The organism is Rosettibacter primus, from assembly GCF_036860675.1.
Classification (GTDB): domain Bacteria; phylum Bacteroidota; class Ignavibacteria; order Ignavibacteriales; family Melioribacteraceae; genus Rosettibacter; species Rosettibacter primus.
Genome location: NZ_JAYKGK010000001.1, coordinates 230,686 through 288,356 on the forward strand (window position 1 = coordinate 230,686; position 57,671 = coordinate 288,356).

Consider the following 57,671-nt stretch of genomic DNA (forward strand, 5'->3'; position numbering starts at 1 on the left):
ATATGGATATTCTTTTTCTGCTCGATATTCTTCATTGAATTCATCTAATCTTCCTTTTGTGTAAACAATTAATTTTTTATCATCAATAAATAAATCAGCTATTTGAACTGCTTGTTCAAGATATCCACCAGGATTATTTCTTAAATCGAGAACGAGTTTTTTCATTCCGGATGAATATAATTTTTTCAATGCATCAATCATTTCTTTTGTTGAAGTTTCGGCAAATCTGTTTAAGCTTATGTATCCAATATCTTTATTATAAATTAGGGATGCATTGACCGAGTAGATATTTATAGTATCTCTCACAATACTAAAATTTATTTGCTTTCCAACTGAGGGACGATATACCGTAACTTCAACTTTTGTTCCTTTTTTACCTCTAAGTGATTTAATCACTTGTTCATTGGTAAAACCAATGCAACTTTTACCATTTATTTTTATAATTCTGTCGCCTGAAAGTATTCCGACTAATTCACTCGGTCCTCCTGTAATTGGTGAAACTACAACAACAGTATCTTTAATTATCTGAAACTCTATACCAATACCTTCAAAGTTTCCGCGAAATTCTTCTTCTGATACTTGTTGTTCTTGAGGCGAAATATAAACTGTATGCGGGTCAAGATTACTGAACATTCCTTCAATAGCATCTTCAACAAGTTTTTCTCTTTTAAGTGTATCAATGTAAAAGCTCTCGGTATATCTTAAAACATTTTCTAATTTCTTGATTTGTAAATTTTGTCTGGTTGTCAAAAATCTATTAAGCTGCAAACCAATATAAATTCCAAGAAGTAATGTAATGATTACAGCTGGTGAATATTTCAATAAATTTTTTTTCATCTTATTTATTTTTCTGGCTTCATTTGTGGAAATAAAATTACATCACGAATTGATGGTTGATTCGTAAGCAGCATTACCAATCTATCAATTCCTATTCCTAAACCAGCAGTCGGGGGCATTCCATATTCAAGAGCTCTTAAAAAATCTTCATCTATCTGATGTGCCTCTTCATCGCCAGCTTCTCTCATCTTAGCCTGTTCTTCAAATCTCTTTCTCTGGTCAATTGGATCATTCAATTCGCTGAATGCATTGCAAATTTCTCTTCCAAGCACAAAACCTTCAAATCGTTCAACAAGACCTTCTTTACTTCGATGTTTTTTTGCAAGGGGGGAAAGTTCAATTGGATAATCCATAACAAAAGTTGGTTGAATTAGCTGCGGTTGAATTGTTACTTCAAATAGTTCATCAATTAATTTACCTTTGCTTTCACCACCTTTAATTTCAATTCCTCTTTGCTTAACAGCTTTTACTAATTCTTCATATGATGCAGTCAGAACATCAATACCTGTATAATTTTTTAATTCATCAACCATAGAAATTCTTTTCCAAGGAGGATTAAAATTTATATTATTGCCTTCAATTTCAAATTCTGTTTTTCCAAAAACATTTACACAAACAGCAGAAATCATCTTTTCAACAAAATCCATCATCCAGAAGTAATCTTTATATGCAACATATAATTCAAGCATTGTAAATTCTGGATTATGAGTTTTGTCCATTCCTTCATTTCGGAAATCCTTAGAAATTTCATAAACACCATCAAAACCACCAACAATTAATCTTTTAAGATAAAGTTCATCTGCAATTCTCAAATAAAGGTCAATATCAAGAGCATTGTGATGAGTTATAAATGGTCTTGCAGTTGCTCCGCCATACAAAGGTTGAAGGACAGGAGTCTCCACTTCAAGAATATTATTACTGTCTAAAAATTTTCTTAATTCAGTAATAATTTTAGCTCTTGTAATAAAAACTTTTTTAACATCCGGATTAACAATCAAATCAACATATCGCTGTCTGTAGCGGAGTTCTTTATCTGCAAACTGATCGTAAATAATTTTATTTCCATTTTCATCTATTACCTCTTTAGCAATTGGAATTGGTCTTAATGATTTAGCAAGCAATTGATATGATTTGCAATGGACAGAAATTTCTCCTGTTTTTGTTTTAAAAACATATCCTTCAACACCGATTATATCGCCAATATCAAGAAGTTTAAAGATATCATAAATATCACCGAGGTCATCTTTTTTCAAGTAGATTTGTATTCTTCCTTCATTATCCTGAATGTGAGCAAATGTAGCTTTCCCCATTCTTCTTAAAGTCATGATTCTGCCTGCAATTCTAACATCCTTGCCTTCATAATTCACATAATTATTTTTAATATTCATTGAATAATTATTTACATCATAACTATAAGCATAAGGAAGAATGCCTTTTGAAATAAGTTCGTTTAGTTCTTCATAACGTCTTTGAATTAATGAATTATACTCTTGTTCAAAATTGAAGTTTTCCAAATTATCCTCCATTAATTTCTTACAAAATTTGCCAATTTATTGCAGATATTATCTTGAATGTAGTTTACCAGGCTTGAAGGTGATAAAAAATTGTTGATTAGTATAGAAAATGCTAAATATTCTCCTGAAACTGTTTTAACATAACCAGAGAGAGAAGAACTGTAAGCACTAAATCCAGCTTTAGCTCTAACATTATTTTGAGCAGCTGTTTTTATCATTCTATCAGAAAGAGTTCCATCAACCCCTGCAATTGGAAGTGAATCATAAAAGTAGTTAAAAACATTTGATTTATACATGTAACTCAACAGATTTACAATTTGACGAGGTGTAACAAGATTTAATTGCGATAAACCTGAGCCATCAACCATAACAAGATTATCTATGTTAATTCCAATCTGGTTAAATAAATCTTTGCATGCTTTAATTCCATTTTCGGATGTTCCATAACCATAAATTTCTAAACCAATAGTTTTTAATATTTGCTCTGCATAAAAATTATTACTGTTTTTATTCAATTCTTTAATAATCATTCTTAATGGGACTGATTGATGGTTGATTAATGGGATTAGATTCTGATAGATAATAATTTTTTCTGAAGTATTAACACTACCAATTTTACCTTTAACAATAATCCCTTTTTTCTCAAGAACTTCTTTAAAGACTGTCAAAAAAAACATAGTTGGATCTGAAATAGAAATATTTTCGACAACTGGCTTAGAATTTTTCTTAATCTTTCCTGTTATGCTTATTAAGTTTGTTCCTCTCAGTCTTGATACTTTAATAGTTTGTTCTTCTGAATTACTAACAGTTAATACTTTGCTGATTACAGTAACATATTTTGTATCAGGATTAATTTTAATATTTGCTGGAAAATTTAATTCTCCTGGAGTAATTGTGATTTCAATTGAATTATCATTAAAGCTGAGAGCACCCGAAGGAGCAGAAAACCAGAAAGATTCATAATCCGATAACCAGCCTTTCCCCAGTCCAATATTATCGAAATATGAATCATCCCCAAAAATATTTCCTTCAATTTGAGTAATTCCTTTTGCAAGCAAACTATCAGCCCATTGTTCAAATATATTTGTAGTATTTCCCGGAAAAAAGCGATTAGAAATTGTTGGGTCACCTGTTCCCTGAATTATTAAATCTCCTTGCAGCACACCATTTTTAATAATTCCATTCGCATATAGATTAGTTTCATAAACATAATTATATCCTAAAAGAATTAGTGCTGCCGAAGAAGTAAATAATTTCATATTTGATGCAGGTACAAAAAGTTTATCTGCATTTCTTTTATAGATTACATCGCCGGTTTTTAATGAGCGAATATATGCACCACAAAAAGAATTATTAAAACTTGGGTCATTAAAAGAATCATCTAATTGTTCTCGAAGTTCATTTAATGAATAAAAATTAGAAGTATTCTTTTTATCTAAAGTATCTTTTTGAGCAAAAGCGAATGTTGCAAATAAAAATGTAATTAATAATACCTTATCTACCATAAGTTTTATACACATTCTGAATTTCTGTAAAGCTTAATTTTCTATAACTTCCTCTTGGAAGATTTTGAAGTGTAAAAGTTCCAAATCGAATGCGTTCAAGTTCTTCGACATGATAACCTAATGCACCAAACATTCTTTTCACAAAACGATTTCTCCCTTCAACTGTAGTAACTTTGATTTTTTTATAATCCCCTTTTCGAAAAAAATTGATTTCTTCAAATTTGCTTTTTCTTTTGTCGAGATAAATTCCTGTTAATAATTTTTCTTTGTCCTTAACTTCTAAATCTCGATTCAATAATACCTTGTATTCTCTTGGAATTTGATTTGAAGGGTGAGTTAAAAAGTTTGCAAAATCACCGTCATTAGTTAAAATTAAAACGCCGGTAGTATCGTAATCGAGACGACCAACTGGAAATATTTTATGCTGAGTGTTAATTAAATCAGTTACTTTTTTTCTTTTCTTTTCATCACTTGTTGTTGTGATATAACCTTTAGGTTTATTCAATAAAAAATAAACTTTCTTTTCTAATTTTAATTTTTCACCGTCGAGTGTAACAATATCATTATCTGTATCAATAACGAACGAAAGCTGATTTACAGATTTACCATTAACAGCAACTCGTCCTTCAAGAATAAAACTTTCAGATTTTCTTCTCGAAGCTATACCACATTCTGCAATAAATTTATTCAAACGCATTTTCATTTTCTTCATCACCTTCAGAATCTGAATGAGAATCTTCTTCTAAGTTTTCTTCTACTTCGTTCATCATAATTCTTCTTTTTTGTTCCTGAAAATCTTCATCTTTCATAATCTCTTCAATTTCTCGGGGTTTGGGCAAATCAGAAATATTTCTTAAGCCAAAATATTTCAGGAATTCATCTGTTGTAACATAAAGAAGAGGTCTTCCAACAGTATCGGCTCTTCCCTGAATTGTAATTAAATTTTTTTCGAGCAATGTATTCAATGTATAATCTGAGTTTACTCCTCTAATTAATTCAAGTTCTGGTTTTGTAATTGGTTGTTTATAAGCAATGATAGCCAGTGTTTCCAGTGCAGCTTGACTTAATCTTCTTTTGCTTTTTTCTGTAGATAAATACCCGACATATTTTGCATGGTCTGGTTTTGTAGCATAAACATATCCGTTAGCAATTTTAAGAATAACAAAAGCATTTCCGTTTTGGTTATATTTTTCATTTAATTGGTCTACAGTTTTTTCCACATCTTCTTCTGTAATTTCAATATCAGCTCCATCAATTTCTTTAATTGCATTAATAATTTCTTTAGCAGGAATTGGATCGTCTGCTGCAAAAATCAATGCTTCTACAACTGATATGTATGCATTATCCATTGTTTAATCCATAGATTATGAAATCATTAAATCCCGAAGATTCTTTCAAACCTATTTGACCAGATTTTACCATCTCTAACATGGCAATGAATGTTACAATTATTCTGATTTTATTTTTCATTTCTTTCATCAGTTCATGAAAAGTGATTTGTGTTTTTTCTTTAAGTTTTTTTGAAATGTAATCCATTTGTTCTTCAATTGTAACATTCCACTTTTGGATTTGATGAACAGGTTGTTCGACTCTATCGAGTAGAACTTTTTTAAATGCTTTCATTAAATCATATATTGTAATATTCCTTAATAATGTTTCATAATTTGTTGCTGATTCTTTGCTGTCATATTCAAAATTTCCTCTAAAGTTATAATTTCTCATATTAGATTCCATAAAGCTCAATTCTTCAGACATTTCTTTATAACGTTTATATTCGAGCAAAGCTTTTACCAAATCGGCACGAGGGTCAATTTCTTCTCCTTTCTCATCAACTTCTTTAGGCAAAAGCATCTTTACTTTTATTTGCATTAAAGTTGCAGCCATGAGAATAAAATCACCTGCAATTTCAAGGTCGAGCTGTTCCAGCATTTTAAGATAATCCATAAAATCCTTTGTAATCTTAGAAATAGGAATATCATAAATATTCAGCTCGTCTCTCTTAATAAAAAATAAGAGAAGGTCAAGCGGTCCTTCGAAATGTGAAAGTTTGATTTTATACACTTTAACCCAACTTCATTTTTGAACGAACTTCTTCCATAGTTGCCGAAGCAGTCACTTTAGCTTTTCTTTCACCTTCAGTTAAAATTTCTTTAACCTGTTCAATATTATTTTCATAAAATTTTCTTTTTTCGATTATTGGTTCTAAGAATAAATTTATTTTATCTGCACATTTAGATTTACATTCAACACAACCAAGAGAACCACTGCGACAATTTTTTTCAATTTCATCTGTTTCTTCTGGATTAAATTTTTTATGATAAGTAAAAACAAGACAAATTTCTGGCCTGCCCGGATCATTTTTTCTAACCTTCAATGGGTCCGTAACAGCCTTTCTTAATTTTTGATTAACTGTATCAGGTTCATCGGAAAGTAAAATAGTATTTCCAAGAGATTTGCTCATTTTTGCATTTCCATCTAAACCTGGGAGTCTGGCAAAATTCGAAAGCAAAGCTTCTGGTTCAGGAAAAACTTCGCCATATTGATTATTAAAACGTCGTGCAATTTCTCTTGTAATTTCAATGTGAGGAACCTGATCTTCACCAACTGGAACGGCTTCCCCTTTATACAATAAAATATCAGCAGCCTGTAAAACTGGATAACCTAAATGCCCATAAACAATATTTTCAATATTTAAATCTCTTACCTGTTCTTTCAGTGTTGGATTTCTTTCAAGTCTTGCTTTTGTTATTAACATGGAAAAAATAAGAAATAATTCTGCATGTTCTTTAATTTGAGACTGTCTGAAAAATGGACTTTTATTTGGGTCTAATCCACAAGCCAACCAATCTATAACCATTTCAATAGTATTATTATAAATATCATCAGTAGATAAATCCGTAGTAAGAACATGATAGTCAGCTATTAAATGATAGCTATCATATTCATCCTGTAATTTAATCCAGTTTTCAAGAGCACCTACATAGTGACCGAGATGAAGCTTTCCAGTAGGTCTCATGCCGCTTAAAATTCTCTTTTTTGCCATATATTATTGGAAATATTAATTAATGTGGTTACAAAAATAATGAAAAAAAAGTTACTTATGCTTATTGAAATAGGTAAGGCTTCCAGGTTTCTTCTATTCTACTTACTGTAGATTTAATAAACATTATATGATTTGGAGCATAAGGTTTAATGCGAAGTTTCATTCCTGCTTCTTCCGGGGTTCTATCCCCTTTCTTATTATTGCAAGGAAGACATGCAGCTACAAGATTTTCCCAGCTGTCATCCCCGCCTTTTGATTTAGGAATTACATGGTCAATGGTTAATGGTAAATCTCCTCTGCCGCAATAAGCACATTTGTGTCCATCTCTTTTTAAAATGTTTCTTCGAGTAAGTATAATTTTTTTATAAGGAACTTTTACGAAGTCATTTAATCTGATAACACTGGGCCATGGATATGTTCTGGAAACTGTATGAATTTTTTTGCGTTCGTTATCTGCTACTAATTCAGCTTTGCCTAAAAGAATTAATATAATTGCCTTTTTTACATTGCATATAGTTAAAGGCTCGTAACTTTGGTTGAGCAATAAAACTCTTGCATTAAGCGAACCGTTTGAATTGAATTTCCGTTCGAAGATTTTCCTCCGAATTTATATATAATTTTTAATGTATTAATAATATTTCCTTTTCTTTGTTACAAATATCGTAAACTGAACTAAATAATGAAAGAGCAAAAAACTAGTTATTGGAAATTACACCTCCTGCAAGTAAATATCCTTTGCCATCATAAAGAACTAAAGATTGACCAGGTGTTACGGCATTTTTAGGGTCAATAAATCTCACATGAATTTTATTTTGGTCTGAATAAATTACTTCTGCTGCCGTTGCTTTGTCGGAGTATCTAATTTTACCAAAAACTATTTCTCCTTTTTTAAGTTCTGCTCTACTAACATAATTTACATCAAGTGCTTTTACATCTTTTTGAAGTAATTCTTCTTTATCTCCAATTTCTATAATGTTCAAAGTAGAATCAACTTTTTTTACATAAACAGGTTTTCCAACTGCAACTCCTAATCCTCTTCTTTGACCAACAGTGTAAAATGGGATACCTTTATGTTTTCCAATAATTTTCCCATGATAAATTATATCTCCTTCTTGAAGATTATTAATTACATCAGGGATTTTTTCTCTCAAAAATCTTTCGTAATTGTTATCAGCTACAAAACATATTTCCTGACTATCCGGTTTAGCAGCTGTTTTAAGACCCAATTCTTCTGCTAATTTTCTAACTTCAGTTTTCTTCATATTTCCGAGAGGAAAAATTGTTCTGCTTAAGCTTTCTTGAGTTAAACCCCATAGAGCATAAGTTTGGTCTTTAGGATTATCTTCAGAATGTTTTAATGTATATCTTCTTTCTTTTTCATTGTATTCGATTATAGCATAATGTCCTGTGGCAACAAATTTTGCATCGAGAGAATCCGCTTTCTTAAGTAGTTCTTCCCATTTTATTTTTCTATTGCAAACAACACAGGGATTTGGTGTTCTTCCAGATAAATATTCTTCCACAAAATTATCTATAACAGATTTTTCAAATGCCTTAGTAAAGTCAACTGTATAATGAGGAATATCAAGAACATCAGCTACATTTTTAGCATCAAAAATTGCATCAAGGGAACAGCAGCCCGATTCAAATTTTGGTGCACCACCTACTTCCATAAAGCCCCATGTTTTCATAGTTATTCCAATAACATCATAACCCTGCTTTTTGAGCAGAGCTGCTGCAACCGATGAATCCACACCTCCACTCATTGCAACTATTACTCTTTTATCGTTCACGATTAATCCTTTCTAATTTTTTTCATTTAACAACAAAAATATAAAATAAGTTTAGAATGAGAACATATAAAAATTCATTGGGGAATTATGAATTGTTTTACTGTGAAAATTTTTGAGATAAAACAGCAACACAAGTTACATAATTATCCGAATGGCTCATTGATATGTGCAAAAGTTTGTCTTGACCAAGAAAATCTTTTAATCTTCCATGAAATTTTACTGTAGGAATTCCGTTTATTTGATTATTGATTTCAATATCTCTCCAGTTGAATGTTTTATTAAACGGAGAAATTGCTTTTATGATTGCTTCTTTTGCTGCAAAACGTGCAGCAAGATGTTGATATTTATTTTTTTTGTTTAATGAATACTCTAATTCAGTTTTTGTAAAAATTCTGTTTAAAAATTTATCACCGTAATTGTCAACACTCTTTTTTATTCTATCGATTTCAATTATGTCAATTCCAAGTCCAAGTATCATAATAATAAATCGTTGATTAATTAAAACAAATCAATTTTTGCATCGACTTTAATTCCACTTGATTTTAATTGTTCCAATAAGAGTATTGATAAATCTTTAAGTTGCTTGATAGATAATTTAAGGTCTTCTATCATTTCCTTATCGTTAAGTGCTTTGCCTAAATTATTTTCCGATTTATTTGTTCTATCAATAAACTCATTCACACTTGAAATTAACTTTTGTGAATTGTCCAGTGTTTGTTTTAATAAACTAATTGTTACTTTTAATGAATCTTTATTTACAGTCATAAAATCATTTACTGATTTAGTAAGTTCAGTGCCTTCGTTCAATAAATCAGCGATTTTATTTTTATTGTTTAGAATGAGAGTATTTAGATTATTTGTTAAGTTATTCAAGTTCGTTAACGAATTTTTAAGTTCATTATTGAATTGGGAATCTGCAAAAGTTTTATTAATGAGAGTAAGAGAAATTTTAACTTCTCTAATTACATCCACAAGGTCACTTTCAACAGTACCTAAAACTGCCATTGCTGTAGAAATATCACCAAGAAATTCTCCTTTATGAGGTGCATTATAGTCAATAATATTTTTTGAAATTCCTGGATTAATCTCAATTTTTTTGCCACCCATTAAATCAAGCATCATAACATAAAATTTTGCATCTTCTTTAAGTTCTATATCTGAATCAAGATTTAATAATACTTCAACTTTAGAATTGGAAATTTTTATATTGTCTACATAACCTTTTCTTACTCCATTAACTGTGACCGGGTCTCCAATCTCAAGTCCTGCAACCGAGTTAAATTCAATTGTCATTTTTTTTCGGTCCGCGTTTATTGTAATATTTTTTGCCCAACCGTAAATCCAGAGTAAAATAATTATTCCAATAAATACTGTAATTCCAACTTTAATTTCTGTTTTTCTTTGATCTTTCATTTTCTATTGTAAGTTTTTTAAGATTATTAAATTCAATTGAATCTACTTTATTATCTTCGATAATAATTTTCACATAGTCAATCATTGATTGAAATCTATTCATAGCAATTTCAAAGTTTTGCTTTTTCAAATCTTCGGTTTTTGTTTCAATAAATAATTTTAAAGAATCATTATAAATGCCTTCATCCATTTTACTAAGTTTTTCATTCAATTTATTTAATGTGATATCCATAATTTTTTCTTTACCATAATCTTCTAATTTATATCCATATTTTTTATAAAGGTATATACCGCTACTAATCAACACTGTCAACAAAACAACAATAGTTAGAAAGCATCCTTTTTTCATGGATTATCTTCTTGTTGTGAAAGTTTTTCTATAAGAACTTTTCTGATTCTTTTATTCGAAATTTCTTTGACAGTAAATTTATAGTTATTAAAAGTAAAATGAAAACCTTGAGAAGGTATAATACCAGCTTGATTTAAAATAAACCCTCCAACAGTATCATAATCTTTATTTTCTGAAGAAAAATTAAAATCTAGTAAATCATTTAACTCGTCTATTGACAGTTTACCACTGACAAGATATTCATTTTCAGAAAGTTTTATGATTTGTGATTCTTCTTTATCATATTCATCACGAATATCACCAACTATTTCTTCAAGAATATCTTCGAGAGAAATTAATCCTGCAGTGCCACCATATTCATCAACCACAATACCCAAATGGAGTTTCTTTTCCTGAAAATCATGAAGTAAATCGTTAATATGCTTAGTTTCAGGGACAAAAAGAGCTTCTCTTGCAATTTTTTTGAGAGATAATGTTCTACGAAGTTCAGGGTTTTTCAAGTAAGGAAGCAAATCTTTTGCATAAATTATTCCTTGAATGTCATCTAAACTTTTTCCGTAAAGTGGTATTCTGCTGTGTCCTGATTCTGTTATCGTTTTCATTAATTCTTCAAAAGTAGCATTTAATGGGACAGCAATTATATCTACACGAGGAGTCATAATTTCTCTTACTGTAACACTTCGGAATGAAACGATTCCCTGAATTAATTCCTGTTCATCCTGTTCTATTGTTCCTTTTTCAAGACTTAAATCGGCTAGTTCACTAATTTCTGTGCTATGCAATGCAGTTTTTAATTTATTTGCCTTAAGTTTCGAAGTACTGATTCTTAATACATCTGTCAAAATTTTAGCTACTGGAAAAAATATTACGCTAATCCAGTAAAGTGGAATTGATACAATCTTTGCAAATTGAACAGGATATCTATTAGCCCATAGTTTTGGGGTTATTTCACCAATCAAAAGAATAACTATTGTAAGTAAAATTATTTGAACACTTAAAGCTATTTCTTTTGAAATATTATAAATTCTTGCTATATCAATTGCAATCAGGACAGATGTAATTGATGCAGCAATATTTACAATTGTATTTCCTAATAAGATTGTTACAAGAAGTCTTCGGGGATTTTCAATTAATAAATTAATATACCCTCCCATTAAGCCATGCTCTTTTCTGATTTCTTGCACTTTCTTTTTATCAATTGAAAAAAGTGCAACTTCTGAACCAGAAAAGAAAGCAGATAAAATTAAACATATAATCAAAACTATAATGCGTAATAACCAATCAAAATCCAATGAGATAATAATCCTAACTTATTCTACATACTAATTAAAAAGGTAAATCATCATCTGGTGAAGACGAACCAGAATTAAAATCTGGAGAAACACTATTTTCACCTTCAACATTAACATCGCTCTTAGTTGCTGCAGTATCAGAATTAGATTCAACCTGCTCTCTGGCATCAAGAGGAATTATTTGTTCAGCAACAATTTCTGTCACATACCTTTTTTCATCTTTAATTGAATATTCTCTTTTATTTATTCTTCCTTCAATATAAAATCTTTTCCCTTTTTTGAGAGCTTGTTTGTAAAAATCTGATAAATTAAAACATACAATATTATGCCAGGTAGTTTCACTTACCCATTCATTATTCTGATTTTTGTAACTCCTTGATGTAGCAAGAGGAAATGTTGTTATAGCTACATTGTTTGTTGTAAATCTTGTCTCGGCATCAGCGCCTAAATTTCCAATTAACATTACTTTATTAAGTGAGAATGCCAATTTGCTCACCTTTATTTTGTTATACTTTGCTTTATAAATTTATTATTATTAAATGACATTATCAAAAAATGAGAGTAATATCTATAATTTGCTTTTTAATCAGATATATCAGTTACTTTAATCAGCCAAATCTCGAGTTCTTAAATAAACAGAATACTCTGTATCTCCTAAAAATAAGAGATACAGAGCATTAAATAATCTCGTTAATTATAATGAATATGCTAAATTAACCCCGAACAGATGAGCAGTATTTGAATATGTTCCATTAAATCCAAATTTGGAATTAGATACTTTTCTATCAGAGAATAAAAGCAATAAATACGAAATATCAAGATGCAGATTTTCTGTTAACTTTGCTCCATAACCAATATTCAATCCTACTCTATCAGCATCAGGTAAAGTTGGCTCAACATATTCAGTTTTAACTGGATTTCTATCATAGAATATTCCGCCTCTTAATTTGAAAGCAGAGTTTACATCATATTCAAACCCAGCTCTGACTATAAAAGTATTTTCATAATTTCTTTCGACAGAAGAAACATTTTGTTTTCCATTAAGAGGATTCAAATCAAGGTCATAATTTTCAAAAGTAATTTCTAATTTGTCATAACTTGACCACCCAACATATTGAAAGTCAGCTGTTAAAACTACATTATCAGCGGCTTTATATGCAATTCCAATAGTAGCATTTTGAGGAGTAGTTAATGGAGCAGTAATATTTCCATTTGGGAATGGTAAATCACCAAGTTGAGGATGTTTAAAAGTAGCGGGTTCACTTGTAGCTGTTCCTTCAAGGTCAAAACTTACTTCGCTTCTATAACTTAAACCAACTGATAATTTTGGTAATGGTTTATATAAAATTCCAGCTGCAAATCCAAAAGCAGTTCCATCACCTTCTAGTGTTAAAGTAAAATCACCTCCTACAGGAGAAGGAGACTTTCTTTGTATCTTAACATCAGCCCATGCAAAAGTACCACCAACACTTAATGATAAATTATCTAATAATTGATAGGCAACAACAGGAGTTATAAAAAATGTTTTAAGTTGTGTATCAAGTGCTAAATATTTTCCTACCCATGTTGAGGGCCATGTTGTTCCCAATCCATAAGGATTATTTACTGCTATACCTGCATAAAACTTATCTGTAATTTCTTGAGTTACATAAAAATTAATTGGAGTAAACACATTAGTTTTTTGTTCATATTCAAGTTTTGTTTCACCAGGTACTTTATATGCTCCTAATGGAGCTATAAGAGTAGAACCTAAATAAAACTGAGTACCTTTTAATTGTGTAATACCAGCTGGATTAAAAAATATTGCTGAAGGGTCATTTGCAAGACCAGTAAAAGCACCGCCCATTGCCATAGCACGAGCACCATGTTCATTAAGCTGAAATCCACCAGCAAATGCACTGGTAGCAAATAAAGTAATAAATAATAAAATTGGTAATACTTTTTTCACACGACCTCCTCTATGTTTGTTAAGAATTCAGTGAAAATATAGTTATTTGTTTTCTAAAAGCAAAAAGAATTATTTTGTAATTTATTGAAATTCGACAATTGTAATACCATCACCACCGTATTCAATATTTGCGTAATAAAAATTTTTTACTCCCTTATAATTTGTTAGAATGCTTTTGACAAGTTGTTTTAAAGCTCCTGTTCCTTTTCCATGTAAAATTTCTACTTTATCCAGACCCTGCATATTTGCATTGTCAAGAAATTTAATTATTTCAAGTTCTGCTTCGTCAGCTCTTTTGCCACGAATATCCAGTCTAAAATTAATATTGTCTGTAATGATATCGAATTTTTTAGCTTGGTAATCTTCAATTTCTGATTTTTTTGCTGGTACTAATTCAGAATATTTTGCTTTGATTTTTATAGAACCTATAGTTAATAATGCTTTATCTTTTTCTTTATCCATTTCTTCAATTATTCCAACAGAAGTTGTTCCCTTTATCGAAGCGTAATCCCCTACTTTTAATTCATATTGACTTTCTTCTTTTACCTGATGCAAAAATATTTTCTTTATTTCTTTTTTTGTAATCTCAATTTCTTGCTTTTCTCTTTTAATTACATCACGGGCTGCATTTGATTCTTTAATATTTTTAATTGCATTCTCTAGCTTTTTATTTATTGTCCCCAAAATCTCATCTGCTTTTCTTTTTGTATCCGCAAGAATTTCTTTTTTTTGTTTTTCGAGTTTATCAATTTTTTCTTGATAAAGATTCGATAAACTTTTAAGTCTTAGGTTTTCCAATTCGAGTTTATGCAGTTGTTCCCTTAATGCTTTAGATTTTTTCTCAAGACTTATAAGAAATTCTTCAATTTTAATTTTATCTGTTTCAAGAAATTCTTTTGCAAGATTTATAAATTTTTCATCCAATCCAATTCTTTGAGCAACTTCAAAAGCATAACTTGAACCAGGCATTCCTTGATTAAAAATATAAGTCGGTTTCAATTCATTGGTGTCAAATTCCATAGACGCATTTTGAAAACCCTCAAGTTGATTTGCAATAACTTTAAGAGAGCCATGGTGTGTTGTTGCAAGAACTATTGCTCCTTTATCTCTCAAGGTTACTAAAACTCCAGATGCAATTGCAGCCCCTTCAGTTGGGTCTGTTCCAGTTCCAATCTCATCAATTAATACAAGTGTTTTTTTCGATGCTTCTTCAATTATATTTTTAATATTTGTTAAATGTGAGCTGAATGTGCTTAAATCATCTTCAATTGATTGAGCATCTCCAATATCTACAAGAACTTTTTCAAAATAATGGAAATTAGAATCTGGATTGGCAGGAATAGGAATTCCTGATTGAGCCATTAAAACAAGAATCCCCATTGTTTTAAGTGCAACCGTTTTACCTCCTGCATTCGGACCAGTTATAACAATTACTTTTTCTTTATCTATTTTTAAATTGAGTGGAACAGTATTGTTAATTCCAATCTTTTTAATCAACAAAGGATGTCTGCCATCAATAATTTGAAATGATTTGGATTCATCAAAAGATGGAAACGAACCAATAATTTCAATTGAGTATTTTGCTCGAGCAAAAATAGAATCAAGTTCTGCAATTGTATCAAGTGACTTTAATAACTCATTACATTGATTTCCAATTCTCAAAGTCAACGTTTTCAAAATTTTTTCTATCTCTCTTTTTTCAGCAAACTTTAATGAAAGAATTTCATTATTTAACTCCAAAGTTTCTTCTGGTTCAATGTAAACTGTTTGTCCTGTTGATGATTCAGAATGAATAAATCCGCGAACATGACGTTTGTGCTCTGCTTTCACTGGTAGAACAATTCGTCCATCTCGTTGCGTGATATATTCTTCCTGAACAAGATATGATTCACTTAATTGCTTTAGTAATTTATTAACTAATTTCTGGAGCAAAAATTCTTTTTCTTTAATTTCATTTCGAATTGACCTTAATTCATTGCTTGCATCATCTCTTATTTCTCCACTTTCTGTAAATACTTTACTTATCTGATGTTCAAACACTTTGTCTACAAACAAAAAGTTTCTTAATTCCAATAATTCATTATGTTCATTGTCTTTTGGCTTCAAAAACTGATATAATTTGCGAGATACTTCTGCAAGTTTTAGTACCTCCAATATTTGTTTAGAACCAAGAATAACACCTTCAATTCTACTGCGATATAAAGTTTCTGTTAAATCAGGCAAATAATCAATTGGAGGAAAGTCATTTTGAATAAGAATTTCTTTAGCTTGATTTACTTTATTACCTTCACTTATTACTTCTTTTAATGAATCTAAAGGTTTTAGTGAAAGAATTTTACTTTTCCCTTTTTCAGTAACACAGTATTTAGAAATGTGAGATAATATTTTAGAGAATTCTAATTTTTCTAATGTATCTAAGCTTATCATTTTGTTATGATAGAATCTATGGGTGGAGTTTTAATTGTATCTTTATTTTCGATAAAATTCTTAATCAAATCAGCTGCTTTTGATTGATGACCAATTATTAAATCAATTGATTTGGGTATTATATCAGATACATATGAATACATTAAAGATTCTTTTTTTGTTATTTCATTTGGAAATCCAATAATATCCAGTAATAAGAAAATTCCACTCAAGAAAAAAAATATTTGAACAGTGCCAATTAATCCACCAATAAACTGATTTAGAAATTTATTTAATTTATCAACAGGATGAATTATTCGTTTCAATATTGAAGCAATAAGGATTACTATTAAAAATATTAGAATACCAGATATGACATTTGAAAGATAATCATCATTATTAAAGAAAGGATTTAAGTATTTCCCCAAAGTTTGAGAATATTCAAAAGCTAAAAAGAAAGCTAACACTAATCCAATTAATCCAATTATTTTTCTTACTAGACCATCTTTAAACCCAAGAATAAATCCTATTGCAGCAATTACAATTATTAAATAATCTATGTAATTCAATTTGTGCTCAAAAATTTTTCTACAATTTCTTTTATAACTTTTCCATCGGCTCTGCCTTTTAATGTCTTAGCAGCTAAAGGCATTAATCGTGGAAAATCACTTTTATCTTTTGCATCAATTTCAGCTGCAAGTTTTTTTACTTCTTCTAAAATTTCTTCATTTGACAACTGCTTAGGAAGATATTCTTCTATAATCTTCAATTCATTTTCTTCCTTTTCTGCAAGTTCAGGTCGATTAGCATTTTGATATTGTTCTATAGCTTCTTTTCTTTTTTTAGCTGCAGCAGTAAGAATACGGATTTCTTCTTCAGGTGTTAATTCTTTGTTAGAACCGCTTTTTTCAAACTCAAGTATTAAAGCACGGATTGACCTTATTGTTTCAAGCCGTATTTTATCTCCGGCTTTCATTGCTTCTTTTAAGTCATTATTAATTTTATCTTTCAAGTTCATATATACCTCAAAAAAAAAGGCAGGCCATTTTCAAGAATAACCTGCCTCTTATTTTTTATAAATCTATGTTTATATTTTCAGCATAGCTGAATAGTTTATTCGCAAGCATGATGCTTTTCTAAGTTCCTGCTGTATATCAGTAACTATGCCCATTTCAGAATTTTTATCAATCCTTAAAGATACAATTATATTAGGCAGTGCTAATCTTTTTGCATACATAATTTTTTGAACATCTTCCAACTTTACAATGCTATCGTTTAATTGAATTCTACCATCGTAACCTACCCATATGTAAGATATTAACCTTTTGTTTTCAATTTTTTCAATAGCTTTTGCTTCTGGTAATCTGAATTTTACCAGTACATCAACTTCGCGTAATGTTGTAGTAACCATAAAGAACAAAAGCAGCATGAACACAATATCTGGCAGTGATGCAGTTGGAATCTGCTGCTTTACAGAAGCTCTCTTTTTCTGAAATTTCATCTATCAACCTCAAAATTATTTTTTTACGGTTTCTGGTTCTGCAATACTTATTGTTATAGGTATCTTTTCTTTAATTTCTTTCATTTCTTCACTTCGGTCATCAATATCAATCAAACGTTTTCCAAATCTTGAACGAGCATATTCCTCACGCACCTGAAAATAAGCTTCTTTGATTTGGTCTAACGCTTGTATATACAAATTATAATTTGTCTTTCTATCAGTTTTTATTGATACCACAAGTTTTTTATTTGCAGGTAAATCAATCTTACTTTCAATTCTTGGTTTTAATACTTTTGATATTTGAGGAATTGCAATAATTTCATTATTAAGTAGTACATCACCATTTTCATTTACCAGTACTGCTGCAAGTCTGTCTTTAGATATTGGTACTAATTCCTGTTCTCCTGGTGGAACATATTCAGGTAAAACCAGACCTATACCAGTGTCAACATCAATTACAGTAGAAACCAAGAAGAACAGCAGAAGCAAGAATGATATATCTGCCATAGAACTTGTTGGTATTTCTGCTTCTGGAAGTTTTCTTTTCTTTAGCTTAACCATTTTATAGTTCTCAAATTAATTAAACTTGTTTTTTAGTTTTCAATTCATAGAGAGCATCAATCAATTCAATTGAGCTTTCTTCCATATCAGCTACTAATTTATCGATACGGGAAACAAAATAGTTATAGAATACCTGCAAAATCATTGCAACAACAAGACCAAACAATGTTGTTAACAAAGCTACAGAGATACCACCTGCAACGATACTTGGAGAAATTTGAGCAGCTTCTTTAATAGCATCAAATGCTTGAATCATACCCTGAACTGTTCCAGTAAAACCAAGCATAGGTGCAATAGCAATAAATGTTGAAATCCAGATTAAACCTTTTTCGAGGAAGCCCATTTCAATTGCTCCATAAGCCATAATAGCTTTTTCAGCAGCATCGAGACCTTCATTAGCTCTTAGTAAACCAGCATGGAATACAGAAGCAATTGAACCTCTTGTATTTTCGCATAATTTTATTGCTTCTTCTACGCCACCATTTTTTAATGCATCTTTTACCTGAACAATAAATTTCTTTGTATTGATTGTTGCTCGTGATAATGTCCAGAGACGTTCAAAAGCAAAACCTAATCCAATAACTAAGCAGCCGAGTATTGGCCACATAAAGAATCCACCTTCTATAAATTTTTGTTGCAAATATCCGACTAAGCTTGGTTCTTGGACCTGGGCTAAAATTGTCATCATAAATCCTGAGATATGTGTTAGTTCCATATAGGAAAACCTCCAATTGTGTTAATTAATAAAAATAATTTTCAAAAATTGTGTGGCTAACATTAAATAAATGAGCCAAAAAAGTCAATAAATTATTTATTGACAAAACAAAATTAATCAATTTTCTATCAATTCAAAAAGTGAAATTATATTTCCATTAAAAATTTCCCAATCATCAAAAATTTTTTGAACCACTTTACAAATTTTTTCTGGTGGAATTAACTTTGTTTTATCTTTCATCCATTCTCTATTCTCGGGAGTATCAATTATGTAAGGTGCTATAGCATTGGCAGTCATCTTAATTAATTTGCCTTCAACAGCTAAACTTTTTACTAAATAATTTAATGCACTTTTTGAAACGCCATAAGCCGCAATGTTCGGTTCATTAATAAAACTTGAATAAGCACTTGTAAAACAAATTGAACCGCCTTTACTCTTTTCGATTAGAATCATAAAATATTTCGCTATAAGAAATGAAGTGGTGAGATTAATGTCCAATAACTTTTTCCATTCATCATAAGGGGTCTCTGAAATACTTTTTCCTCCCCAGTAAGTTCCTATTGTATCAAATAAAAATAATAATGAATTATCAGGAACATTTACTTTCGAAAAAGCATCTTTAACATTTTGTTCATCAGTTAAATCGTTGATGTAAACAATTTCTATATTCTTTGATTCATACTTTTTTTCTAATGGTTTTCTTGTAAATAAGTAATATTTATCATAATCTTGATTTAAAAAATATTCAATTGCAGTGCTTCCAAGATGTCCCGATGAACCAAATAATAAAAATATTTTATTCATAATTATTTCCTTTCTTTTATAAAATAAAATTTTGCACCTACTGGATAATGGTCACTAAATCCACCTATATATTTATTACCTGAATAAGTTGGAATTGGTGCTCCAATTTTTTCTCCTGACTTCTGAACCATATATGAAGGTTGAATTATTTCAAAACTGTCACATATATAATCTAAATTCATTCTATCGAACAAAGATGATGAAACAATAATCTGATCAAGCATATTCCAGTCACTTCCATAAAGATATGTTCCTTTTCCAGATAGAAAACTTTGATACGTCAGATTAATTAATTCCTTTGGTTGAATATTTGTCGATTCACAATTAAATTCTTTTGCATTTAGTATTTCTTTTATTGAAGTATTATCGGGTTCGTCATTAAAATCACCAAGAATTATAATTTGCTCTTTATCATTAATTGAAAATAATGAATCAACTTTTCCTCTTAATACTTTAGCAGCTGTAATTCTATTTGGTTCAGATTTTACCTGACCACCCAATCTTGAAGGCCAATGATTAACAAATATTTGCAGAGTTGTATTACTTAATTTGTGATTTAATGTAACATGCAATATATATCTTGTTTTTGCCCCATTGGGCAAATTTACTTTTAATGTATCAGCTGAAATAATTTTGAAAATATCTCTATCGTAAATTAATGTAACATCAATTCCCCTTTCATCAGGTGATTCTCGATAAACAGTAACATAATCTCGATACGGCAGTTTATATAGAAGCTTTTTTACTACATTAATATTTTCTACTTCCTCAAGAGCAAGAATATCTGGTCCACATCCATCATTCATGAAATTAATAACTCTAACAAGATTTGAAAGCTTTTGCTCGAGTTTATCATCAGTCCATTGCTTTTTACTTGCAGGAAGGAACTCCGAATCATTTTTGATTGGGTCATCTTCTGTATCAAATAAATTTTCCACATTCCATGCTGCAATGAATATTGTATCGTTGTGCTGATTATTCTGACAGCTAACAGAGAAAGGCAGAAGTAAAAATAAAATTAATAGTAGATTAATTATTTTTTTCATAGTGTATTGTATGGTTATTAATTGTTCTAATTTTTATTTTCCATAGAGAATATAAAAAAATAATTAAGTGATAAAAAGAAATTATTATGAAAGAAAGCAAAAAGAAATTTGTAATCATTGATGCAATGGCTCTTGCCTATAAAGGATATTACGCTTTTATATCAAGACCATTGATGACTTCCAAAGGTGAACCAACATCGGCAGTCTATGGTTTTGTAAGTCAGCTATTAAAAATTATTGAAGATACAAAACCAGATTATATTGCAGTAGCATTTGATTCAAAAGAAAAAACATTCAGACATGAGAAATATGAAAATTACAAATCATCACGCGAAGAAATGCCGGAAGACATGATTCAACAAATAAATAGAATTAAAGAAATAATTGAAGCATTCAAAATTCCAATTTACATACTCCCTGGATATGAAGCAGACGACCTTATTGGAACAGCTGTAAAAAAAGCTTCAAAAGCAGGATTGACATGTTATGCAATTACGCCTGATAAAGATTTTATTCAACTTGTCTCTGATAATGTAAAACTTATTAAACCAGGGAAAACAACAGATGAAATTGTAATAATTGATGAAGATAAGGTTCGAGAAGAATACGGCTTTGAACCAAAACAAATGACAGATTATTTAGCCCTTGTCGGTGATTCATCTGACGATATTCCCGGAGTTGCAGGTATTGGACCAAAAACTGCTTTACCATTAATTCAAAAATTTAAGACACTTGAAAACATTTATAAAAATTTAGATAAAATTGAAAAGCAAAGCATTGCCAACAAACTTCTCGAAAATAAAGAAAATGCTTTTTTATCTAAGGAACTTGCAACAATTAATACAGAAGTCCCATTTGAAATAAATTTTGAAGTAGCAAAATTACAACAACCTGATTTAGAAAAATTATTGAAGATTTTTAATGAGTTGGAATTCAAAACTTTTGCATCAAGAATTAAAAAAATGTATTCCGAAAAAGCTTCAGAAATTAAAACTGAAGAGATAATTGAAAAAATACCGGAGAATGAAAATATTCAGGTTTATGACAAAAGCAAGGTAAGATATCACTTAATCACAAAAAAGGAAGAAGCAAAAAATCTTGCTGAAAAATTATTATCTCATGATTTATTTGTTTTTGATACCGAAACAGATTCGTTAAATACTTTCACAGCAAATTTAGCAGGCTGTTCTTTTTCTGTAAAACCAAAAGAAGCATGGTTTGTTGCAGTTAATCCACAAAGAGTAACTGATGGATTATTTACAGCCAATTTATCTGAAAGATTACCTATTGAAGATTTTATAAATATTTTCAAGCCAATTTTTGAAAATAAAAAAATCAAAAAAGTATGTCAGAACGGTAAATATGATATATCGATTTTGAAAAGATACAATATTGATGTAGAAAATTTTTACTTCGATACAATGCTTGCAAGTTATGTTATTGACCCTGACCAAAAACATGGAATGGATGAACTTTCAGAAAAATATTTGAACTACAAACCAATTCCAATTTTAGAATTAATTGGTTCTAAAAAAACACCAGAAAAAATATTCGAAGTAGATGTTGAAAGGTTATCAGATTATTCGTGTGAAGATGCAGATATTACTTTTAGATTATATGAAATACTTGATAAGATTCTAAAAAAAGAAGGCTTGGAAAAGATTGCATACGAAATTGAATTTCCACTTGTTCCGGTTCTAGAAGATATGGAAAGAACTGGCGTACGGATTGACACAAAAATTTTAAAAGATTTCAGCAAAGATTTACAAATTCTTCTTGATAATTATTCTAATGAAATTTACAGATTAGCTGGAGAAACTTTTAACATTAATTCAACTCAACAATTACAAAAAATTTTATTCGAAAAACTAAAGCTGCCAGAAACAAGTAAAACCAAAACAGGATTTTCAACAGATGCACGTGCACTTGAATCTCTCAAAGGCACTCACCCGATTATTGATATCATTATGGATTATAGACAAGTATCAAAATTAAAATCAACTTATGCTGATGCTCTCCCGGATTTAATAAATCCATTAACAGGAAGAATTCATACAACATACAATCAAACAGCAGCATCTACCGGAAGATTATCAAGCAACGACCCAAATCTCCAAAATATTCCAATTAGGACTGAACTTGGCAAAGAAATTCGCAGGGCTTTTGTTCCTCGAGATAAAAATTTTGTTATTCTAAGTGCTGATTACAGCCAAATTGAATTAAGAATAATGGCAAGTATTTGCGGTGACGAAACTTTAATAAAGGCATTTAAAAATGGAGAAGATATTCACAGAAGAACAGCTGCACTTGTGTTCAAAGTTAATCCTGAAGAAGTAACACCCGAAATGAGAAGAAAAGCAAAGGAAGTCAATTTTGGTATTTTATATGGTCTTGGTCCTTTTGGATTAAAAACAAGATTAGGAATTTCTCAATCTCATGCAAAAGAAATTTTTGATAATTACTTCAATTCATTCAAGAATGTAAAAAAGTTTATGGAAGATTCAATCAAAAAAGCACAACAAAAAGGTTATGCAGAAACTTTAATGGGCAGAAGAAGATATTTAAGAAATATTAACAGCAAAAATAAAGTTGTTCGTCAGTTTGAGGAACGTGTAGCTATCAATATGCCAATTCAAGGAACAGCCGCAGATATGATTAAATTAGCTATGATAAAAATCTACAAAGAACTTAAGAAAAGAAAAGCCCAGACAAAAATGATTCTTCAGGTACACGATGAATTGGTTTTTGATGCTCATAAAAGTGAAGTTGATGAGTTAAAATTTGTAATTAAAGAATTAATGGAGAATGCTTTGCCACTTAATCTGCCTGTTGTTGTTGATATTGGTATTGGAGATAACTGGCTGGATGCACACTAATTATTCAAGTAAAAATTTGTAAATCAAATAACCAAAATTTATCTGCAATAAACCAAATGCAATTCCACTGTAAAGATCCAAGCGATTTACTCTTTTTAATATTTCTTTATCACCAGTTGATAAATATTCGTCATACTTTTTATCTGCATTAATTTTAAAATATGCAGCCGTTGCTCCAAGAACTGCCGAAGTTCCAATTAATATCTTGAGCCAATTCGATTCAGATAATTCGTTTTTCTGAAAATTGTTTATTCCCGCTATTGAATTTTCATACAAAATATTTTTAATGCTTTTTGATTCTTGCAAATGAAATGTAAAATTGTAATGATAGTTACATTCTCTAATCCGAATTGTATCAATAAATTCGCTACCATTCCATTTATTTAAAAATTCTTTGATATAAATCTCATAAAAGCCGGTATCAAGTTCTGTTATTATATTTCCTTTCCCCGCATAATTATTATTAATAAAAATGTATGCATCAATTTTGTTTGTGTTGATTGTAACAATACTTTTACAATTCTGTGCATTCAAATAATTTAGTGTTAAAAATAGTATTAAAATTACTTTAATAAACTTCATCTTAATTCTCTATGAAAGTTTTGTAAGCAAAAATTTGTCCTCTGTCTGCACCAAATAAAATTAAACCATTGTAATAAACTGGTGAGAGCTTTACTCTTGTATCAAATTCTAAGGTCTTTTTGATTTCTCCATTTTCTGGATTAATGAAGTAAATTTTTTTATTAAAGTCTGGCTGAATTAAAAAGTTATTTAGAAGCAATGGAGTAGAATTAATAATACCTTTTGTATCAATGCTCCATTTTAATTTTCCATCACTTTTGAAAATAGAAAATATTTTCCCGGAAAGATTGCCAATAAAAATATTTTTAGAATTAAAGACAGGCAGAGTTACAACATTTGATTTGCTATTGAAAACCCAATTAATCTTTTTCGTCTGAATATTAAAAGAAAATAACTTGCCGCTGCTATCACAAAAATAAGCAGTGTCATTATCTAGAGTTATTCCGTTAATATTATCTTCAGAAATTTTTTCTCTGAACAATATTTTGCCATCGCTTGATGATACAATAAATAATTCTCCCCTGTCATTACCAAATATTATTATACTTTCATCAGATGCAGTAATTGAATGTGTGGACACTTTTGTTTCAATTGACCAGATTTTTATTCCTGCATAGTTAAATTTAATTAGTTCTCCCCTGTCGCTTAAAACAACAATTCCATCTTTCAATTTGAGCATTTCGCTATTTATGCTTCCTCTAATTTTTGTTTCACTTAAAGTTTTAGCATTATTTATATCTTTCATAACAAACAAAGAATAATTTTCTGTTTTAAGATTAACTGCAAAATAAATTCTTAATTTGTTAATAATTGGGGCAACAGTAATTGAACCAGAATATTTGTAGAAACCATATGATTTTCCTGATTTAATATTAAAACCATAAATTCTTCCCGATAAATCACTCACAAAAAGAAAATCATTATTAATTATAAATGAAGTATTCGATTGGCTACCGTTTGTTTCTGCTTTCCAGATTAATTCTAATGAATCGGTAATTGAAACATCTTCATAAAAATTTCTCTGAGGAATTTTACCAAACATTAAAATTCCTGAATCACTGAAATGAAAATTTTTTATTATCAAATCATGAGAACATGATGTTAAGAAAATAGAAGTTATAAGAAATATTTTAATATTTCGAAAAATCAAAAATCCCATCCAAAGAAAAATTGATAAAATAATTTTGGTTGAAACCTATTAAAGTTGTTTTCAATTTTCTTTCCAATATCATAACGCAGAGCAATAGCATTGAACAAATTAATTCTAAAACCAAAGCCAATACTTCCAAGAGTTTCTTTGTAAGATTTATCCCATGCTGAACCTGCATCAAAAAATAGAGCTCCTCGAATATTGAAAAAGCTTAATCCTAAAAATGGAAAGTTAATCTGAATTTTATCAATCAAGGGAAATCTTAATTCAACAGAAGAAAGCCACAATTTTTGACCTCTAATGCTCCAGCGGGGCCAGCCTCTTAAATCCCAGCTGCCGCCTGCAAAATATCTTCTTGCTTCTTTTCCGTTATTCACAAATAGAGCAGCCCTTGTTGCAATTGCGCTTCTTAATCCTAATCTATAATATTTTCTATAATCAATAATAAATGAGTAATAATTTACATTGCTATATTTTACATCGCTTGTGTAACCGAGTAATATTCGAAAACGAGAGCCATCAATCGGACCTGTTGGTGACCAAATAGAATTATCATGAACAAAAGAAAGTGAATTTGATACTAGCACTGATTTTCTTGAAATAATATCCCCAATTAATTCTTTATCTGAATTTGCAATGCTGACATCTGCTTCAATTCTTTGAAAACTCGAAAATGGATAATGAAGTTCGAAGTAACTGCCAAAAACTCTTTCATAGAAAAATTCATCCGATTCAGTGATATCATATCTTCTGCCTGCATAATGAAAAATGCCATAACCGAAATTTGTTCTCCGTTTCAAGCTAATTCTGCTTATTGCAACATTGAAATTTTTTAATATTTCGCTTTGGACTTCTGCAGTATTATAAACATAAAAGATATACCTATCATCACCAAGTAAATCACTTAAAGAAAATAAAGCTCCTCCACGAGAACCATAAATTGGGTCAGTAGATAATTGGCCAACAGCATAATCAAGTGTGTATTCGTTTTCATATTTTAATTTGTCCTGCTCAGAAGGAATGATAATCTCTTTAGCAAGCCACAAATTTCTTGTTTTCATTAAGTCAAAAGGGACTGTTGAATATGAAAAATGTTTATTTAAAGTAAGATTATAAAATTGGAATGAATATTTCTCGAAAGCTGATGTAATCAATGTGCTGTCGTTTACAAATGTAAAACTATAAACACTTGTTAAAAATTTTGTAACCTGAAAAATTTTATTCTCGTTCTTATTTACATAATCTAATTTCCAGATGTTAAAAGTTCCGTCATAATCACAATTAAAATAGAGTTCTGTATAATCAGAATTAAATTGCGGAGAGGAAATATTTGCATTAACATAAGTGAGATAATAGATGGAATTATCTTTCAGGTCATATTCAAATAAATTATACTTTTGTTGAAATTCTCCTGCAGTTCTATCCGAAGCAAAAATTATTTTCGTATTATCTTTATTAAAAATCGGGTCAATATCTGAATAATAATCATTTGTAATTCTTACTAATTCTTCATTTTCAAAATTATAAACATAAATATCAGTATAACCTTTTTTATCTGCTGCTGTAAAAAGAAGCAATTTACCATCACTTGAAAAAGAAGGTGAACGAATTGTTATTAGACTTGTTGGAGAAATTTGATTATCTAAATTATTGAATCGAAGCGTCTTAATAATTTTGTTTTCTTTGATGGAATAAATATGAATCACATCACTATAAAGCGATTTTGTTACAAATGCTATTTTGCCATCTCTAGAGACATCAAGAGTTTTTTCAAGCAGGTGAAAAGATTCAAAATCAGATTCTCTTTCCCCTTCAATCATTATTTCAGGTTTTTGAATTTCATCACTTTGAAAATCATATTTCATTTTAAATACCGAAGAATATCCATTATGATTACCAATAAAATAAATTTCTTTTACACCATTATTTTCATAAAATCTTGGTTCGAAATTAAATCCTTCATCAGTCAATTTTTTTGATTTTATAAAATGCGGATAATTATTTTGAAGAAGAGGAAAATATTTCTGCTGAAGAAAATAATACCATTTATTTCCAATGTCTTTAATTGATTCTCCAATAGTGAATTCAAGATTTTCTTTGAACGTATTAAAACGCCAGAAATTTTCCATTAGTTGAAGAATTTTTTCTTCACCATAATTTTTTGAAATAAATTCTAAAAAACTTTGACCTTCCTTATAAATTATGTATCCTGATGCAGCATCAAGTTCTTCAAGCGGGATAAAAAAATTGTTCAGTACAAAATCCCGCATAACCATTTCTGATTGAGTATCCCAATCGAATGACCAGTATTCTGCAAGACCTTCAACAAACCAGAGAGGCGGCATTCTTTCGGTTTCAATCCGATGGTCACGCAATACATTGAATATTTTATTTGTCATAAACACATGAACAAGTTCATGACGAATAACATGTTTAAAACTACTCAGCGAACCAAGATATGGAATTACAACACGTCCTTTCATAAATTCAAAAAATCCACCTACTCCTTCTGGAATGAAGTAAGGTGTAACATTAGTTTGTTGAAAATGAATATGTGTATTATAAAAGATGAGAGGAATTTTTGTCGTTACATAATGATTAAATTTAACTTTGTATTCCTCAAATGCTTCTTCAGCAAACTGAGCACCAATTTTTGCAATTTGTTCGAAATCATCATAGTAATAAATATTAAAATGCTCTGTTTTGAGAACTTTCCAATTAAATTTTTCATATTGAACTTTGTTGCGCCCGAAGAAATAAAATTGTGCAAAAGCAATTTGAGGGATTAATAAAATCAAAAAAATATATTTTGAAGTTTTATTGTGAGCTGTCCAAAAAGGAAAAAAAGAAGCTAAGGCATTTTTAAGAACATTTATACTTTTCTTAAAACTGAAGAAAGAAATTTTCTGAATAAAAAAATTACTTTTTGGACAGCTGCATCTCAAAGACGTTCCTTAAGATAATTTATGTTATCAATTGTAGTTGGGTCATATCCTCTAATAATGGCAAAGTAATATGTAGTCCAATCACCAAAATAAATTAAATCAATCAATCTCAATTTATAATTTGGTTCCGTGCTTTTTAAGTCAATTATTTCGCAGCCGGATTTTTTAATAACTTCAGAAGTAATTTCCAATCTTTTCTTAACCTGAGGATGATAATCATCATCCCAGATATTGATAAGTTTTATATTCATTTGCTGTGGATTGTATCCTTCCCAACCCATTATTTCATTATGATCAAGTTCAGGGAAATACGAGAAAAAAGCATGATGTTTTGAATTTTCGTTGAACTGTCCCTTAAATCTTGTCCCAACAACAGAAGTATAATCAGCAACAGAATAAATTAATGGAACATAACCCACAAGATTTTCAGCTAAATTGAGAGCGTCATTTTTTTCTTTTGAGTATTCCTCGCCTTTTCTTTTTAACAAATCAATAACCTGTATAACATTTTCACTTTGATCTGGTATGAGATTTAATGAATTAAAAACATTTAGAACAGCATAGAAATTAATCCATAAAGCAAAGCGTGGTTGATAACCTTTTAGAAGTTTTGCAAGTGGAAGATTATTTTGTTTTGCAATATCTTCCATTTTGCCGCCTGTTGTAACACAAACAATCTGGCATTTCTTTTCAAGTGCTTGATTTAATGCAGAAAGAGTTTCCTCTGTATTTCCTGAATATGAAGAAGCAATTATTAATGTATTTTCATCAGCAAACAAAGGAAGCTCATAATTTCGGTTAACAAAATAAGGGTATTTTAATTCGGTTCTGAAATAATTTTGAATAAGTTCACCTCCAATAGCAGAACCGCCTAAACCAGTAAGGATGATATTTTTAATTTTCGATTTGTCAATTGACGATAAATCAATTTTGAGATTCCATGAATATTCAACTTGAGTATAAGAATCTTTTAATACCTGAAATTGATTTGATGCATCATACTTTTTAATCATTTCTGAAATATCCATTTTATACCTCAATATAAGTTTTGAATTTTATCCTGAATTTTGTTATTGAAAAACTCATGTAATTTTTGATTTATTTCTTTTTCAGAATTTAGTTGAAGACATTCTTCTGCTAATTTTTTCATCTCTTCAAATTTTAGGCTACGGATAATTTTTTTATGAAATGGAATTCCTGCAGCTGACAAACTCAATGAGTCCAGCCCAAGTCCAATTAATAAAGGAACAGCTATAGGGTCGGCTGCCATTTCTCCACACATACTTACAATCCTGTTTGATTTTTTTGCTTCTGTAATTATATGATGTAAAGTTCTTACAACTGCAGGATGAAATTCCTGATATTGACTTGATACGATGTCATTACCTCTATCAACTGCTAATAAATATTGAATTAAATCATTTGTGCCAATACTTAGAAACTGCACTTCCTGTGCAAATTCTTTTGTTAGAACAGCAGCTGAAGGGACTTCAATCATGATTCCTACAGGCATATGTTTATCAAAGGTTTTGCCTTCTTTCTGAAGTTCTTTTTTGCATTCTTCAATTAATTTTTTGGAATTGATTACTTCCTGTAAAGAAGAAATCATAGGCAGCATAAACCAGACATTTTTATGGGCACTTGCACGCAACACTGCACGAATTTGAGTTTTGAATAAAGCAGGATTATCAAGAAGAAGACGAATTCCGCGCCATCCCAGCATTGGATTTGGTTCATGCAAATCAACAGGCAATACTTTATCTCCTCCAATATCAAATGCTCTAACAATTACTATCTTGGGGTAAATTTGTTCTGCAATTTCTTTATAAACTTCATATTGTTTATCTTCATCAGGAAAAACTTCATACTCTTCAAATAATTGTTCAGTTCTTACAAGTCCAATTCCATTGGCACAATTGTGAATAATAAAAGTCATTTCCTCAGATAAATCAAGATTTGCAAAAAGACTTATTTCTTTACCATCAAGAGTTTGAGCAGGAAGTTCTCTTAATTTTAATAACTCTTCGTCATATTGTGTTAGTCGTTCAATTTTTTTTCTGTATTCGGCAATATGTTTTTCATCTGGATTAATATAAACCTGTCCATGAAAGCCATCTACAATCAACAAATCGTTATCTTTAATTTTATTTGTAGCTTCATGAAGTCCAACCACAGCAGGAATATTTAATGAACGAGCTACAATAGCAGCATGAGAAGTTAATCCTCCGAAATCAGTTACATATCCTTTTACATTAACTCGAGAAAATAATACTGTATCTGAAGGTGATAGATTAGAAGTAACAACAATAACATCACTTGTAATTTTTGATTTCCATTTTTTCTTTTTAAGATTTCGAATAATTCTATTTTTAATATCTTCTATATCGTGAGAACGTTCTTTCATATAAGGTTCATTGGAAGCACTCATAATTCTTGTATACTTAGAAATTTCATCATCAACTATAAATTCAGGCAATTTTTTTTCTTTTTTAATTCTTTCTTTAATTGTGTTAATTAAAATCGGGTCATCAAGAATCATTATTTGTGCTTCAAAAATTGCTGCGCGTTTATCTCCAAGTTTATCAACAGCAAGGTTAAAAATCTTTCTTAATTCTTTTTTTGATTGTTCTAAGGCATTATCCAAATTTTGGAGTGCTTCTTCTACATTATCTACATAATCATCAGAAACGGATTCTTTTTCCTTTGCATACAAAAATGCATGAGCAATTGCAATACCTGGAGCTGCAGCTATTCCCTTAAGAACATTTTCTTGTTTTTTATCCATATTAAATCTCGTCAAATCCTCTGTTAAAATAATCAATTATTTCTGCTGCTGCTTGTTCTTCATCTTCACCATCGAATATTAATGTTATCTCAGAACCTTTTTCTGCAGCAAGTGTCATAACTCCAATAATACTTTTGCCATTAATTTGCATTCCATCTTTAAGCAAATAAAAATCACTTTTATATTTTGAAGCTAATTTAACAAGAGTTGCAGCAGGACGTGTGTGCAAACCAGCATTATTTATAATTTTTACCTTCTTTTCAATCATTATTTCATTCTGCCTATTAATAAATTTGCTATCCAGTTCATTAATTGACTTCCTTCTTGATCAGGAAGTTTTGATAAATTCTTTAATGCAAGATTAGTATAATAAATAATTTCATTTTTAGCATCTTCTAAAATATTGTATTTGTCATAAATAGTTTTATACAAATCTACTTCTTCAGGTGATATTCCTTTATTCTTTATTACTTTAAGTAACTTCTTTTTATCTATGCCATCTGATTTTTCTAATGCTTTTAAGAATAGATAAGTTTTTTTCCCTTCAATTAAATCACTTCCTATTTTTTTACCAAACTTTTTTTCGTCACCTGTTATATCAAGTAAATCATCCTGAATTTGAAAAGCCATACCAAGATTTTTCCCATAATTTTCAACAATATTAATAAAATTCTTATCTGCATTGCAAATTCTTGCACCTATAGAACAGCTCATTTGAATAAGAGCAGCAGTTTTTTTGTAAATCATAATTTTATATTCATCAATTGTTACATCACCTCGCAATTCAAATTCTTTATCAAGACTTTGTCCTTCGCATACTTCTATAATTCCTTTTGTAAATGCAGAAACAATTTCTCCTGTATTGCCTTTGCAATCTTTAAGCAAATTATCATATGCAAGAGCAATTAAATTATCACCAGTTAGAATAGCCGTACTTATATCAAATTTTTTATGAACAGTCGGCCTTCCACGTCGTAAATCAGAATTATCCATAATGTCATCATGCACTAGAGTAAAATTGTGAACCAGTTCAACGGCAATAGCAGCATTATAAACCTGATTAAATTTTCCTCCCACAGCTTTTGCCGAAATTAGAACCAAAAATGGTCTAATTCTCTTTCCACCTCCTGTTATTGAATATTCACAAGGTTCATACAACGAACGCGGATTTCTTTTTGATAATAACTTTTTCAACCTGCGTTCAATATAATTTAATTCCTTTTGATAAATTTTTTGATAAATATTTTCCTGAATTTTTGATTTCAATATAGTTCCGATTTTTTTATAAGTTTTACTTTTTTTAACTCACCAATATTTTGTGCACCTGTCAAATACATTACTTTTTTCAATTCATCAATCCATAATTCAAGTAACTTCACAGTATCTTCAATGCTATTCACAACAGATTTTAGAATTAACCTTGCAATGCCAACTATGTCGGCTCCAAGAGTTAAAGATTTTGCAATATCAATTCCATTAGCTATTCCGCCTGAAGAAATTAATAAAAAATTATAATCTTTTTTGAGTTCGCTTACAGTTCTCAAGCAATATGAAGTAGGTAAACCCCAATCTCTAAAAATGCTTTTTTGACCATTTCTTAATAATTCAACAGCTGCCCAGCTTGTGCCTCCTGCACCTGCCACATCAATTCCTTTAACGCCAGCATCAAGCAATTTTTTTGCTGCGGTCTTACTTATTCCGCATCCAACTTCCTTGACTACAAAAGGTAATCTAATTTTTGATGTTAGCTTTTCAATATTTTTAAGAAGCCCTTTAAAATTTGGTTCTCCTTCTTTTTGTAAAATTTCTTGCAATGGATTTAAATGAATAATCATTGCATCGGCTTCAATTAAATCAATTAAATAATTAATCTCCTCTACAACATTTTTTGAATTTGCAACCTGATAAGCACCAATATTGCCTACCAATGGAACATTTCCACAATTTTTTCGAAATACTTTATATGATTCTAAATATTTTTTGTTATCTAAAGACTGTCTTTGACTTCCAACACCAATTGGTATATTAAAAGTCTTTGCAACAATTGCCAATCGTTCATTTATTTTTTCTGATTCTTTAGTTCCACCAGTCATTGAAGATATAAGAATTGGATAAAAAATTTTTTTTGAAAAAAATTTTGTGGTTAAATCAATTTTATCAAACTCCACTTCAGTAATTGCATAATGTTCAAATTCATAATTATCAAAACCATTCGATTTTGTCAAAAAATTAACATCTTCATTCAAGCAGATGTTTATGTGTTCCTTTTTCCGTTTAACTACTTTAGAATTTGACATCAATAAATTCTCGAATTTAACATTGAAAATAAAAAATTTTTTTGAATTAGATTTTTTACAAATGCAGGTTAATCGGGCATTCTGTTAATCTCTACCTGAACAACATAATCTCCCATAAATTTTTGTCTGGAATTTTTAAAATCAATCAAAGAAATCTGAATATATCTTTTCACATCACTTTTTATTTCAGAAATTAAAGTGCCTTTAATTTTATAATCATCATTTTTTTGCCAGTCTTTTGATTGCATTTTCCAATTTTTGCTCAAACAATTTTTTATGCTGCTAATTAATTCCCGTAATATTTTTTCAGCTACTTTTAAATCATTCCCTTCATAAAATTTTGCAATGTATGAACCATCATTCTCATCAATAAAAGCATCAACCGAACCATTAAGTTTTACAAACGACTGTTTTGAATTTATAGGTGTTTCAAGTAATAAAAAGTATGCTTTTGAATGTGCAAGCAAAAAATTGAGTGTTGTACAAAAATCTGAATTTTGTGGAAGTGATATAGAATTGACTGCTGCAACTGCCAATTGTAATGTGTAACTTCCAAGCGATGTAGAATCTCCAACCACATATAAAATCCATTCACCGCTGACAGGAATTTTTGTAATTATTGTAGCAATATTCTTTTTTTCAGCTAATGTTTCCTTAAAAACTTTTCCTTCAGGATTTACAAAAACTAAACGTGGTGTAAATTTATCTGAATAAACAAGAAAGTTTACTTCTTCCCCTTCATAAAGTTGAATTTCATATCCATCATATCTTCCAAAATTTTTTTGATACTTATCAGATTTTTCTAATGAACCTTCAATCTTGTTAAATTCTACTTCAAACTGTGCAAAAAGAGATATGTTTAAATATAGAACGAAAAGGAATAGAAAACTTATTTTAATTTTTTTCATGTCTTTTCCCTCAAATAATTTTGTTTGTTTTCTTTAGTAAAACTTCACAACCTAAAGAAATGAATTCACTTAACAGTGGAATATCAGGAACTTTAATAGTAGGCAATCCAAATCTTATACTGTAAATAGGTCTGAAGAGATACAAATCTTTTTTGACTTTCTGGAAATTATATTCCTTAGATAATCTTTCAAATTCTCTGATTGTGCATCCTGTAGAAAAATGAAGTTTAATCTCACCAATAAAATCTTCTCTTTCATTTAACATTCTTGCAACAGGTTTAATAATGTATTCCGGGAGTAAATGCAAATAAGGAATTGCTTTCAAAAAACTTTTACCAATTTGTTGGTGTCCAGCAAATGGAGAATATTTTGGAGGGAAGCTAATAAATAAGAATCCATTTTCATTCAATAACCTATTTAAGTTTTCGAAAGCTGCATTTTTATTTTTAATATGTTCAATAACTTCTCTCATAATTATAAAATCAAAACCTGAAGTAAAAACTAAGTGATTAGAAATTTTTTCTATCAATTTAGAATCAGTTATATCTCCAACAAAAATTTTTAGCGCAGGATTTTTTCTATGTGCAATCTCTACTCTTTTTTCATCAAGTTCAATTCCAGCTGCATCTATTCCTATAGAAATTAATTCTTCAATTAATCCACCTTCTGCACAACCAACTTCCAGTACCTTCAGTTTTTTAAAATCAGGAATATGTTTTTGAAAAAAAGGTATCAAATAATTTCTTGTAAATTCTTTTTGTTCGTAATAATGTTTTTCTGCCATAATTTTTTTATAATTCTTGAGTTCCAATTTAAACAAAGTTTGATAGCTCTCAAATAAGAGTTGAAAATTTTTTCAAAATGAATTTGGATAAAGTAAAATTCTTGCATTTATTTGTCATTAAAAATAAATTTTGTTCGCTTTTTTTTAATTATGATAGAAAATTTTGAAGAAAAGAACATCACTGTTAACCGTAAAGCTCAGCATGAGTATTTTATAAAACAAAAATACGAAGCTGGGATTGTCCTTGTAGGAACTGAAGTAAAAGCTTTACGGCAAAACAAAGCAAGTTTGGTTGACAGTTATGCTGTTATACAAAATGATGAAGTATGGTTGATTAATGCAAATATTTCTGTGTATGACCAGGGAAGTTATAATAATCATGACCCATTAAGAAAAAGAAAATTATTATTGAAAAAGAATGAGATTAGAAAATTAAAAAGAGCAATTGAAGAAAAAGGAAACACATTAATACCATTAAGAATGTATTTCAAAAATGGAAAGGTAAAAGTTGAATTAGCACTTGCAACAGGTAAAAAGAAATACGATAAACGAGAGGACATAGCAAAAAGAGATTTTAATAGAGAAATGCAGAGAAAATTCAGACAGAAATAAAGGAGAAAATGTTGGAGAAAAAAATTTCCTTCCCCCCAATAAATGAACAAATGGATATAATCAAACGAGGAGTATCAGAAATAATCCCGGAAGAAGAATTAGTAGAAAAACTTGAAAAATCATTAAAAGAAAATAAACCACTTAATATAAAACTTGGCTGCGACCCAACACGACCTGATTTACACCTTGGTCATTCTGTAGTTCTAAGAAAGCTTGCACAATTTCAGCAACTTGGTCATACTGCAATTTTAATCATAGGTGATTTTACAGGGATGATAGGCGATCCATCTGGAAGAAATTCTGCACGTCCACCTTTATCATTTGAAGAAGCAAGAGAAAATGGCAAAACATATTTTGAACAGGCTTCTAAAATTCTTGATAAAGAAAAAACAAAAATCGTTTATAATTCTGAATGGCTTGGAAAAATGACTTTTGCCGATGTAATTAAGTTAGCTTCAAAGTATACAGTTGCTAGAATGCTTGAAAGAGATGATTTTACAAAAAGATACAAAAATGGTATTCCTATCAGCATACACGAAATTTTATATCCACTTGCTCAGGCTATGGATTCGGTAGCTATTCAAAGTGATGTGGAACTTGGTGGCACAGACCAGAAATTTAATTTACTTGTTGGAAGAGATATCCAAAGAGAATTTGGTTTATCACCTCAGGTAATTCTAACAATGCCTTTGCTTGTAGGTACGGATGGCGTAGAAAAGATGAGCAAGTCACTGGATAATTATATTGGGATTAATGAATCACCAAAAGAAATTTATGGTAAAACACTCTCAATTCCTGATGAATTAATTTATACTTATTTTGAATTAACAACTGATATATCTAACGAAGAGTTGAGAGCAATCAAGCAACAACTTGAAAATTTAGAAGTTAACCCTCGAGATATCAAACGAGCCTTAGCACGTAAACTTGTAACAATGTATCATTCAGAAGAAGCAGCTTACGAAGCTGAAAGAGAATTTGATAATATATTTGTAAAAAAAGGTCTTCCTGATGAAATTCCAGAATTCAAAGTTGAAAACAATTTAAAGGAAATTGAGATACTGGATTTAATTGTCAAAGTAGGATTTGCTCCTTCAAGAAGTGAAGCAAGACGCCTTATAATTCAAGGTGGTGTTTCAATTGATGGAGAAAAAATTTCTGATATTAAACAAATAATTAAATTAAATAAGCCAATGATTTTAAAAGTTGGTAAAAGAAATTTTATTAGATTAACTTATGATTAAATTATGGAGGTAAACAAAGTGTACGTTCCAACTAAAATCTTTTTTACAAAAGGCGTTGGAAAGCATAAAGAATACTTAGCTTCATTCGAATTGGCTCTTCGCAGCGCTGGTATCGAAATTTGTAATCTTGTGTCAGTCAGTAGTATTTTCCCTGTTGGTTGCAAAATAATCCCACGCAGTCAAGGTCTAAAATTATTAAAGCCAGGTCAGATAACGCATTGTGTGATAGCAAGAAATTCTACTAATGAACCAAACAGATTAATTGCTTCTTCAATCGGAGTGGCTATTCCTGCAGATAAAAATATGTATGGATACCTTTCAGAACATCATCCATATGGACAAACGGAAAAAATTGCTGGTGATTATGCAGAAGATTTAGCAGCTACAATGCTTGCCACAACTCTTGGGATTGAATTTGACGCTGAAAAGGCCTGGAACGAACGTGAACAGGTCTATAAGATGTCTGGTAAAATCGTTCGAACTTTCAATATTACACAATCAGCACAAGGAGATAAAAATGGACTCTGGACAACAGTAATTGCTGTTGGAGTTCTTTTACCATAATTTATGATACACGGACATTTCTTATTCTGGGTTATATTTTCTGTATTAGTTGCAGTAATGTTTTACATTGACCTTTATGTCACTGATCATAGAAAAGATAAAATAGGTATAAGGTCAAGTTTGATTTGGAGCGGTATATGGATATTTACCGCTCTATTTTTTAACCTGCTTATTTATATATTCCTTGAAGACGGGCATCATAAAGCATTGGAATTTCTTGCAGGCTATTTAATAGAAAAATCGCTATCTGTTGATAATCTCTTTGTCTTTTTGATGATATTCAATGTAATGAATATTAAAGATTTACACCAACCTCATATTCTTAAATGGGGAATTTTAAGTGCAATTATAATGAGAATTATTTTTATTCTTGCTGGTGTTGCATTAATAAAATTATTTCATCCAATCATTTACATATTTGGAATTCTCCTTTTCTACGCAGCATACAAAATGGCTTTTCAAAAAGAAGAAAAAATTGATTATGAAAAAAATCCTGCAATAAAGTTCATCACAAAAAAATTTAGAATATTAACACAATACGAAGGTGGAAAATTTTTCGTCAAAAAAAATGGAAAGATTTTTCTTACACCACTCTTTCTTACACTTATTTTAATTGAATCTTCAGATATTGTTTTTGCAATTGATTCTATCCCGGCTGTAATAGCAATTACACGTGACCCTTTTATTATAATCACATCGAATATATTTGCTATTCTTGGTCTTAGAGCACTTTATTTTGCTCTGGCAGGCATAGTTGATTTGTTTATTTACTTGAAATATGGCGTAGCAATAATTTTAGCTTATGTTGGTGTTAAAATGTTAATTTCTGATTTCTTTACAATACCAGTGGCAATTTCTTTATTATTCATTATTATTTGCTTAGCTATATCAATTATATTATCACTTATTAAAAGAAAACATTCTGCCTGAGTTTTTTACTCCAATAAGATGAACAATTAACGAAGTAACTAATCCCACTACCATTGGTTCTATTTCTTTCAGCCATTCGATTGAAATATTATGTTTGATAATGAACCATATGAAACTTGATATTACTCCTAAAATTAGTTCAGCAATAGCATAATTTTCTGATACTTTGATTTTTTCATAGTAAGCACCAAAAATTAATATTATTATTCCAGGAATACATATACTCCCAATTAAATACCATAACGATATAACTGATTGAATATTATATGCGAGAATTACTGAAAGAACTGCTGATACAAAAATACCCGAACGTGTATACATTGGAATTTTATCTTCTCTTTTTTCTTTTTTTAACTTATAAATGAAATCTCTACCGAATGTCGTTCCACTTAAAAATAAAAAACTATTAGATGTCGAAATAATAGTTGCAAATAAAGCTGCATAAAAAATTCCTTTGAGTCCAGACCCTAATACTTTTTCCGCATATAATGGAAATGATAAGACAGGATTTTTTAATTCAGGTATTAATGCACGACTATAAAGTCCAGTTGAAGTAGTTAAAAAATCGAATAATATCCAGAATATAACAGAGATTAAAATTCCATGCTTAGCTATTTTCCCGTTTTTAGCTGCATAACACCTTTGATGAAATCCCGGATCAGCAAATGTCCATAAAGCAATAAGAAACCAAACTATAACATATACAATTGAAGCATCACCTGTTAATTTGAGATGTGTTGCTGGAAGATTATTTCTTAAAAAATTGTAATCTCCTACTTTCAAATAAGAAATTACTACAATTAAAATAAAGCCAATGAACATTATAAAAAACTGAACCGCATCGGTATAAAGGTCAGATTTATATCCTCCTTTCATTAAGTATATAGATGAAAAAAATGCAGCAGCAATTAATGACCAGAACAAGTCAATTCCAAAAACCAATTGAATTAAATTTCCAATCATTAAAATGTATGGTGCGGGCGAAACCAGTATGAATATTAAGAATGAAGAAATTATTCCTGCTTTTTTTCCATAAGTTATTTCAATTTTATCTGGGATTGTAAATAGAGTTGCATTTCGTATTTTCTCTGCAAAGAAAAAAGCAAAGATTATTGCAAAAATGTAATATGGCAACCCTTGAGTAAACCAGCTTAACAAACCACTTCGATAAGTAAATTCACCTACTCCAAGAATTCCACCATACCAGGTGGAAACATTGGTTAAAACAAAAAGCCACAAACCAACTTTTCTACCTGAAAGCAGATATTCTGAAGCGTCCCCCTCTTTTTCTCTGGCTGGTATTAAACCAATAATTAGAATTACAAGAAAGAACAAACTTATTATTAATATATCCAGAGAACTAAAAGAGACCATATTTTCTCATCATTTCAAAATCACGAATCATGAATACTTTGCCGTTTTTTATATGAAGTTCAACTGATTTCCCAATAGCAACATTACTTGTGCTTTCTCGTTTGCCAAATGGAAGCGAAATATTTTTCAATGGATATTTTAAGCCAGATGATTTTATTCTTGTTACTCCATCAAAACCATAAATTGAAATTATTTCACCTGGATAAGTTTGTAATTTTATTTTACCTGTTACAGCTTCAAGTATAGATTTTTTATGAATTACCCTAATTTTAATTTTGCCAAAAAATTTCAAAACGATGCCAAGATTACAGAATGAATGGTCTAATCTATCTCCTGTTGCTCCAATTAAAATTGCTTCATAAAATTCTTGTTTAATTGCATACTTCAAACATTTTTCTACATCCGTATCATTCTGACTTTTCATTTTTATAATTTTACATTTATCATAATAAAAATCGTAAGTCTCAGGCAAAATTGAATCTAAGTCACCTATTATGACATCGGGAACCAAATCATATTTTAATGCGGAGTTGGAGCCTCCGTCAGCACAAATCAAAGTTGAATAACCTTTGCTATCTAAAAAATTAATGACTGATTTTTTCGGAGGCTCACCATTAGCAAGAATTATGCATTTTTTCATAAACTTAATTTAACTCCAAATAAATAATTTCTTTCAGCAGCTGGGAAAAATTCTTTGCCAATACCATAAGCTGCATAGAGATTATCAAAAATATTATTTATCTGCACATAAAACTTAATATTTTTCAAATAAGAATTTACAAATAAATTATAACTTGCATAAAAGTTAGCAACAAAATATGCATCCACTTTATTGTCGGTATAATCAGCTGCCTTAGAATAAATTTTCAAATAATCAGCAAGTTTGGTGTCGTAATTGTCAGTAAAGAATGAACCAACATATTTGCCAGTTAATTGAACCAACAAATTTTCGTAATTCATTTTCAATATTGCATTGAAAGTTATATCAGGGAATCCACTAATTCGATTACCTGATAAATCTAATTTAATAGTTGAAGCAGTTTTCTTGTCATAAAAATAAGCAGCCCCGCTGCTAATATAATTTTTACTCAAAGAACCATTTAGTGTTAGTTCAATAATTTCATTATGTTTAAGTGAAAATGTTCCTTCAAATCCATAATGAATAGTTCTTTCCATATTCCCTGTAATTGGCTGACCAAATCTATCAACCTGACCACGCTTAACAATTTCATCTTTGAACAACATATAAAACAAATTAAATGATGCCATAAAATTTTCTTTAGAATAAGAAGAACCTAACTCAAAATTATTCATTGTTTCTGGTTTAACAAGTGGTTTTGAAAAATCATAAGTACCATCAGGTTTAGTTTCAAATTGAGGAACTGCCCCGCCACTCGATTCAGCAGCATCGTAATAATTTTTAAGTCTTGGTTCTCGTGTTACTCTTGCAAAAGAAAAATACAAATTCCAATCAGATGAATAACGATAATTAATTCCAAATCTTGGATTAAAATAAAGGTCATCAATACTAAAATTATTATTCACATATCTTTCATTTTTTATTTTATATTTATGATAAGATAATTGAGCTTCAGCAAGTATGTTGATATTTGAAGTAAGCTGATAATTTTCATTTACAAAAAAACTCAGTATGTCTTTTCCACCTTCATAGTAATAATAACGGAAATCTTTAGTTAGACCTTTCGGCAAATTTTCACCATAATTAATACTTCCCCAGTGAATAGAGTTATGTAATCGAAGTTCTCCGCCTAATATCAATTCACCATTATTATGTTTAATACTTGCTCGAGGGATCCAACCCCATTGTTTATTTTCAACCATTGCACGAATCAAAACATTCCCGGGATTTTCAGTTGGATAAAATCCATTTTCTTTTGTTAATCTGAAATAAGTAGTATCTGCCCATGAACCATCATAATCAAAAAATCCATTGCCCAAAACTAAAAACAAAGCAGAGTTAAATGTTACATTATCATTCAGTTTAAACTCATTTAATAGTTCAAAATGAGGTTGTGAGAAATTTTCAATTTCATCTGGTCGTCTTTCGAGTGTGTAAGTATAATTTTTTTCATCTGCTTCCCAGTAAGAATAATTTGCTTTACGAAGATTTCTATCTTTTATGGCAAATTTTGGTAAGCCTGTATATGCAAGACCATCAGCAATTGGTCCACCAAAAATATTGATCTGTGTAATTAGATTGTCATCGTAACGAACCGCAGATAAATGATAAGATTTTAAATCAACCCAGCTCGAATTGCGATATCCACTGCTCAAAGTTTGAGAAAGCTTAGCATAAATTGAATATTTGTTATTAATTAATCCACTTGAAACAGCGGCAGAATATTTTCTTGTATTAAAACTTCCAATTGAAGAAGAGAATTCCACACGAGGCTGGTCGGAGTAAGTTGATGTAATAATGTTAATAGCACCACCAATTGCAGCATAACCTGCTATACCAGAACCTGCTCCTCTTTGCACTTGAATTAATTCTGTGCTTTCAAGTAAATCTGGGAAATCAATCCAGTAAACATTATGATCTTCCGGGTCATTTTGTGGAATTCCATTAATAGAGACTGAAATTCTGCGCTGGTCAAATCCTCTAATACTCAAATAATTATATCCAAGCCCATTTCCATTTTCTGAATAAAAAGTTGCTGATGGAGTATAACTTAATATTTCTGGTATGTCTTGATAAGTATATGTATCGGCAATTTTGCTGCGTTCAAGTTTAGTAAAACTTATCGGTGTTATACCAGATTTAGCAATTGTTCCTTTTACAAGAACAGTTTGACTAGTTATTAATTTACTTTCAAGGAATATATTTTTATCTGTTAGTTTTAATAGTTCTTCAATTGAGATTTCCTTTGGTTCATAACCAAGATACGAAATCAATAATTTATCAGAACTTTTGAATTCTCCTTTAAGAATAAATTTTCCATTTTCATCTGTACTTGTGCCGATATGTGTACCTTTAACTATAACATTTGCTAAATATAAAGGTTGTTTACTAGAAGAGCTGAAAACTCTTCCATTTATTATAGTTTGTGCATAAATATTATTTAATAAAAACAAAAAAAGAATAATTAAGTTTTTCATTTTTATTCCTCCTTCCCTTGCAAATGCAAGATTTTTAGAAATAAAAAAGCCGTTTTTGAGGAAAACGGCGTAACTTAATTATTCTTTGTTACCGTTTCCCTACGCTGGCATTACCCAGATCAGGTTCGAGGGTATAATCTCAGCCCCATTTAATGGAGCACCCCTAACGACTTTTTTATTTTTAAGAACTAATTAGTTAAATAAATTTTCAGTGCAAATGTAATCAATTATTCTTTTATTTTCTAATCTTAAGAACCTGGCCAATTTTTACTTTGTCACTTTTAAGATTATTCCATGAAATTATATCAGCAACAAGAACTTTGTAAAGTTTTGCAATTGTCCAGAGCGATTCACCTTCTCTAACTTTGTGAATCTGAACTTTTTCAGTAGTATTATTTTTTGCAATAAGATCTTTATTTGTTGACTTAACTTTTGATTTGGTATCTACTTCACTATCCGAGTAAAGTATCAATGTTTTTCCAGCAACAATATTATTATTTTTTAAGTTGTTCCATCTCTTAATATCATTTATAGTAACATTAAAGTTCTGTGCAATCTTACCAATTGAATCCCCTTTCCTGACAACATATTTAACAACATTTGAATTTCTTTTAACAGTGTTATCACCATATGAACGAATGTCTTCATTGCCATGAACAGTTAAGACTTGTCCTAATCTAACTGAATTTGATTTTAAGTTATTCCACTTTTTAAGCTGAGCTATTGTAACTCCAAATTTTGTTGCAATTTCGCTTAATGAATCTCCTTTACGAACTTTATATTTTGTTGTTGTTTTATTTGATGCAGAATTCAATGACATATTTCTTGTGTTACCAGAATAAACAACCAATTTTTTCCCTTTATAAATATTATTGCTTTTCAGATTATTCCATTCTTTCAATTGAGCTACTGTTACTCCATATTTAGCAGCAATACTTGATAATGATTCTCCGCTTCTTATTTTATGCTCAATCCATGTTTCATCAGAGTTTACAAATAAAATTTCGCTCTTTTCTTTTTCGCTCATTTCGTTAATTCTGGAATAATAATCAACTTTGTCTTTTGGAACATAAATAGTCAATTCCTGACCTACTTTTACTGTGCTTGTATATGGAAGATTATTCCAGTTTCTTATGTCCGATACTCTTACATCAAATAAATCAGCAATATCAACAAGATTATCTTTACTTTTCACAATATAGTTAACTGGAATTTTTCCTTCAGGAACTATAAACTCGACGGAATCTTCCAACATAGCTGAATAAAGCTGAGCATACTTATCATCATTTGTAGAAGTTGTAATTTGAAGTTTGTAAGAAGGGTTATTATCAAGTGAAGTAATTTCTTCTTCAATAGCTGGAAGCATATCGGTATTTATTGGGAGGTCATCAACATCGATATTAGATTTAGGAATTTTTAATTCAATACCTGGAGTCAACTTTTTTCGTGAAGAAATTCCATTAAATTCTGCAAGTTGAGAAATACTCACATCATATAAATTAGCAATTTTATATAAAGTTTCTCCTGCTTGAACAGTATGAATAACATATTGACGTTTTGCATCGTCGGGTAAATTTTTAAGATTTTGAGCAAATACATCATAAACTTTAGAAGGAATTTTTAATGGATAGCCGCCATCATAATTAGGCGGGGTAACATTTTGTGTTAATTCAGGATTCATATCACGTAGTAAATCAACACTAATTCCTGCACATTTTGCAAGAACATTCAAATCGATAGACTCATTAATTCTATAGACTGCATAATCATGAGGTTTTTCATACTGAACATCAGTAAAACCATATTTTTCAGGTTGACTTGCAATCAATGTTACAGCAATATATTGCGGCACATAATTTCTTGTCTCTCGTGGTAAATAAGGAAGTATTTTCCAGAAATCACTTGACCCAGCTCTTCTCATTGCTTTACGTACTCTTCCTTCACCGCTGTTATAAGCTGCAAGTGCTAAATACCAATCTCCCAAAGAATAATATAAATCGCGAAGATGCCGTGCCGCAGCCCGAGTTGCTTTTTCAGGGTCTTTTCGTTCATCAATATAAAAATTAATTTCCAGGTCATAAAGTCTGGCAGTACCTTTCATAAACTGCCATATTCCAACAGCTCTTGCCCAGGAACGAGCAATTGGATTTAATCCACTTTCAGGCATGCTAAGAAAAATTAACTGCTGCGGAACTTTTTCTTCTGCAAATATTTTTGCCATCATTGGGAAAAATTTACCAGAACGAGAAAGCCATGTTTCTATATATCTTCTCCCTCTTCCAGTAAAATATTCAATATACTTTTCAACATATTTATTTATTTCTAAAGGAAAATCCCCAACTATTACTGTAGTATAATTATCATCAATTACTGCAACAGAATCTTCAAGCATTGGAATTTCAGGAATTCTTTTATTCATCCATTCTTCAAGTGCACTTATCGATGTATTTTCTGGCAATTCTTCTAAACTTTCAACATAACTTTGATAATCATCTACTATTGCATTCTCTAACTGTATGAAAGTAGAATTTTCTTCGATATTAGGATAATAACTAAGTTTGTTAATTGTCGATAATGCAGATTCATAATAATTCAAAGCTTCAACCTTAAAACCCAATCTTTGTTTATAAAGAGCTTTCACATAATCCCTGCGTGCATTTTCTAGCATTTCGTTTACAATTGATTGAATTCCCGATGTTTTAACGGTATCTGAAATTGTTCGGCTTGTTTTTGTTGTTGAGTTAAGTGAACCGCATGCATTAATAAGTAGAACAATAATCGGTAGGAATAGTATTTTTTTCACACACACTCCGTATTTGAATTTTGTTTGCAATTTAATGTCTTATGAAAATTTTGTCAAGTAAATACTTAAAAAGTTTTATTATTTATTTCAACAAAAACAACTTAAAATGAAAATTGTCTAAAAATGTAATTAAACAATTAAATCGGAAAACATATTTGAATAGTCAAGTGATTTGTAAATATTGATTATTTCTTCTCTTACTTTAATAAATTCATACGAGTTAAAAATTGAAAAATCTTTTTCGCTCCCAAAATTGGTTTCAATTGATTTTATTATTTCACCTGGATTTTTTTTCATTAAATAAATTTTATCGGAAAGAAATATTGCTTCGTTTATGTTTGTTGTTGTTAAAAGAAATGAAACTTCAAATTCATGTTTAACTTCTTTAATTAAGATTAAAATTTCACCACGGCTTTGTGCATCCATAATTGTAAATGGTTCATCTAGTAAAATTAAGGATGAATTACGAATAAGAGCTTGCGCTAATAAAATTCTAAATCTAAATCCATAACTTCGATTATTCGGTATATGAAATTCATAACCATCTAATCCAACAAATTCTATAATCTTTTTTACTTTATTTTCATCATATTTTTTTATTCCAAACAAGATATTTTCTTTTACTGTAAGCCATGGAAAGGATGCTGGTTTAGAGGGGATTAAAAAAATTTGACTTTTAAAATCATTGATAATATTTCCATTGAAATTTTTTTCAATACCTTTTATGATTTTTAATAAAGAAGATTTACCGGCACCAACAGGTGCTAGGACAGATGTAAACTCTTTATCGCCAATATTAAACGAAAGATTTCTGAATAAAATATTTTTTACTCCATATTCATCCACAAATTCTTTAGATAAATTTTTTACTTCAATCATTTATAATTCCCAGAAAAAATATTTTTTTTGAATAAATTTTAGTAATGAACTCCCAAGCCAGATAAGTAATGTTATAATTAATGTCAAAGCAAAAATTCCAGCAAAATCATTATATAATAATATTTTTCTGTAAGCTCCCCCGAAACCATTTCCATCAATATATTCATAAATTAAAATAATTATCCATAATGAATAATGAATTTGAATTAATTTTTGAAATAGTGACGGTTCGAGTGACTTAAAAATTACTTTTTGAAAAATTTCTTTTTCACTCAATCCTAAGTTTTTTGCAGCTATGTAATATTCTTCTTTAATATTTTTCATCTCATCAAACAATGAAATTTTTAATAATGCGGCAACAAAGATAAATCCAAAAATAAATTCGGCAATGATGGAATCATTAAACCAGAAAATAAAAATGACAACGAGGAATAATGAAGGTATATATTTATAAAATGCAATGGTATTATAAATTTCCTTAAATAAATTTATATAATAAAGTAAATGTTTGAAGATAACAAAGACAAAAACTGAAGCTAAAGTTAAAGAGAAATAAACGCAAGTAGTTGTTAATGCCATTGAAGCTAATAAATTATAATCTGCCCAAATTGAAGAAAAAGATTCAATTAGCAGAGATGGTTTAGGTAATATTTTATTGATTGGAAGAATTAATTCAAAAAGTAATATGTATATAAACAGAAGTGTAAATAAAAAGTAAAATTGATTTTTTAAGTTATTCGTCTTCATTTTTATAATTATGTCACATAATTGTAATCAAGAATGATTTCAATGGAAAATTATTTATAAAAAAAACTTAAATCAAATTATAAATTCGTCAAGTAAGAATTAAATTGTTTTTCATTACCAATAGAAGATTCATCTTCGTGACCTGGAAATATAATTACATCATCAGGCAGTGTTAAAAGTTTTGTTTTGATAGAGTTCATCAAAATTTCATAATCACCGCCCCATAAATCAGTTCTGCCAATACTTCCTTTGAAAAGAACATCGCCAGTAAAACAAATTTTTTCCGATTCTAAATAAACACAAAATTCACCTGGCGAATGGCCTGGTGTGAAAAGAAATTTTACATCACAATTCCCGAATTTCAATATTTTATCTTCAGATATAAATTCGTCTGGCAGTGGAGATTGGTTGAATTTGATTCCAAAATAATTCGATTGCTCTTTCATAATATCAAGAAGGAAAATATCTTTTTCTGGCATTAATAATAAAGGATTATAATTTTTTTTAACAAATAAATTCCCAAGAATATGGTCGATATGGCAATGAGTATTGATTATAAATTTCGGGACTAAATTATTATTCTCTATAAAATGTGCTAATAACTTTTGTTCGTTCTTGTTAGAACAACCGGGGTCAATAACAATTGTTTCTTTTGAATTATTGTCCCAAACAATATAGGTATTTTCAAGAAATGGATTGAAGATAAATTTCTGAACTTTAATCATTATATAGCAAAATTCTTTTTAATTCTTGAAAAATATTTTTTCATATAGTTCGAATAATTATCTTTAACTTCTTCAATCGAATCACCACCGAATTTTTGAAGAAAAAGCTTTGCGATTGTCCATGCAGCCATTGATTCTGCTATTACTGCACATGCAGGAACAGCAACAAAATCACTTCTTTCTCTTCTTGCTTCTATGGTTTTCATTTTTGATAGGTCAATAGATTGAATTGGCGACATTAATGTTGCAATTGGCTTCATAGCAGCTCTAATTATTAAAGGCAATCCTGTTGAGATACCGCCTTCAATTCCGCCTGCTCGGTTTGTTTTTCGTGAAAATGTTTCACCTTTCAAAATAATTTCATCATGGACTTCAGAACCGAAAAGCTCAGCTGATTTAAATCCAAGGCCAATTTCGACTCCCTTTACTGCTTGTATTGACATAATTGCAAGCGAAAGTTCAGCTTCCAATCTTGTATTATATTCAACAAAACTCCCGATTCCTGGAGGTAAACCAGTTACAATAACATAAAATGTTCCGCCTAAAGTATCTCCTCTTTTCTTAGTTAATTTAATTTTTCGAATAATTTTTTCTTCCTGATTTTTATCCAGAACACGAACTGAACTTTTATCTGACAGTTTATTTAATTTTTCTGCTGAATAATTATGTGAAAGTTTATTTAGTAAAAATTTTTCTGCAATATTTTCTTTTGAATATATTCCACCTATACTTTCAACAAAACTGCCAATATGAATTCCAAATTCACTTAAAAATTTTCTTGCAATTGAACAACCGGCAACTCTAGCAGCAGTTTCTCTTGCACTTGAACGTTCTATTGAATTTCTAATATCATCAAAATTATATTTTGTAACTCCAACTAAATCTGCATGCCCAGGTCTGGGGATTGTAACTTTATCAATTTTTTTATCAACTGGTTCTGCACTCATTGATTCTTTCCAGTTTTCCCAGTCTTTATTCCAAATAATCATAGAAATCGGGGAACCAAGAGTTTTGCCATGTCGAATGCCTGAAATAATTTCAACCTGGTCTGTTTCTATTTTCATTCTAAGTCCTCTTCCATATCCTGCCTGACGTCTTTGTAATTGTTCATTAATATAATCTCGGGAGATTTCAAGATTGGCTGGGAATCCAGTAACAATTGTTGTTAAACCTTTTCCGTGTGATTCACCTGCAGTAATTAATTTTATCATTTCTTTCTCTCAAATTATAGTTTTGCAAATATAAAAAAAGCGTCCATAATAAGGACGCTTTTTCATTTCTCTACATGAAATAATTTTTACTTAGGTATTTCTAAACCCACCAATCTTGAATTTCCTTGATCATCAACCAGTTTAAGCAAAACAGCTTCTCCTTTTTTACTTTCAATTATTGATTTCAATTCCGAAACATTGTGTATTTCTTTTTTATCTGCTGCTGTGATTATCAAACCTTCTCCAATTCTTTGATTGTATGCTTTGCTAAATCTTTTAACATCAGTAATCAAAACCCCGTTTTCAACTTTATAATCTTTCAATTCATCTTTGGTCATATTTCGGACTGTAAAACCAAGTTCTTCAAAATTATATTCTTTGATATCTTTTTCTTCTTTTGAATTATCTTTCTTTGAAACAGTTGTAGATTTTTTGCTTGCATCTTCATCGCGTGGCTTTAATGTAACATATCTTTCAATTTCCTTACCATTTCTAAATATTGTTAATTTTACTTCTGTTCCTGCACGTTTTGATGCAACATAAGATTGCAATTCATTTGGTTGATTAATTTCTTTATCATCTATTTTAAGAATTACATCGCCTTCTTTTATATCAGATTTTTCAGCTGCCCCACCTTTTACAATATCCTGAACAAGAACACCCTTTGGCTCTTTCAATCCAATTGCTTTTGCAGTTTGAGCATCAACTTCAGAAATACTTACACCAATATAACCACGATTAACCCTCCCATTTTCAATTAAATCCCTTGCAACAGATTTTGCAAGATTAATTGGAATTGCAAAACCGTAACCAATGTAGCTTTGTGTCATTCCATTTGTAGCAATTGCAGAGTTAATACCAATTACGGCTCCGTTTAAATCAACAAGTGCGCCACCGCTATTTCCTGGATTAATTGCTGCATCTGTTTGAATGAAATTTTCTACAGCATATTGGTCTCTTATAATATTAATGTTTCTGCTTTTAGCACTAATAATTCCTGCTGTAACAGTTGAAGTTAAAGATAATGGATTACCGATTGCCATAACCCATTGTCCCACTCTAATTTTATCTGAATCACCGAGATATGCTACCGGTAAATTTTTAGCGTCTATCTTTATTACTGCTAAATCTGTTAATGGGTCTGTTCCAATAATTTCAGCATCGAATTGTCTTTTGTCGTGTAAAGTTACAGTCACCTGCTTTGCATCTTCAACCACATGATTATTAGTTAAGATATATCCATCATCAGAAATTATAATGCCGCTACCTCCACCCTGTTGTTCTTTTGGAATATCATCTTTGAATGGGAAGAAGAAGTGAAATTCCTGTGGAAATTTATTTTTAACAGTTGTAACAACTGTGATTTGTACAATTGATGGGGTAACTTTTTCTGCGGCAAGAATAAATGCATTGTTAAAAGCTTCTGCTTGTGGGTCTAATTTTTCGACTGGTGGTTTTGCAGCACCTATTTGAATATCTGCATAACTTGGTTTTACCCAGCCAAAGTTAGAAACAAGCACCGCCCCAAAAATTACTCCGAATAAAATTAACGATAATGTTCCAAGAATATTTTTACTTTTCATTTATAAATCCTCCTACTAACTTAATTCTAATGATTTTAAACCCTGGAATTCATGTATATGATATTTTATAAACTTTTCAAGCAAACGAATGATTGTGTTCAGGTCATCATCTTTGTATTTAATATTATTAATTTTGCTGCTTAGACATTTTAATAAATTGAAAAGTTCCTCTGTAAAGTTGAAGTGAATTATTCTATCTTCACGGCATTCATCACACAAAATTCCTGTTTCATAATTATAAGAAACTTGTGAACCATTAATCAATTCTTTTCTGCACACTGAACAGTGAGTAGTTGGGAATTCATAACCAATTTCTTTAATAAAGAATAAAAAATACTTTGCAAAGTAATATTTAGCATCTTTTTCTTTGTCATTCAATAAATCAAATATTCTAACAGAACCATTAAACAATCTAAAATTATGGTCATGTTCTATTGTTAAATTTAAGAGAAGTTCAATTACAGCCGAAGCATATTTTAATCTTTCAAAATCTTCTTTGATATTTGAAAAATGCTGAAGTAAATCTGCATCGCTTATAAGCTGAACATCTCTTGTTTCTTTTCGATAAAGAACTATTTGAAGAAGATTAAATGTATCTACTATCATCCCAATTTTGGATTTTGACGAACGCGCTCCTTTAATGATAGCAGAAAGTTTTCCAAAATCTTCTGTATAAAATTGAGCTATCTTACTTGTATCACCATAATCAATTTTTCTTAAAACAATTGCTCTTGTTTTAACTAATTCAGACATTGCTAAAATCAAATGGTGGTAAATGCAAGGTTTTTTCAGTAATTATTCCTGAAATTAATTCGTTTGGAGTAACATCAAAAGCAGGAGAGAAAACTTCAAACTCTTCGGACGTTATTTGATAATTATTAAAATAAATTAATTCTTTTTTATCTCTCATTTCAATCTTAATTTCGCTTCCGTTAAAACAATTTTTATCTATTGTTGAAGAAGGTGCAGCGACATAAAATGGAATATTATGATATCTGCAAAGGACCGCCAGGTTGTAAGTTCCAATTTTATTTGCAACATCTCCATTTACAGCAATTCTATCTGCTCCAACAATTACCAAATCAACTTTATGTTCTTTCATTAAAACTGCAGCAGATGCATCTGTGTTAATTGAAAATGGGATTCCCATTTTCTTTAATTCCCAGGCAGTTAATCTTGAACCCTGAAGTAATGGTCGAGTTTCATCAACATGAACAAATTCTACTAAATTATTTTCATATGCTAATCTTATCACATTAACTGCTGTTCCATTACCACCAGTTGCAAGAGCTCCTGCATTGCAATGTGTAAGAACACGAGATTTTTTCTTAAAAATTTTTAATCCATTTTCAGCAATTGCATTACACATTTTAATATCATCTTTATGTATCTGAACTGCTCGTTCTACTAACCTGTGATAAATATCAGAATCGTTTTTATGATTATCATAAATTTTTTTTATTTCATTTAATCCATAAAATAAATTAACAGCTGTAGGTCGTGTTGAAGATAAACGATTATAAGCATTTATAAAAATTTGCTCGATATTATTTTTTATATTTTTTATCGACAATGCCAGACCATAAGCTGCTGCAATACCAATTGCAGGAGCACCTCTAACTTCTAATCTCTCAATAGCAAGAGCGATTCTTTCAAAATTATCTGTAATAATATATTCTTCAGTCAGTGGGAGTTTTGTCTGATTAAGTATTATAAGTTTATCATCTTTGAATTCTATTGCTTTTGGAATATTCATCTTAAGAAAAGCTTGATAATTCTCGAAACTCATAAAATCTATTTTGAATTTCTAAGTAGCTTAAATCTTCAAGACCCTTAGTGCTGAACTTTTCAACACAAAAAGAAGCCATAATACTTCCATAAATGACAGCTCGTTTCAAATTTTCGAAGGATAAATCTCTAGTTTTATGTAAATAACCTGTAAATCCTCCGGCGAATGCATCACCTGCACCAGTTGGGTCGTAAATATTTTCCATCGGATAAGCAGGAGCAGAAAATATCATATCTTCACCAAAAAGCAGTGCACCATGTTCCCCTTTCTTGATTATTAAATATTTTGGACCCATTGCAGAAATAATTTTTGCTGCTTTAATTAAATTTGGTTCTTGAGATAACAAACGCGCTTCTGAATCATTTATAATTAATACATCTACTCGTTTCAAAACTTTTAATAAATCTTCTTTAGCTCCTTCAATCCAGAAATTCATAGTATCGCAAACTATAAATTTAGGATTTTCAAGCTGGTCAAGAACATTCAATTGCAGTTGCGGTGAAATATTGCCAAGTACTATGAACGGATATTTTCTTTTTTTCTCAGGTATTATTGGATTAAAACGCTCAAAAACATTTAAATGAGTAAAGAGTGAATCACGAACATTCAAATCATAATGATAACGACATCCATATCTGAAAGTTTTTTCTCCTTTTACAATTTGTAAACCTTCAAGGTCAATATTGTGGTCCTCAAGCATTTTAATATGCTTATGGTCAAAATCTTCTCCAACTATACCAACAATACTGACCGGTCCAGTAAAATAACTTGCTGCAAGTGAAATGTAAGTTACTGAACCACCCAGTGCATTTTCTACTTTATCGAATGGTGTTTCAATATCATCAAAACCAATTGAACCAACAATTAATAGACCCACTTTAATACCTATTTTTAATTTTTTCTTAAAACTAATATAAATAATTACATATCATTTTTTATTGTTATTGAGTTTTATTTCAATAAATTCATCTTCTTTTTCTCTTTTTATAAAAAAATTATAAATAATATCAATTGACTTACGCTGACCATCCCATGCAACTAATTTTTTTGCTTTGTTCTTTTTAACCCATCTGAATTCTGTATGTTCTCTTGAAATTTTTATTTCTTTATTTTTTTCAATGAGTGCAACAAATACTGGTATTAAATTCAGTTCATTATTCTTTCTGTTATAGAAAGAATTAACATTTGGCACAATCCATAATTTTTCAGGGATTAAATCTGTTTCTTCATGAATTTCTCTTATCACAGTTTGATAAGCATTTTCTCCTTTTTCAATACTGCCTGTTACCATCTGCCACAGATTTGGATATTTTACTTTCCCTGAACGTTTAAGAAGTAAAAACTCGATGCTGTTTTTTGTTCTTCTTATTATATGTGCTTCAATTAAATTAACTGATATCTTCATATTAAAATTTAGAAAAAAGCTCTTGCTTCTGCATTCATTGTATGAATTACTTTATTTCTGCCAAGTAATCTTGCATCATAACTTAAAGAAGTTTGAAAATTGCTGCCAATTCTATAATCAAAGAATGCTCTCCAAAAATAATTTTTCCCTATAACATTTCCCCTTGTTATTTCAAATGGAATATTTGAAATTGAGGTATTGGCAGTTAATTCTAATCTTTCTGTTTCAATTCGAATTCTTCCAGCATTTGTAATTGAATAATTAACACGAATTAAAAATGAATTCATATCAACCGTTGCAGGAATTTTAGGATATGAATCTTTACTTCTGCCCGTTTGAATTTTAAAACCAACTTCTAAATTATTCATTGGCCTGTAGGAAAAATCAGTTGATAAATCATTCTTGTCAATTTTTCTTGCTCGATTAGAAATTGCAGTTGGCAAAAGATTATCAACCTGATTAATAAAATCGGTTTGATTGTTTAATTCTTTAACAAGACGAAATCTTAGACGAATACTTCTTTCCTTAAAAAATCCTCTTTCCACTCCTCCGCTAAATTGATTAAGACTTTTTCTCTGAAAGTATCTCATTCTTACTGAAAATTTTGAATTATTTTTGAAAAAATAAAAATCCTGCTGAAAAAGCTGTGAACCCCTTAAAGTTGTTGAATCATTTAAGAATTTTGATAACTTCATCAAATAAATTTCTTTTGTGACCTTATCTTTGCTGTTTTCTTCGATGCGTAAAAAGGTTTCCAATGATAAATTTTTTAGTAAAGAAGCAAACAAATTTTTTCCGCTAATAATTTTTTCAAAATCGGTTATCCATCTAACGTAAGATTTCAAATCGATAACAGGAAAGAGTTGTTCTGTTGGAACAGTAATCAAAATATATTCACCGTCATAAGAAGTAAGCTCAAATTCATTTTCATCAGCAATTCCATTATTGTTTATGTCTCCGATATAAACATAATTACCACTCCCTTTAGGAACTTTCATAAAAACTTTTTCCAATTTAGAAGTTTGTTCTGTAGCTGCTTGATAATATAAATCACCATAAATAAAGTTTTGGAACAGGCTAAATCTACTTTGAGACAAAAGTAAAATTGTTTCGTTATTCGAAAAACCCATTTTTACAAATTTATCTGTGTAATATTTTTTTCTAAACGTAAAACTTAACGAAGATGAAAATTCCTTAAACTTATTAAAACCAATTTGAATTTGTGTAATGTTTGCATCTGATTGCTTTGCCAAAAAATTATTAATCGGGGAATATTCTTCTCTAAATGAATAACTAAATCTAAAATTTAGATAAGATGAATTTAGTTGCATTGAAGGAATTAATTCAAAATATTTATAACTGCTAAAGAGCAGACTATCATATTTTTTTTCTTCTTTATTTTCAAATAAAAATTCGAAACCTGGTTTTATCATTCCAAAAGAATAAAAATTAGAAGAATTTTGTCTGTTCCATTTTGTGGAAATATTTTCATTTTTTGATTTAACATAATCCAGTTTATAATAAAAATTATAGTTCTTATTATCACTAAATTTAATTTCATTAAAATATCTATCAGATGAAAAATTATTTCCATTTTTCAAATAACCATATTGAGAAAAAATTGAAAGAGCTTCAAAAGGAAAATAAGTTAAACCAATTTCTCGAAGTGTTTGATTATCATTTTGTAAATCTGAAATGTTATAGTATCTATTAAATTCAACAGAATTTATTCTATCGAGTGAAGTATATCTACTTTGAATAAACCTATCTTTATAGTTTATTCCTGCTTTGCCAAAATTTATAGTTCCTATTTTAATTTTTTGGGGTTCAATTTCAAATAATAATTTTCTTGCATAACCAAAATTATCGTTATCATCAATTGCCGAAAATCTATTTTTATCCCAGATGCTACCAGAAAATTCGCCACTTAATTTAATTCCTTTAGAAAGATCGGCGTTTATATATATATTCGTTGTTTGTTTTAATTCAGGCAATGGAAGAAAGACTACAGGGAGATAATTCCCTTTACCAATTCCAACAAATTTATAATTGCCAAGACTTTCTTTTACATAATCTCCCTTTCCTTCTCCCGCATAACTAAAAGAAATATTATAAATTGAATTTACACTGCCGGGAGAATAAAGATAATATGAAAATAATTTCGAGTTAATTACAGTATCAATCTTTGTATAGAATCCTCTTATATTGTTAGAAGAATCCAATTGAGCTAATGAAACACCAGACTTAACTGCAGAATTTCGATTATCGCCAGCTTCTCGTAGTATTTTCAAATCATTATCACTCAAAGTAAGACTTACTGGATTATTCTCATCATCACCTTCTCGATAATAATTGATTCCAAACTTAATTTTGTCTTCATAAAATTGATTGGAAAAATTAACTCCAAAAAAATTTCTCGAGTAGTTCTGGTCGGTATATTCAAAATCAACTGAAATTCTGCTAAATGAAGTAATTAATCTTTTAGGAGTAAAAGTTAATTCTGCGTTTGAATAATCAATTGTGTAATCATTGTTTTCCCCGCGTTTCATCAATTGGCCATCAAGATAAACTCTTTCACTGCCAGCAATTATAATAATTGCGCGTTCATTATTTACACCGTATAATCTATAAGGACCCTGATTGCCATCTTTACCAAAAAATTGGATGGAATTAAATTTGCCTCTCGAGCTTGCAATAACAATGGTTCCTTTAGTTTTTTGTAAATCAAATTCTCCTTTTAATCCCTGAAGTTTTTTTGTAAGCTTTGAAAATTCTGATTGATTATCAATGAAATCAAAATCTCCAAAAGTTCCAGTTGCATACTTATGGCGCAGTTCAATAAATACTTTATCCAATTCTTGAAGAGTTTCTGTATTTCCTTCCGGTTGAATTGGAGTATTCTCATCTGTTAATGCAGCAATCAATTCAATATCATCAGAAATTTTTCCATTTAATTGAAGTCGTAGTCCACTATTTAATGTAAAATCTCGATTTGTACCAATTGTAAATCCTCGAATTATGGCACCACTTTTTTGCATATTTTTTCCAAAAATAGATTCACCTGTTAGTATATTTCTTAAGGGTCTCGAAATTTTAATTGAATCTCTTGAAAGTGTATCATAAACTGTGATTATATTTCTTCGCTTATATTCATGTCTCAAGTTTATCTTTAAGCTCTGGTATACAATTATAATTGTATCGTTTATATTTAGTTTATCACTTTCATTAAATGAAAAAGTACCTGTCTCATAAAAAATTTTATATTGATTTTTATTAATCAACATTTTTGATATAAAAATTTTTTCGCTGAATGGAATGATATGAAGAGACTTTATTTTATATTGATTTTCTTTGTTTACTAAAAAAGTATCGCTCACACTTATAATTTGAGCATAGTTGAGGGATAGTTGATATATATTGAAGATTAGAATTAAGAAATAAATCTTTTTCAATTAACTTTTCAAATTGTTCTGTAAAGATAAATCAATTAATCCTTACAATTTTATAAAAGATTATTCATAACGAAGAGCTTCTATTGGATCAAGATTAGCAGCTTTTAGAGCAGGATAAACACCAAATACAACTCCAACAAATGTAGTAACTAATAAACCAATTATAATCCATTCAACAGGGA

At 29.8% G+C, this 57,671-nt stretch carries 53 protein-coding genes and 1 riboswitch (2 of these 54 only partly in view); of the genes, 5 read left to right on the plus strand and 48 right to left on the minus strand.

What is annotated here, in order from left to right; genetic code table 11:
• From VJY32_RS01045 to VJY32_RS01155, 23 genes are all read right to left on the minus strand, one after another.
• Nucleotides 1–837, minus strand: the 5' portion of a protein-coding gene (locus tag VJY32_RS01045) for a S41 family peptidase (protein ID WP_353676018.1). Its footprint begins 762 nt before the window's first position; the window shows 837 of its 1,599 coding nt (coding positions 1–837); the start codon lies at nucleotides 835–837; the stop codon falls past the left edge of the window.
• 5 nt (nucleotides 838–842) lie between these two features.
• Nucleotides 843–2,363, minus strand: a complete 1,521-nt coding sequence (lysS, locus tag VJY32_RS01050) for a lysine--tRNA ligase (protein ID WP_353676019.1) — start codon at nucleotides 2,361–2,363, stop codon at nucleotides 843–845.
• Complete coding sequence (dacB, locus tag VJY32_RS01055) at nucleotides 2,363–3,856, minus strand: D-alanyl-D-alanine carboxypeptidase/D-alanyl-D-alanine endopeptidase (protein ID WP_353676020.1); 1,494 nt, start codon at nucleotides 3,854–3,856, stop codon at nucleotides 2,363–2,365. Before dacB ends, lysS begins: the two co-directional genes overlap by 1 nt.
• On the minus strand, nucleotides 3,846–4,559 hold the full coding sequence (locus VJY32_RS01060) for a pseudouridine synthase (protein ID WP_353676021.1): 714 nt from the start codon (nucleotides 4,557–4,559) through the stop codon (nucleotides 3,846–3,848). The genes dacB and VJY32_RS01060 overlap by 11 nt, the downstream gene beginning before the upstream one ends.
• Nucleotides 4,540–5,205: an SMC-Scp complex subunit ScpB gene (gene scpB, locus VJY32_RS01065; protein WP_353676022.1), complete on the minus strand. Its 666-nt coding sequence runs from the start codon at nucleotides 5,203–5,205 to the stop codon at nucleotides 4,540–4,542. The genes VJY32_RS01060 and scpB overlap by 20 nt, the downstream gene beginning before the upstream one ends.
• Nucleotides 5,198–5,917: a segregation and condensation protein A gene (locus VJY32_RS01070; protein WP_353676023.1), complete on the minus strand. Its 720-nt coding sequence runs from the start codon at nucleotides 5,915–5,917 to the stop codon at nucleotides 5,198–5,200. Before VJY32_RS01070 ends, scpB begins: the two co-directional genes overlap by 8 nt.
• A gap of 1 nt (nucleotide 5,918) precedes the next feature.
• Nucleotides 5,919–6,899, minus strand: coding sequence for a tryptophan--tRNA ligase (gene trpS / locus VJY32_RS01075; RefSeq protein WP_353676024.1), 981 nt, complete (start codon nucleotides 6,897–6,899; stop codon nucleotides 5,919–5,921).
• Nucleotides 6,900–6,960: 61 nt separating this feature from the next.
• The gene (locus VJY32_RS01080; RefSeq protein WP_353676025.1) at nucleotides 6,961–7,443 is read right to left on the minus strand and encodes an HNH endonuclease; all 483 of its coding nucleotides are present in this window, start codon (nucleotides 7,441–7,443) and stop codon (nucleotides 6,961–6,963) included.
• 151 nt (nucleotides 7,444–7,594) lie between these two features.
• Nucleotides 7,595–8,692, minus strand: coding sequence for a tRNA 2-thiouridine(34) synthase MnmA (mnmA, locus tag VJY32_RS01085; RefSeq protein WP_353676026.1), 1,098 nt, complete (start codon nucleotides 8,690–8,692; stop codon nucleotides 7,595–7,597).
• Between the two features lie 97 nt (nucleotides 8,693–8,789).
• On the minus strand, nucleotides 8,790–9,170 hold the full coding sequence (gene acpS, locus VJY32_RS01090; RefSeq protein WP_353676027.1) for a holo-ACP synthase: 381 nt from the start codon (nucleotides 9,168–9,170) through the stop codon (nucleotides 8,790–8,792).
• A gap of 20 nt (nucleotides 9,171–9,190) precedes the next feature.
• Nucleotides 9,191–10,105, minus strand: a complete 915-nt coding sequence (locus VJY32_RS01095; protein WP_353676028.1) for an MlaD family protein — start codon at nucleotides 10,103–10,105, stop codon at nucleotides 9,191–9,193.
• Complete coding sequence (locus VJY32_RS01100; RefSeq protein ID WP_353676029.1) at nucleotides 10,077–10,454, minus strand: hypothetical protein; 378 nt, start codon at nucleotides 10,452–10,454, stop codon at nucleotides 10,077–10,079. Before VJY32_RS01100 ends, VJY32_RS01095 begins: the two co-directional genes overlap by 29 nt.
• Entirely contained in the window at nucleotides 10,451–11,713 is a 1,263-nt protein-coding gene (locus tag VJY32_RS01105; protein ID WP_353676030.1) for a hemolysin family protein, read from the minus strand. The genes VJY32_RS01100 and VJY32_RS01105 overlap by 4 nt, the downstream gene beginning before the upstream one ends.
• A 67-nt stretch (nucleotides 11,714–11,780) precedes the next feature.
• Complete coding sequence (locus VJY32_RS01110; RefSeq protein ID WP_353676031.1) at nucleotides 11,781–12,233, minus strand: single-stranded DNA-binding protein; 453 nt, start codon at nucleotides 12,231–12,233, stop codon at nucleotides 11,781–11,783.
• Nucleotides 12,234–12,440: 207 nt separating this feature from the next.
• On the minus strand, nucleotides 12,441–13,694 hold the full coding sequence (locus tag VJY32_RS01115) for an OmpP1/FadL family transporter (protein ID WP_353676032.1): 1,254 nt from the start codon (nucleotides 13,692–13,694) through the stop codon (nucleotides 12,441–12,443).
• Between the two features lie 81 nt (nucleotides 13,695–13,775).
• Nucleotides 13,776–16,121, minus strand: coding sequence for an endonuclease MutS2 (locus tag VJY32_RS01120; protein ID WP_353676033.1), 2,346 nt, complete (start codon nucleotides 16,119–16,121; stop codon nucleotides 13,776–13,778).
• Complete coding sequence (locus VJY32_RS01125) at nucleotides 16,118–16,669, minus strand: CvpA family protein (RefSeq protein WP_353676034.1); 552 nt, start codon at nucleotides 16,667–16,669, stop codon at nucleotides 16,118–16,120. Before VJY32_RS01125 ends, VJY32_RS01120 begins: the two co-directional genes overlap by 4 nt.
• Nucleotides 16,666–17,118 (minus strand): GatB/YqeY domain-containing protein, encoded by a 453-nt coding sequence (locus VJY32_RS01130; protein WP_353676035.1) that lies wholly within the window; start codon nucleotides 17,116–17,118, stop codon nucleotides 16,666–16,668. Before VJY32_RS01130 ends, VJY32_RS01125 begins: the two co-directional genes overlap by 4 nt.
• Before the next feature lie 69 nt (nucleotides 17,119–17,187).
• Complete coding sequence (locus VJY32_RS01135) at nucleotides 17,188–17,601, minus strand: ExbD/TolR family protein (protein WP_353676036.1); 414 nt, start codon at nucleotides 17,599–17,601, stop codon at nucleotides 17,188–17,190.
• A 15-nt stretch (nucleotides 17,602–17,616) separates the two neighbouring features.
• Entirely contained in the window at nucleotides 17,617–18,162 is a 546-nt protein-coding gene (locus VJY32_RS01140) for an ExbD/TolR family protein (RefSeq protein WP_353676037.1), read from the minus strand.
• A gap of 19 nt (nucleotides 18,163–18,181) precedes the next feature.
• Nucleotides 18,182–18,877, minus strand: coding sequence for a MotA/TolQ/ExbB proton channel family protein (locus VJY32_RS01145; protein WP_353676038.1), 696 nt, complete (start codon nucleotides 18,875–18,877; stop codon nucleotides 18,182–18,184).
• A 117-nt stretch (nucleotides 18,878–18,994) separates the two neighbouring features.
• Nucleotides 18,995–19,681: an SDR family oxidoreductase gene (locus VJY32_RS01150; protein ID WP_353676039.1), complete on the minus strand. Its 687-nt coding sequence runs from the start codon at nucleotides 19,679–19,681 to the stop codon at nucleotides 18,995–18,997.
• 2 nt (nucleotides 19,682–19,683) lie between these two features.
• On the minus strand, nucleotides 19,684–20,727 hold the full coding sequence (locus VJY32_RS01155) for an endonuclease/exonuclease/phosphatase family protein (protein WP_353676040.1): 1,044 nt from the start codon (nucleotides 20,725–20,727) through the stop codon (nucleotides 19,684–19,686).
• A gap of 86 nt (nucleotides 20,728–20,813) precedes the next feature.
• Between VJY32_RS01155 and polA the strand changes: the two genes are divergently transcribed.
• Entirely contained in the window at nucleotides 20,814–23,603 is a 2,790-nt protein-coding gene (gene polA / locus VJY32_RS01160) for a DNA polymerase I (protein WP_353676041.1), read from the plus strand.
• Here polA and VJY32_RS01165 read toward each other — a convergent pair whose 3' ends face one another.
• The 10 genes from VJY32_RS01165 to VJY32_RS01210 form a co-directional block, all read right to left on the minus strand.
• Nucleotides 23,604–24,185: a hypothetical protein gene (locus tag VJY32_RS01165; RefSeq protein ID WP_353676042.1), complete on the minus strand. Its 582-nt coding sequence runs from the start codon at nucleotides 24,183–24,185 to the stop codon at nucleotides 23,604–23,606.
• Between the two features lies 1 nt (nucleotide 24,186).
• Complete coding sequence (locus VJY32_RS01170) at nucleotides 24,187–25,227, minus strand: outer membrane protein assembly factor BamB family protein (RefSeq protein ID WP_353676043.1); 1,041 nt, start codon at nucleotides 25,225–25,227, stop codon at nucleotides 24,187–24,189.
• A 104-nt stretch (nucleotides 25,228–25,331) separates the two neighbouring features.
• On the minus strand, nucleotides 25,332–28,133 hold the full coding sequence (locus tag VJY32_RS01175) for a peptidase MA family metallohydrolase (protein ID WP_353676044.1): 2,802 nt from the start codon (nucleotides 28,131–28,133) through the stop codon (nucleotides 25,332–25,334).
• A 143-nt stretch (nucleotides 28,134–28,276) separates the two neighbouring features.
• Entirely contained in the window at nucleotides 28,277–29,308 is a 1,032-nt protein-coding gene (locus VJY32_RS01180) for a bifunctional phosphoglucose/phosphomannose isomerase (protein WP_353676045.1), read from the minus strand.
• A gap of 8 nt (nucleotides 29,309–29,316) precedes the next feature.
• Nucleotides 29,317–31,065, minus strand: coding sequence for a phosphoenolpyruvate--protein phosphotransferase (ptsP, locus tag VJY32_RS01185; protein ID WP_353676046.1), 1,749 nt, complete (start codon nucleotides 31,063–31,065; stop codon nucleotides 29,317–29,319).
• A 1-nt stretch (nucleotide 31,066) separates the two neighbouring features.
• Nucleotides 31,067–31,333 (minus strand): HPr family phosphocarrier protein, encoded by a 267-nt coding sequence (locus VJY32_RS01190; RefSeq protein WP_353676047.1) that lies wholly within the window; start codon nucleotides 31,331–31,333, stop codon nucleotides 31,067–31,069.
• Nucleotides 31,333–32,331, minus strand: coding sequence for a polyprenyl synthetase family protein (locus VJY32_RS01195; RefSeq protein WP_353676048.1), 999 nt, complete (start codon nucleotides 32,329–32,331; stop codon nucleotides 31,333–31,335). The genes VJY32_RS01190 and VJY32_RS01195 overlap by 1 nt, the downstream gene beginning before the upstream one ends.
• Nucleotides 32,328–33,362 carry a type 2 isopentenyl-diphosphate Delta-isomerase gene (fni, locus tag VJY32_RS01200; protein ID WP_353676049.1) on the minus strand — a complete coding sequence of 345 codons (1,035 nt, stop codon included), beginning with the start codon at nucleotides 33,360–33,362 and terminating at the stop codon, nucleotides 32,328–32,330. Before fni ends, VJY32_RS01195 begins: the two co-directional genes overlap by 4 nt.
• Before the next feature lie 68 nt (nucleotides 33,363–33,430).
• Entirely contained in the window at nucleotides 33,431–34,270 is an 840-nt protein-coding gene (locus VJY32_RS01205) for a hypothetical protein (RefSeq protein ID WP_353676050.1), read from the minus strand.
• Nucleotides 34,271–34,280: 10 nt separating this feature from the next.
• Nucleotides 34,281–35,054 carry a class I SAM-dependent methyltransferase gene (locus VJY32_RS01210; RefSeq protein ID WP_353676051.1) on the minus strand — a complete coding sequence of 258 codons (774 nt, stop codon included), beginning with the start codon at nucleotides 35,052–35,054 and terminating at the stop codon, nucleotides 34,281–34,283.
• Between the two features lie 150 nt (nucleotides 35,055–35,204).
• On the opposite strand from VJY32_RS01210, the gene smpB reads away from it, so the two are divergent.
• The 4 genes from smpB to VJY32_RS01230 are packed head-to-tail and all read left to right on the plus strand — an operon-like array spanning nucleotide 35,205 to nucleotide 38,404.
• On the plus strand, nucleotides 35,205–35,666 hold the full coding sequence (gene smpB, locus VJY32_RS01215) for an SsrA-binding protein SmpB (RefSeq protein WP_434968519.1): 462 nt from the start codon (nucleotides 35,205–35,207) through the stop codon (nucleotides 35,664–35,666).
• 8 nt (nucleotides 35,667–35,674) lie between these two features.
• On the plus strand, nucleotides 35,675–36,910 hold the full coding sequence (gene tyrS / locus VJY32_RS01220; protein WP_353676052.1) for a tyrosine--tRNA ligase: 1,236 nt from the start codon (nucleotides 35,675–35,677) through the stop codon (nucleotides 36,908–36,910).
• 3 nt (nucleotides 36,911–36,913) lie between these two features.
• Nucleotides 36,914–37,474, plus strand: coding sequence for a pyruvoyl-dependent arginine decarboxylase (locus VJY32_RS01225; protein WP_353676053.1), 561 nt, complete (start codon nucleotides 36,914–36,916; stop codon nucleotides 37,472–37,474).
• A gap of 3 nt (nucleotides 37,475–37,477) precedes the next feature.
• Nucleotides 37,478–38,404 (plus strand): TerC/Alx family metal homeostasis membrane protein, encoded by a 927-nt coding sequence (locus tag VJY32_RS01230; protein WP_353676054.1) that lies wholly within the window; start codon nucleotides 37,478–37,480, stop codon nucleotides 38,402–38,404.
• On the opposite strand, the gene VJY32_RS01235 is transcribed toward VJY32_RS01230, so the two are convergent.
• From VJY32_RS01235 to VJY32_RS01305, 15 genes are all read right to left on the minus strand, one after another.
• Nucleotides 38,375–39,778 carry a sodium:solute symporter family protein gene (locus VJY32_RS01235; protein WP_353676055.1) on the minus strand — a complete coding sequence of 468 codons (1,404 nt, stop codon included), beginning with the start codon at nucleotides 39,776–39,778 and terminating at the stop codon, nucleotides 38,375–38,377. The genes VJY32_RS01230 and VJY32_RS01235 overlap by 30 nt on opposite strands.
• Nucleotides 39,765–40,418 (minus strand): thiamine diphosphokinase, encoded by a 654-nt coding sequence (locus VJY32_RS01240; protein WP_353676056.1) that lies wholly within the window; start codon nucleotides 40,416–40,418, stop codon nucleotides 39,765–39,767. Before VJY32_RS01240 ends, VJY32_RS01235 begins: the two co-directional genes overlap by 14 nt.
• Nucleotides 40,415–42,895 (minus strand): TonB-dependent receptor, encoded by a 2,481-nt coding sequence (locus VJY32_RS01245; protein WP_353676057.1) that lies wholly within the window; start codon nucleotides 42,893–42,895, stop codon nucleotides 40,415–40,417. Before VJY32_RS01245 ends, VJY32_RS01240 begins: the two co-directional genes overlap by 4 nt.
• A 79-nt stretch (nucleotides 42,896–42,974) precedes the next feature.
• A riboswitch (TPP riboswitch) is annotated at nucleotides 42,975–43,070 on the minus strand.
• A 60-nt stretch (nucleotides 43,071–43,130) separates the two neighbouring features.
• Complete coding sequence (locus VJY32_RS01250; RefSeq protein ID WP_353676058.1) at nucleotides 43,131–45,698, minus strand: LysM peptidoglycan-binding domain-containing protein; 2,568 nt, start codon at nucleotides 45,696–45,698, stop codon at nucleotides 43,131–43,133.
• A gap of 129 nt (nucleotides 45,699–45,827) precedes the next feature.
• Entirely contained in the window at nucleotides 45,828–46,577 is a 750-nt protein-coding gene (locus tag VJY32_RS01255) for an ATP-binding cassette domain-containing protein (protein WP_353676059.1), read from the minus strand.
• The gene (locus tag VJY32_RS01260; protein ID WP_353676060.1) at nucleotides 46,578–47,324 is read right to left on the minus strand and encodes an ABC transporter permease; all 747 of its coding nucleotides are present in this window, start codon (nucleotides 47,322–47,324) and stop codon (nucleotides 46,578–46,580) included.
• A 77-nt stretch (nucleotides 47,325–47,401) separates the two neighbouring features.
• Entirely contained in the window at nucleotides 47,402–48,049 is a 648-nt protein-coding gene (locus tag VJY32_RS01265; RefSeq protein ID WP_353676061.1) for an MBL fold metallo-hydrolase, read from the minus strand.
• Nucleotides 48,049–49,260, minus strand: a complete 1,212-nt coding sequence (aroC, locus tag VJY32_RS01270) for a chorismate synthase (protein ID WP_353676062.1) — start codon at nucleotides 49,258–49,260, stop codon at nucleotides 48,049–48,051. The genes VJY32_RS01265 and aroC overlap by 1 nt, the downstream gene beginning before the upstream one ends.
• An 86-nt stretch (nucleotides 49,261–49,346) precedes the next feature.
• Nucleotides 49,347–50,843: a Do family serine endopeptidase gene (locus VJY32_RS01275; protein WP_353676063.1), complete on the minus strand. Its 1,497-nt coding sequence runs from the start codon at nucleotides 50,841–50,843 to the stop codon at nucleotides 49,347–49,349.
• A 15-nt stretch (nucleotides 50,844–50,858) separates the two neighbouring features.
• Nucleotides 50,859–51,596: a DNA repair protein RecO gene (recO, locus tag VJY32_RS01280; protein ID WP_353676064.1), complete on the minus strand. Its 738-nt coding sequence runs from the start codon at nucleotides 51,594–51,596 to the stop codon at nucleotides 50,859–50,861.
• Entirely contained in the window at nucleotides 51,589–52,632 is a 1,044-nt protein-coding gene (gene mtnA, locus VJY32_RS01285; RefSeq protein ID WP_353676065.1) for an S-methyl-5-thioribose-1-phosphate isomerase, read from the minus strand. The genes recO and mtnA overlap by 8 nt, the downstream gene beginning before the upstream one ends.
• The gene (locus tag VJY32_RS01290) at nucleotides 52,601–53,509 is read right to left on the minus strand and encodes a PfkB family carbohydrate kinase (protein WP_353676066.1); all 909 of its coding nucleotides are present in this window, start codon (nucleotides 53,507–53,509) and stop codon (nucleotides 52,601–52,603) included. The genes mtnA and VJY32_RS01290 overlap by 32 nt, the downstream gene beginning before the upstream one ends.
• Before the next feature lie 51 nt (nucleotides 53,510–53,560).
• Nucleotides 53,561–54,037, minus strand: coding sequence for an NUDIX hydrolase (locus VJY32_RS01295; RefSeq protein ID WP_353676067.1), 477 nt, complete (start codon nucleotides 54,035–54,037; stop codon nucleotides 53,561–53,563).
• Nucleotides 54,038–54,045: 8 nt separating this feature from the next.
• The gene (locus VJY32_RS01300; protein WP_353676068.1) at nucleotides 54,046–57,489 is read right to left on the minus strand and encodes a DUF8818 domain-containing protein; all 3,444 of its coding nucleotides are present in this window, start codon (nucleotides 57,487–57,489) and stop codon (nucleotides 54,046–54,048) included.
• Nucleotides 57,490–57,549: 60 nt separating this feature from the next.
• A protein-coding gene (locus VJY32_RS01305; RefSeq protein ID WP_353676069.1) for an ABC transporter permease crosses the window boundary here: on the minus strand, nucleotides 57,550–57,671 show its 3' portion. It continues 1,108 nt past the right edge of the window; 122 of the gene's 1,230 nt are visible here — the last part of the coding sequence; its start codon lies beyond the right edge, outside the window — the gene reads right to left on this strand; its stop codon occupies nucleotides 57,550–57,552.

Coding starts and splice junctions, on each gene's coding strand:
- VJY32_RS01140 (WP_353676037.1), bottom strand. CDS start 18,162: ATGGTTAAGCTAAAGAAAAGAAAACTTCCAGAAGCAGAAATACCAACA.
- ptsP (WP_353676046.1), bottom strand. CDS start 31,065: ATGGATAAAAAACAAGAAAATGTTCTTAAGGGAATAGCTGCAGCTCCA.
- VJY32_RS01295 (WP_353676067.1), bottom strand. CDS start 54,037: ATGAAGATATCAGTTAATTTAATTGAAGCACATATAATAAGAAGAACA.
- VJY32_RS01210 (WP_353676051.1), bottom strand. CDS start 35,054: ATGGCAGAAAAACATTATTACGAACAAAAAGAATTTACAAGAAATTAT.
- VJY32_RS01130 (WP_353676035.1), bottom strand. CDS start 17,118: ATGAACTTGAAAGATAAAATTAATAATGACTTAAAAGAAGCAATGAAA.
- VJY32_RS01260 (WP_353676060.1), bottom strand. CDS start 47,324: ATGAAGACGAATAACTTAAAAAATCAATTTTACTTTTTATTTACACTT.
- VJY32_RS01060 (WP_353676021.1), bottom strand. CDS start 4,559: ATGAAAATGCGTTTGAATAAATTTATTGCAGAATGTGGTATAGCTTCG.
- VJY32_RS01190 (WP_353676047.1), bottom strand. CDS start 31,333: ATGATTGAAAAGAAGGTAAAAATTATAAATAATGCTGGTTTGCACACA.
- VJY32_RS01165 (WP_353676042.1), bottom strand. CDS start 24,185: ATGAAGTTTATTAAAGTAATTTTAATACTATTTTTAACACTAAATTAT.
- tyrS (WP_353676052.1), top strand. CDS start 35,675: ATGTTGGAGAAAAAAATTTCCTTCCCCCCAATAAATGAACAAATGGAT.
- VJY32_RS01225 (WP_353676053.1), top strand. CDS start 36,914: ATGGAGGTAAACAAAGTGTACGTTCCAACTAAAATCTTTTTTACAAAA.
- VJY32_RS01275 (WP_353676063.1), bottom strand. CDS start 50,843: ATGAAAAGTAAAAATATTCTTGGAACATTATCGTTAATTTTATTCGGA.
- VJY32_RS01170 (WP_353676043.1), bottom strand. CDS start 25,227: ATGTTTGGTAAAATTCCTCAGAGAAATTTTTATGAAGATGTTTCAATT.
- dacB (WP_353676020.1), bottom strand. CDS start 3,856: ATGGTAGATAAGGTATTATTAATTACATTTTTATTTGCAACATTCGCT.
- aroC (WP_353676062.1), bottom strand. CDS start 49,260: ATGATAAAATTAATTACTGCAGGTGAATCACACGGAAAAGGTTTAACA.
- VJY32_RS01265 (WP_353676061.1), bottom strand. CDS start 48,049: ATGATTAAAGTTCAGAAATTTATCTTCAATCCATTTCTTGAAAATACC.
- VJY32_RS01095 (WP_353676028.1), bottom strand. CDS start 10,105: ATGAAAGATCAAAGAAAAACAGAAATTAAAGTTGGAATTACAGTATTT.
- fni (WP_353676049.1), bottom strand. CDS start 33,362: ATGTCAAATTCTAAAGTAGTTAAACGGAAAAAGGAACACATAAACATC.
- VJY32_RS01240 (WP_353676056.1), bottom strand. CDS start 40,418: ATGAAAAAATGCATAATTCTTGCTAATGGTGAGCCTCCGAAAAAATCA.
- VJY32_RS01255 (WP_353676059.1), bottom strand. CDS start 46,577: ATGATTGAAGTAAAAAATTTATCTAAAGAATTTGTGGATGAATATGGA.
- lysS (WP_353676019.1), bottom strand. CDS start 2,363: ATGGAGGATAATTTGGAAAACTTCAATTTTGAACAAGAGTATAATTCA.
- VJY32_RS01135 (WP_353676036.1), bottom strand. CDS start 17,601: ATGAAATTTCAGAAAAAGAGAGCTTCTGTAAAGCAGCAGATTCCAACT.
- VJY32_RS01155 (WP_353676040.1), bottom strand. CDS start 20,727: ATGAAAAAAATAATTAATCTACTATTAATTTTATTTTTACTTCTGCCT.
- VJY32_RS01235 (WP_353676055.1), bottom strand. CDS start 39,778: ATGGTCTCTTTTAGTTCTCTGGATATATTAATAATAAGTTTGTTCTTT.
- VJY32_RS01245 (WP_353676057.1), bottom strand. CDS start 42,895: ATGAAAAACTTAATTATTCTTTTTTTGTTTTTATTAAATAATATTTAT.
- VJY32_RS01230 (WP_353676054.1), top strand. CDS start 37,478: ATGATACACGGACATTTCTTATTCTGGGTTATATTTTCTGTATTAGTT.
- VJY32_RS01100 (WP_353676029.1), bottom strand. CDS start 10,454: ATGAAAAAAGGATGCTTTCTAACTATTGTTGTTTTGTTGACAGTGTTG.
- trpS (WP_353676024.1), bottom strand. CDS start 6,899: ATGGCAAAAAAGAGAATTTTAAGCGGCATGAGACCTACTGGAAAGCTT.
- acpS (WP_353676027.1), bottom strand. CDS start 9,170: ATGATACTTGGACTTGGAATTGACATAATTGAAATCGATAGAATAAAA.
- VJY32_RS01150 (WP_353676039.1), bottom strand. CDS start 19,681: ATGAATAAAATATTTTTATTATTTGGTTCATCGGGACATCTTGGAAGC.
- VJY32_RS01180 (WP_353676045.1), bottom strand. CDS start 29,308: ATGGATATTTCAGAAATGATTAAAAAGTATGATGCATCAAATCAATTT.
- VJY32_RS01145 (WP_353676038.1), bottom strand. CDS start 18,877: ATGGAACTAACACATATCTCAGGATTTATGATGACAATTTTAGCCCAG.
- smpB (WP_434968519.1), top strand. CDS start 35,205: ATGATAGAAAATTTTGAAGAAAAGAACATCACTGTTAACCGTAAAGCT.
- VJY32_RS01120 (WP_353676033.1), bottom strand. CDS start 16,121: ATGATAAGCTTAGATACATTAGAAAAATTAGAATTCTCTAAAATATTA.
- VJY32_RS01205 (WP_353676050.1), bottom strand. CDS start 34,270: ATGAAAAAAATTAAAATAAGTTTTCTATTCCTTTTCGTTCTATATTTA.
- mtnA (WP_353676065.1), bottom strand. CDS start 52,632: ATGAGTTTCGAGAATTATCAAGCTTTTCTTAAGATGAATATTCCAAAA.
- polA (WP_353676041.1), top strand. CDS start 20,814: ATGAAAGAAAGCAAAAAGAAATTTGTAATCATTGATGCAATGGCTCTT.
- recO (WP_353676064.1), bottom strand. CDS start 51,596: ATGTCTGAATTAGTTAAAACAAGAGCAATTGTTTTAAGAAAAATTGAT.
- scpB (WP_353676022.1), bottom strand. CDS start 5,205: ATGGATAATGCATACATATCAGTTGTAGAAGCATTGATTTTTGCAGCA.